General features: G+C 72.4%; 32 protein-coding genes and 1 riboswitch. Of the genes, 15 read left to right on the top strand and 17 right to left on the bottom strand.

Annotated elements, in window-relative coordinates; translation table 11 throughout:
* The first annotated feature begins 66 nt into the window (after positions 1-66).
* The gene (locus ACH4T9_RS28190; RefSeq protein WP_396674111.1) at positions 67-978 is read left to right on the top strand and encodes a DUF72 domain-containing protein; all 912 of its coding nucleotides are present in this window, start codon (positions 67-69) and stop codon (positions 976-978) included.
* On the opposite strand, the gene ACH4T9_RS28195 is transcribed toward ACH4T9_RS28190, so the two are convergent.
* The 6 genes from ACH4T9_RS28195 to ACH4T9_RS28220 all read right to left on the bottom strand — a co-directional run bounded on the left by ACH4T9_RS28195 (position 962) and on the right by ACH4T9_RS28220 (position 6,919).
* Complete coding sequence (locus ACH4T9_RS28195) at positions 962-1,357, bottom strand: hypothetical protein (protein ID WP_396674110.1); 396 nt, start codon at positions 1,355-1,357, stop codon at positions 962-964. The genes ACH4T9_RS28190 and ACH4T9_RS28195 overlap by 17 nt on opposite strands.
* Before the next feature lie 98 nt (positions 1,358-1,455).
* Positions 1,456-2,085: a hypothetical protein gene (locus ACH4T9_RS28200; RefSeq protein ID WP_396674109.1), complete on the bottom strand. Its 630-nt coding sequence runs from the start codon at positions 2,083-2,085 to the stop codon at positions 1,456-1,458.
* A 68-nt stretch (positions 2,086-2,153) separates the two neighbouring features.
* Positions 2,154-3,365 carry a cellulose binding domain-containing protein gene (locus ACH4T9_RS28205; RefSeq protein ID WP_396674108.1) on the bottom strand — a complete coding sequence of 404 codons (1,212 nt, stop codon included), beginning with the start codon at positions 3,363-3,365 and terminating at the stop codon, positions 2,154-2,156.
* A 75-nt stretch (positions 3,366-3,440) separates the two neighbouring features.
* Complete coding sequence (locus tag ACH4T9_RS28210; protein WP_396674107.1) at positions 3,441-4,316, bottom strand: alpha/beta fold hydrolase; 876 nt, start codon at positions 4,314-4,316, stop codon at positions 3,441-3,443.
* Between the two features lie 60 nt (positions 4,317-4,376).
* On the bottom strand, positions 4,377-5,582 hold the full coding sequence (locus ACH4T9_RS28215) for a glycosyltransferase (protein WP_396674106.1): 1,206 nt from the start codon (positions 5,580-5,582) through the stop codon (positions 4,377-4,379).
* Between the two features lie 113 nt (positions 5,583-5,695).
* Positions 5,696-6,919, bottom strand: a complete 1,224-nt coding sequence (locus tag ACH4T9_RS28220) for a globin domain-containing protein (protein ID WP_396674105.1) — start codon at positions 6,917-6,919, stop codon at positions 5,696-5,698.
* A gap of 175 nt (positions 6,920-7,094) precedes the next feature.
* On the opposite strand from ACH4T9_RS28220, the gene ACH4T9_RS28225 reads away from it, so the two are divergent.
* Positions 7,095-7,520 (top strand): RrF2 family transcriptional regulator, encoded by a 426-nt coding sequence (locus tag ACH4T9_RS28225; protein WP_396674104.1) that lies wholly within the window; start codon positions 7,095-7,097, stop codon positions 7,518-7,520.
* A 48-nt stretch (positions 7,521-7,568) separates the two neighbouring features.
* Here the strand turns inward: ACH4T9_RS28225 and ACH4T9_RS28230 are convergent, their stop codons facing one another.
* Entirely contained in the window at positions 7,569-8,825 is a 1,257-nt protein-coding gene (locus tag ACH4T9_RS28230; protein ID WP_396674103.1) for a hypothetical protein, read from the bottom strand.
* A gap of 409 nt (positions 8,826-9,234) precedes the next feature.
* On the opposite strand from ACH4T9_RS28230, the gene ACH4T9_RS28235 reads away from it, so the two are divergent.
* The gene (locus ACH4T9_RS28235; protein WP_396674165.1) at positions 9,235-11,274 is read left to right on the top strand and encodes a type IIA DNA topoisomerase subunit B; all 2,040 of its coding nucleotides are present in this window, start codon (positions 9,235-9,237) and stop codon (positions 11,272-11,274) included.
* 77 nt (positions 11,275-11,351) lie between these two features.
* Positions 11,352-13,841: a DNA topoisomerase (ATP-hydrolyzing) subunit A gene (locus ACH4T9_RS28240; RefSeq protein ID WP_396674102.1), complete on the top strand. Its 2,490-nt coding sequence runs from the start codon at positions 11,352-11,354 to the stop codon at positions 13,839-13,841.
* Between the two features lie 53 nt (positions 13,842-13,894).
* On the opposite strand, the gene ACH4T9_RS28245 is transcribed toward ACH4T9_RS28240, so the two are convergent.
* The 3 genes from ACH4T9_RS28245 to ACH4T9_RS28255 all read right to left on the bottom strand — a co-directional run bounded on the left by ACH4T9_RS28245 (position 13,895) and on the right by ACH4T9_RS28255 (position 17,386).
* Entirely contained in the window at positions 13,895-15,241 is a 1,347-nt protein-coding gene (locus ACH4T9_RS28245) for a uracil-xanthine permease family protein (protein ID WP_396674101.1), read from the bottom strand.
* A gap of 133 nt (positions 15,242-15,374) precedes the next feature.
* Positions 15,375-16,010 (bottom strand): alpha-ketoglutarate-dependent dioxygenase AlkB, encoded by a 636-nt coding sequence (locus ACH4T9_RS28250; protein ID WP_396674100.1) that lies wholly within the window; start codon positions 16,008-16,010, stop codon positions 15,375-15,377.
* A gap of 50 nt (positions 16,011-16,060) precedes the next feature.
* Positions 16,061-17,386 (bottom strand): polysaccharide pyruvyl transferase family protein, encoded by a 1,326-nt coding sequence (locus ACH4T9_RS28255; protein ID WP_396674099.1) that lies wholly within the window; start codon positions 17,384-17,386, stop codon positions 16,061-16,063.
* Positions 17,387-17,694: 308 nt separating this feature from the next.
* Between ACH4T9_RS28255 and ACH4T9_RS28260 the strand changes: the two genes are divergently transcribed.
* Positions 17,695-18,918 carry an acyltransferase family protein gene (locus ACH4T9_RS28260; protein WP_396674098.1) on the top strand — a complete coding sequence of 408 codons (1,224 nt, stop codon included), beginning with the start codon at positions 17,695-17,697 and terminating at the stop codon, positions 18,916-18,918.
* Positions 18,919-19,275: 357 nt separating this feature from the next.
* A riboswitch (cyclic di-AMP (ydaO/yuaA leader) is annotated at positions 19,276-19,418 on the top strand.
* A gap of 223 nt (positions 19,419-19,641) precedes the next feature.
* On the top strand, positions 19,642-20,505 hold the full coding sequence (locus ACH4T9_RS28265) for a C39 family peptidase (protein WP_396674097.1): 864 nt from the start codon (positions 19,642-19,644) through the stop codon (positions 20,503-20,505).
* 158 nt (positions 20,506-20,663) lie between these two features.
* Here ACH4T9_RS28265 and ACH4T9_RS28270 read toward each other — a convergent pair whose 3' ends face one another.
* From ACH4T9_RS28270 to ACH4T9_RS28285, 4 genes are all read right to left on the bottom strand, one after another.
* Entirely contained in the window at positions 20,664-22,364 is a 1,701-nt protein-coding gene (locus tag ACH4T9_RS28270; protein ID WP_396674096.1) for a CDP-glycerol glycerophosphotransferase family protein, read from the bottom strand.
* 43 nt (positions 22,365-22,407) lie between these two features.
* On the bottom strand, positions 22,408-23,910 hold the full coding sequence (locus ACH4T9_RS28275) for a D-ribitol-5-phosphate cytidylyltransferase (RefSeq protein ID WP_396674095.1): 1,503 nt from the start codon (positions 23,908-23,910) through the stop codon (positions 22,408-22,410).
* Between the two features lie 142 nt (positions 23,911-24,052).
* On the bottom strand, positions 24,053-24,853 hold the full coding sequence (locus tag ACH4T9_RS28280) for an ABC transporter ATP-binding protein (RefSeq protein WP_396674094.1): 801 nt from the start codon (positions 24,851-24,853) through the stop codon (positions 24,053-24,055).
* The gene (locus ACH4T9_RS28285; RefSeq protein ID WP_396674093.1) at positions 24,846-25,748 is read right to left on the bottom strand and encodes an ABC transporter permease; all 903 of its coding nucleotides are present in this window, start codon (positions 25,746-25,748) and stop codon (positions 24,846-24,848) included. The genes ACH4T9_RS28280 and ACH4T9_RS28285 overlap by 8 nt, the downstream gene beginning before the upstream one ends.
* Positions 25,749-25,912: 164 nt before the next feature.
* Here ACH4T9_RS28285 and ACH4T9_RS28290 point away from each other — a divergent pair, with 164 nt between their 5' ends.
* From ACH4T9_RS28290 to ACH4T9_RS28305, 4 genes are all read left to right on the top strand, one after another.
* Entirely contained in the window at positions 25,913-26,614 is a 702-nt protein-coding gene (locus ACH4T9_RS28290; protein ID WP_396674092.1) for a TetR/AcrR family transcriptional regulator, read from the top strand.
* A 90-nt stretch (positions 26,615-26,704) separates the two neighbouring features.
* Positions 26,705-27,814: a DegT/DnrJ/EryC1/StrS family aminotransferase gene (locus ACH4T9_RS28295; RefSeq protein WP_396674091.1), complete on the top strand. Its 1,110-nt coding sequence runs from the start codon at positions 26,705-26,707 to the stop codon at positions 27,812-27,814.
* Positions 27,811-28,839, top strand: coding sequence for a Gfo/Idh/MocA family protein (locus ACH4T9_RS28300; protein WP_396674090.1), 1,029 nt, complete (start codon positions 27,811-27,813; stop codon positions 28,837-28,839). The genes ACH4T9_RS28295 and ACH4T9_RS28300 overlap by 4 nt, the downstream gene beginning before the upstream one ends.
* Before the next feature lie 29 nt (positions 28,840-28,868).
* Positions 28,869-30,467, top strand: coding sequence for a glycosyltransferase family 4 protein (locus ACH4T9_RS28305; protein WP_396674089.1), 1,599 nt, complete (start codon positions 28,869-28,871; stop codon positions 30,465-30,467).
* Positions 30,468-30,634: 167 nt separating this feature from the next.
* Here ACH4T9_RS28305 and ACH4T9_RS28310 read toward each other — a convergent pair whose 3' ends face one another.
* Together ACH4T9_RS28310 and ACH4T9_RS28315 are read right to left on the bottom strand one after the other, a co-directional pair.
* Complete coding sequence (locus ACH4T9_RS28310; protein ID WP_396674088.1) at positions 30,635-32,782, bottom strand: glycosyltransferase family 1 protein; 2,148 nt, start codon at positions 32,780-32,782, stop codon at positions 30,635-30,637.
* Positions 32,779-34,146 carry a glycosyltransferase gene (locus tag ACH4T9_RS28315; protein ID WP_396674087.1) on the bottom strand — a complete coding sequence of 456 codons (1,368 nt, stop codon included), beginning with the start codon at positions 34,144-34,146 and terminating at the stop codon, positions 32,779-32,781. Before ACH4T9_RS28315 ends, ACH4T9_RS28310 begins: the two co-directional genes overlap by 4 nt.
* 440 nt (positions 34,147-34,586) lie before the next feature.
* Between ACH4T9_RS28315 and ACH4T9_RS28320 the strand changes: the two genes are divergently transcribed.
* Positions 34,587-36,533, top strand: a complete 1,947-nt coding sequence (locus ACH4T9_RS28320) for a hypothetical protein (protein ID WP_396674086.1) — start codon at positions 34,587-34,589, stop codon at positions 36,531-36,533.
* Positions 36,534-36,539: 6 nt separating this feature from the next.
* Here ACH4T9_RS28320 and ACH4T9_RS28325 read toward each other — a convergent pair whose 3' ends face one another.
* The gene (locus ACH4T9_RS28325) at positions 36,540-37,700 is read right to left on the bottom strand and encodes a hypothetical protein (RefSeq protein ID WP_396674085.1); all 1,161 of its coding nucleotides are present in this window, start codon (positions 37,698-37,700) and stop codon (positions 36,540-36,542) included.
* A 342-nt stretch (positions 37,701-38,042) separates the two neighbouring features.
* On the opposite strand from ACH4T9_RS28325, the gene ACH4T9_RS28330 reads away from it, so the two are divergent.
* The 4 genes from ACH4T9_RS28330 (at position 38,043) to ACH4T9_RS28345 (ending at position 44,428) form a co-directional block, all read left to right on the top strand.
* Positions 38,043-39,617 (top strand): glycosyltransferase family 4 protein, encoded by a 1,575-nt coding sequence (locus tag ACH4T9_RS28330; protein WP_396674164.1) that lies wholly within the window; start codon positions 38,043-38,045, stop codon positions 39,615-39,617.
* Positions 39,614-41,182, top strand: a complete 1,569-nt coding sequence (locus ACH4T9_RS28335; RefSeq protein ID WP_396674084.1) for a glycosyltransferase family 2 protein — start codon at positions 39,614-39,616, stop codon at positions 41,180-41,182. Before ACH4T9_RS28330 ends, ACH4T9_RS28335 begins: the two co-directional genes overlap by 4 nt.
* Before the next feature lie 4 nt (positions 41,183-41,186).
* Positions 41,187-42,470 carry a nucleotide sugar dehydrogenase gene (locus tag ACH4T9_RS28340; protein ID WP_396674083.1) on the top strand — a complete coding sequence of 428 codons (1,284 nt, stop codon included), beginning with the start codon at positions 41,187-41,189 and terminating at the stop codon, positions 42,468-42,470.
* Between the two features lie 209 nt (positions 42,471-42,679).
* Positions 42,680-44,428 carry a CDP-glycerol glycerophosphotransferase family protein gene (locus ACH4T9_RS28345; protein ID WP_396674082.1) on the top strand — a complete coding sequence of 583 codons (1,749 nt, stop codon included), beginning with the start codon at positions 42,680-42,682 and terminating at the stop codon, positions 44,426-44,428.
* Positions 44,429-44,570: the final 142 nt, after the last annotated feature.

Here is a 44,570-nt window from a genome sequence, read left to right on the forward strand (position 1 = left end):
GGTCAGCCGGCGCGACGGGCGCCGCTCCGGTTGCCGATCCGCCCGGGGCGGGGTCCACTGATCCACATGGGCGAGATCAGAGTGGGCACGTCGTCATGGGCCGACCGGATGCTGCTGGGCTCCGGCTGGTACCCCCGCTCGGTCAACACCCCCGCCGGCCGCCTCCGCCACTACGCCGAGCGGTTCGGGCTGGTCGAGGTGGACACGTCCTACTACGCGGTGCCGGTGCCGGAGACCACCGCAGGCTGGGTGGCCGCCACCCCGCCCGGGTTCACCTTTGACGTCAAGGCGTTCAGCCTCTTCACCGGCCACCCCACCCCGGTCGCGGCGCTGCCCCGGGACCTGCGACCGGCCGGCGGCCCGTCCCGGATCCGTTGGCGGGACCTGCCCGCCGGGGCGTACGACGAGCTGTGGAGCCGGTTCCGTGCGGCGCTGGAGCCGATCGCGGCGGCCGACCGGCTCGGCGCGGTGCTGCTCCAGTTCCCGCCATGGCTGGCCCGCAGTGCCGCGGCCGAGCGGCGGATCGTCGCCACGGCCGAGCGGCTGCGGCCGTGGCGGGTGAGCGTGGAGCTGCGGCACGGCTCGTGGTTCACCGAGGACGCCGTCCTGCGCACGCTCGCCCTGCTGCGCGAGCACGACCTCTCCTACGTCTGCGTGGACATGCCGCAGGGGTTCGTCTCGTCGGTGCCGCCGTTCCTGGTCGCCACCGCCGCACCGGCCGTGGTCCGCTTCCACGGCCACAGCGCCGCCTGGGCCGGCGGCGACAAACAGGACAAGTACCGGTACGCCTACGGCGAGCGCGAGCTGCGGAACTGGTCGCGGCTGCTGGTCGAGCTGGCCGATACCAGCGACGAGCTGCACGTCCTGTTCAACAACTGCTGTGGCGACCAGGCCCAGCGCGACGCGGCCCGCCTGGTGGAGGTCCTGGCGGAGGCGGGCGTGCCGGCCGGTGGGACGCCGGTCAGCCGCGCCGGTTGATCCCCTCCGGGTGCATCCCGGTCGCCTCCTCGAGCGCGTTGTCCGGCAGGTCCCCGCCGGCGCTGTCGTTCGGGAACGCGCGCCGCGACGGCGCCGGGTCGGGCGGCGCCCCCGGACCCGCCTCGGCGACCGGTCTGTCCTCGACGTTGCCGAACCCGTGCCGCCCTGCGGGCGGGGTGGGCTCGGCGGGCGCGCCGGCCCGTCGGTCGCCGAGGCTTCCCTGCGGCACGGCGGTCTCCTCGCTGCCCTCGTCCATCGGGGAGTCCTCGCCGGCACCCCACGGCGGACCGGCGTCGAACCCGTCGCTGGTGCCGAAGGGGGCGGCGGACCCCGGTCCGCGTTCGTCCCCGTCGGTCGTCGATCCGTCCCTGCTCGTCATGGCCCACCTCGCTGGTCGGGTCGGTGCTACGGGCGCTGATTGCCCGCCTGCGCGCCGCCCATGCCCCACCGGTCCGACGGGCACGGGCGGCGCGGCGGTCAGCGGCCGGACATGACCAGGTGCCGCTTGGCCGCGCCCATGGCGGCCACCTTCCCCATCGCCCTGGGCGCGTTGGCGAGCCCACCCGCGCGCCCGAGCAGGCCCCGGAAGACCTGCCCCGGCTTCTGCTGCTCACCCATGTACGCGCTGACCACCACCAGCGCGCCGGTGAGCGCCGGGACGGCCCACTGGAGCAGCTTCAACTGCCGCTGGCTGGAGGCCACGTTGGTCGGCGTCTGCGGGTTCGGCTCGGTCGTCCCCTCGACGGACGGGCCGCCCGCCTTTTCCAGCCGCATGCCGAGCAGCCGGCTGTACCCGGTGACCGCGAGCGCGGCGACCGTGAGGGCCGTCTTCACCGTGCTCACCCGGGCCACCCCTGACTGGGCGAGCACCCGGGGACTCTCGGTCGTCAGCTCGCCGACCGCGCCGGCCAGGTGCGCGCCGATCGCCGCCGCGTTGACCGGGGTCCACCGGGCCCACCCGGCCGAGGCCACCGGCAGTCGCTGGGTCGAGTCGTTGATCTGTGCCGCCGCGCCGTTGACGCCGAGCGCTCCCATCAGGGAGCCGCCGAACCAGGCAGCCAGGCCCAGGTCGTGCATCGAGCGCAGTGCGGTGTGCCGTTCGGACATCTGATCCCCTTCCACGGTACTGGCGGTGCGGCATACCCACCGATCGGGGAAGTACGCACCGTGACCGGTCAGAGGCCGTAGCGGCTCTTCAGGTGGCGCCACCAGTCGCGGAACATCCATTTGTCGAACTCGGTGATGGTCGTCGCACTGCCGGCCTTCATCAGGAAGCCACTGACGCCGGTGGGCGTCCAGTCGTAGAAGTCGTCGAGCCCGAAGGTGTGGCCGATCTCGTGCAGCAGGATGTGCATCGAGTCGGTGTTGAGGTTGGCCATGAAGTACTCGCGGCCCACCCGCTGGCCCCAGTCGCCGCCCGCCCCGCCGCCGAACCCGTCGGTCAGCCACAGGGACTGGTCGTAGTGGTGGCTGGCCCCGCCGGGGCAGTTCGGGTACTGGCCGCTCTGGTTGAAGAACCGGCCGCAGGGCTCGGCGCACTGCGGGGCGTTCTCGCGGATGTCGTTGACGTAGATGTCGACGGAGTTGTCCGACCACTGCAACTGGTTGCGGTCGCGGACGGCCCAGCCGACGACCCTGACCGGCACGTCGCCGTACGGCCAGCCGTTGTGGCCGACCATGACGTCCGTCCACTTCTTGTACTGCCGGGAGAGCGCAGCGTGGATCTGGTCGCGCTGGGCGGCGGTGACCGTGGCGCTGGAGTCCCAGCGCACACAGAAGTTGAGGTAGCCGCGGTTGGCGGAGACCTGGTCCCAGCCGTAGTTACGGAAGCCGTACAGGTTGGTGTAGGTGCTCTCCTGGTGGGCCCAGACCTCGCTCAGCGGGGTCACCAGGTTGGCCGGCGGGCTCCACCCGGAGCTGGGCGGCGGGGTGGTCGGCGCCGGGGTGGTGGGGCCGGGCGTCGGGGCGCCGGCGCACGTCACGCCGTTGACGGCGAAGGACGCGGGGGCCGGGTTGCTCGCCGCGTTCCAGGTGCCGTTGAAGCCGAACGTGGTGCCGCCCCCGGTGGGCAGGTTGCCGTTGTAGCCGACGTTCGTCGCCGTGACCCGGGCGCCGCTCTGGGCGACGGTCGCGTTCCACGCCTGGGTGACGGTCTGCCCGGCGGTGAAGGACCAGGTCAGCGTCCAGCCGGTGAGGGGATCGCCGAGGTTGGTCACGGTGACGTTCGCGCCGAAGCCGCCGGACCACTGGTTGGTGACCTGGTAGTCGACGCGGCAGCCGCTGGCCGCGGCCCGGGCTCCGGTGACCGCGAGGCCCGCGCCGGCCGCGGTGGCGAGGGTGGCGACGGCGGCCGTCACCAGCCGGGCGCCTGTTCGGGACAGTGTCATGGATCGACCTCCGACTGGGCCCGGCGACCACCCGGCCTTGGCCACCAGGGAGGGTTCGATTGTTGTGAATCCAAATTAACCCGAGCGACGCGAGCCTGACAAGCCGGCGGCGAAGGCGGCCACCCACGCGGCCACCGGCGCGGCGGCGCGTACCCAGACGAAGTGGTCGAGCGGGGCGCCGGCCTGCGCGGTCGTGTAGCGCTCGCGCGCGACGGTGGCCGCGGCGAGCTTGCCGCAGAGCTGGTCCAGGGTGGCGTGCGGGGTGTACTGGTCGTCGTCCACGCTCACCGCGAGGACGGGGACGTCGAGCGTGCGCAGCGCCGCCTCGACGTCCACCCCGTCGAGGGTGGGGAAGCGGCCGGTGCGGGCCGTGTACGCCCAGTCCCGGATCACCCCGCGCGCCTGCCGGCCGCCGAAGCCCCAGCCCGGCCAGACGCCGAGCAGCCGGGCGGTCGCGGCGATCCCCTGGGTGTACGGCAGCACCCCGTACCTCCGCGGGGCCGGGTAGCCGCGCCAGTACGGCACGCCGACGGCGACCAGGGCCAGTCCGTCCACCGCGCCCGTGCCGTGCAGGGCCAGGTGCAGCAGCGCGGCCTGGCCGCCGAGGGAGTGCCCGAGCAGGATCGTCGGCCGGCCGTCCAGCAGCGGCTTCAGCGCCGCCAGCACCGCGCCCACGTCCGCGGCGAGCTCCACGTAGCCGTACCGGCAGGCCCGGCTCGGCGCGGGGGTGCTCGCGCCGGTGCCGCGCAGGTCGGCGACGACCACGGCGAGGCCGGCGGCCCGCAGCGCGGCGGCGAACGGCCGGTAGTAGCGGGCCCGTACCCCCATCGCGGGCCAGATCACCACCACCGGGGCGTCGGCGGCCCCGTCGGGCTCGGGATACACCTGCACCCCGAGCCGGGCGCCCTCGACGTCGACGAACTCCTGCGTGTACTCCCCGGTCGCGCTCATCTGCACAGCGTACGGCCGTAAGCTACCGGCGGGTAGCAAGGGTGCGTGGGTGGCCGGCCGTCAGGCCGCGGCCGGCACCGGGCGGGCGACGGTGGCCACCGCCTCGTACACGACGTTGAGCTGCTCGGCGCAGCGCCTCCACGAGTACCGGCTACGGATCCGGTCCAGCGCCGCCGTGGCGTACGCGAAGCGCCGCACGTTGTCGCCGAGCAGCCGGCGGATCGCGGTGCCCAGTGCCCGGGGGTCGCGCGGCGGCACCAGGTCGCCGGTGAGCCCGTCGATGACGGTGTCGGCGATGCCGCCCACGTCGGTGCCGATCACCGGGACGCCGCAGGCCATGCCCTCCAGGGCGGTCAGGCCGAACGGCGCGTGCCACGGGGCGGCGACCAGCAGGTCGGCCGAGCGGTACCAGCTGGCCAGCTCCTCGCGCGGCACCCCGCCGATCAGCCTGACCCGGTCGGCCACCCCGCAGGACCGGGCGAGCGCGGTCAGCCGCCGGGCGGAGCCGTCGGTGGGCAGTTTCTCGGCCGGTGGACCGCCGACGATCACGCACTCGGCCTCCGGTGCCCCGGGCATGGCCCGGACGACCTCCTCGAAGCCCATGCTCTCCGTCAGCCGGCCCACGGTCAGCACCCGGGGGCGGGCCGGGTCACGCGGGGCGGCCGGGCCGTCCGGGCGGAAGATCCGCTCGTTGACCCCGGCGGGCACCAGGGACATCCGGGACCGGGGCACCCCGAGGCGGACCAGCTCACCGATCTCGTCCTGGGACTGCACGACCACCCGGTCGGCAGCCCGGCCGAGCGCGCGCTCGTAGCCGGTCCGGCCCGGTGGGCCGGTGTCCCGTGCGCCCCGCTGCGCCGTGCCGAGGGCGTGGTAGGTCAGCACCACCGGCACCCCGGCGCGCCGCCCGGCGTGTACGGCGGCGAGCCCGCTCCGCCAGAAGTGGGCATGCGCGACGGCGGGCAGCCAGGCGTCGCGCCAGTGCCCGGCCAGCCACCGGCCGAACTCGCCGGTGTGCGGCAGCAGCTCGTCGCCGGGCAGCAGGCGCGGCGGTCCGGCCGGCACGTGCAGCACCTCGTAGCCGTCCGGGGTGGCCACCGCCTCGGGCAGGGTGGGGGAGTCGCGGCGGGTGTAGACGCGTACCTCGTGGCCCTGGTCGACCAGGGCCGCCGCCAGCTCCGCCACGTGCGTGTCCTGGCCGCCGGTGCTGCTCCCGCGCAGGACGGCGAGCGGGCTGGCGTGCTCCGAGATCATCGCGATCCGCATTCTTCCTCCTCCATCCGCCCGTCCCGGCCGGCGGGGACCCGTCGCGCTGGCGGGGTCCCTGGAACGCGCACGACAGGTCCCTACCCTCGCCCTCGGCTCCTAACCTCCTCTGGTCAGGCCCCGTCGCGGAGCATGCCGGGGCCGAAGACCTCGTAGGCGATCCGGTCGCTGGGGACGCCGCGGCGCAGCAGGCTGCTGCGGACCTGGTTCATGAACGGCAGCGGGCCGCACAGGTGGACGTGGGCGTCGGGGGTGAGCGGGATCAGCTCCGGATCGACGCGCCCCGGGCTGACCCGCACCGGCAGTTCGGCGAGCGGTCCGTCGGTGGCGTCGACACTCTCGTACCAGAGCGCGGTGGACAGGTTGGGCAGGGCGTTGTGCAGCCGGGGCAGCTCGTCGCGGAGCACGTGCGCGGTGCCGGCCCGGTCGGCGTGCACCAGCGTCACCGGCCGCTGCGGCGCGGTGGCCGCGAGGTGCTCCAGCGCGGCCATCGCGGGGGTGAGCCCGATGCCGGCGCTGACCAGCACCAGCGGCCCCTCCCCGGCCACGGCGCTCACCTCGCCGAACGGCGGGCTGAGTCGCAGCGTGTCGCCGACGGCCACCTGCTCGTGCAGGAATGTGGAGACCATGCCGTCGGGCGCGCCGGCGGTGCCGCGCACCCGCTTCACGGTGATCCGCCACCGAGCCGCGCCGGGCCGGCCGGAGAGGCTGTACTGCCTGATCTGCTGCCCCCGGCCGCCGTCGAGGTCGACCGCGACGGAGACGTACTGGCCGGGGACGAACTCCGGCACCGGGCCGCCGTCGGCCGGCTCCAGGCTGAACGACACGACGTCAGCGGTCTCCCGGACCCGCTCGGCCACCCGCCAGGCCCGCCAGACCGGCTGCCCCTCGGCCACCCCGGCGCCCTGGTAGAGCCGGGCCTCCCGGGCGATCAGTTCACAGGCCAGCAGCCAGTACGTCTCGTCCCAGGCCGCGGCGACCGGTGGGGTGACCGCGTCGCCGAGCACCTCGCCGACGGCGGCGAGCAGGTGTCGGCCCACGACGGTGTACTGCGCCGGAGTGATGCCGAGCGAAACGTGCTTGTGCGCGATCCGGTCCAGGATCGGCCCCCACGGCGCGTCGCTGGCACCGACCAGGTGCTCCGCGTACGCCACGACGGCGGCGGCCAGCGCGGCCTTCTGCTGCCCGGTGGCCTGGTTGCCCCGGTTGAACAGGTCCAGCAGCTCCGGATGGGCGTCGAACATCCGCCGGTAGAACCGGCCGGTGATCGCCTCGCCGTGCGCCTGGACGGCGGGCAGGGTCGCCCGTACCACCGCCGCTGATGACTCCGTGAGCATGACATGTCCTCCTGCGTCCGTTGTCGTCCGCTTGCGTCGACGACGTGCCCAATAAACAGGATTCTCAGATTCCTCTTCAGGGTCGAAGGTCCCGGTTGCGGAGTCGTCTGGATCACACCGGGGCTGGGTCGCCCGGCCCGGGTCACCGCACGTCCGCGGTGGCTAGGGTCGGTGCGTGAAGCTCAATCGGTCCACGGACATGGCCCTGCGGATCGCCATGCTGACCGCCGCCTCCCAGGCCCGTACGACGGTGGACGAACTGGCCGAGCAGCTCGCGCTGCCGCGCAGCCACGTCGCCAAGGTGGTGCAGCGGCTGCAGAGGATCGGGGTGCTGGTGACCATCCGGGGCCGCTCCGGCGGGGTGGCCATCGCCGGGGCGGCCGGCGAGCTCACCGTCGGGGCGGTCGTGCGGGCCTTCGAGGGCGACGACGAGATGGTCTCCTGCGAACAGCCGGCCTGCCCCCTGGTCGCCGGCTGCCGGCTGCGTGGTCAGCTGCGCCGCGCGCAGGAGGCGTTCCTCGCCGTCCTCGACGAGACGCGGCTCGGCGACCTGGTCGACGGCCCGACCGGCCCCCTCCTGCTCACCCTCGGCCGAGGATGACGAAGGGGCCCCCGGCAACAGGGGCCCCTTCTCACCGACGGTGGGCGGTCAGCCGACGCTGATCGTCCCGTCCCCGGAGCGGACGCAGGCCACCGCGCGAGCGGTGGTGGAGGAGGCTCCGGCCAGGCAGCGGCCCAGCACCTGGTGCCCGGCCACGTTGGGGTGCCACGACTCCTGGCACGTCTGGAAGTAGCTCACGCAGGTGTTGGCGATCCGCTGGATGGCGATCTTGTCCTTGCCGGCGAGGCTGGTGACGAAGGTGCCGGTCGCGCCGTCCTGGAGCCGGATCGGCGTGGCGAGCGCCCCGGACGGGCTGGTCGGCTGCTCGCAGAGCCGGGCGCCGTCGAACGCCCGCTGCACGTTGAGGTAGACCAGGTCGGCGGCGGGGAACTGGCTGGCCAGGCTGTCGCGCGTCGAGCGGACCAGGGTGCCCAGCCCGGAGGAGAAGTTGTGCCCCGGCCGCAGGCTGGCCCGGTGGATCGGGCAGCCGGCCGCGTACCGCTCGGCGCCGAGGTCCCGGAACTTGTCCCGGTCGTCCTGCCGCCCGTCCTCCTCCCAGTAGTTCGAGGCCAGGTCGAACGGCAGCGGGTTGGTGTAGTCCTGGAACACGATCCGGTGCTGGCCGTCGGCGTCGATCTGGTCGAGGGTGGTGAGGATCTGCCGTACGGCCGCCGTGGTCTCCGCGGTCGCGGCGCTCAGCTGCGCCGCGGTGGCCAGGTCGGCGTCGCTGCACGGCTCCTGCGGCACCGGCCCGCCGAGGTACGCCCAGAACTCCCACCAGCCGGTCCACGCGTCGGCGATGAACCGGTTGGCGCACTTCTCCGCCACGCTGCCGAAGGTGAACGAGCTGTTGTTCGAGCCTAGGCCCACCAGCACCAGGTCGATGTCGTGGGTCTGGCCCACCGCGCGGAGCTGGTCGAGCTGGGAGGCGACCGCGCGGCCCTTGGTCCGGTTGACCGACGCGTTGCCGATGTCGTACGGCTGCCCGCCCGAGCAGGCCAGGTTGAACCGGTCCTGGATGCCCGGCAGGTTGGCCTGGAACAGCGAGGCGTTGGGGGACCGGTGGCAGAAGTAGGCGTTGCTGTTCGGCGCGGTCCAGCCGGGGAAGCCCTGGCTGATGCCGTTGCTGTCGACGACGGGGGAGTAGGCCCCGGCCCCTTCGCCGCTGATGAAGCTGTCGCCGAGTGCCACGGCGGCGGTGGGGAGGCCGGCAACCGCCGGGGCGGGCGGTGCGACGGCGGTCGACAGCGCCGCCGCCGCGACGGTCAGCACCGCCGCGAGCGCGGTACGACGGAACACGGACATACGCGTCCTCCATCAGTCCATGGAAATATGAAAGTTTCTATGAGGCGGTGATCACATCACGGGCGAGTGACGGGCGTCAACGTCCGGTCATCCCCGCGCGGGTTCGGGCAGGGGCGTCCCGGGACCGCCGGGGCAGGGCCGGTCCGTGGCGCGGGTATGTCGTCCGGGAGCGGCCGGGCGGGATGAATTTCGGGGCCGGTGGCGTTGCCGGGGAGGTGGACGTCCTCCGGGCCGCCCATCGGCAGGGCCGCCGCCGGCGGCGGGGCGACCCGCACACTGCGGGGTGCCTACGTCCTGTCCCACCTCCCGGTTAGGCTCGCTGCGGCGCGCCGCGCGATGTGATCGAGCCGGTGAGCGGCACCACACCGCCGAGACCTGGGAGTACGACCAGTTGACCGCACAGCCTGAGATGCTCTACGGGGCCGACGACCTTACGCACCTGGAGGGCCTGGACGCCGTTCGCAAACGCCCAGGCATGTACATCGGCTCCACCGACAGCCGTGGCGTGGGTCACCTCGTCAACGAGATCCTCGACAACTCCACCGACGAGGGTGTCGGGGGCCACGCCACCCGAGTCGAGGTGATCCTGCACGCCGACGGCTCGGTGCAGGTCGACGACGACGGCCGGGGCATCCCCACCGACGTGCACGCCAAGTCCGGCATCTCGGGCGTCGAGCTGGTGCTCACCCGGCTGCACGCCGGCGGCAAGTTCGGCGGCTCCGGCTACAAGACCTCCGGTGGCCTGCACGGCGTCGGCGCCTCCGCCGTCAACGCCCTGTCCCGTCGCTTCGACGTCACGGTCCGCCGCAACGGCAAGGTGCACACCATGTCGTTCCGGCACGGCGTGCCGGGGGTCTTCGACGGCCCCGGCCCCGACGCCCCGTTCACCGCCGGCCCCGGTCTCCAGGTCGCCGGCGCGATGAAGCGTGGCGCGGGCACCGGCACCTCGATCCGCTACTGGCACGACGCCCGCTACTTCGAGACCGGCGCCGCACTGGACGTCGATGCCGTCCGGCTCAAGTTGCGCAACACCGCGTTCCTCGTTCCCGGCGTGAGCTACCTGCTGCGCGATCTCACCGGCGAGGAGCCGGTCGAGGAGACCTTCCACTTCCCCGCCGGCCTGACCGACATGGTGGAGTTCCTCGCCCAGAGCGGCGACCGGCCGGTCTCCGGCACCCTGCTGGTCGTCGGCGAGGGCACCTACCGGGAGAACGCGGCCGACGCCAACGGCGTCATGCAGTCCAACGTGCAGCGACGTGCCGAGGTCGAGGTGGCGTTCCGCTGGGGGACCGGCTACGAACGCACCGTCGAGTGCTTCACCAACACCATCCGCAACGCCCACGGCGGCACTCACCGCAAGGGCTTCGAGCGCGCCATGGCCCGCACCCTCGCCGACGCGGCCCGCAACGCCCGAGGGCTGCTCAGGCCCAAGGAGGACGCGCCCACTCTGGACGACGTCCTGGAGGGGATGACGGCCGTGGTGCACGTGCGGATCCCCGAGCCGCAGTTCACCTCGCAGACCAAGGACGAACTGTCCACCGCCGGCATCACCAAGGTGCTCCAGGGGCTGATCGAGGCGCACCTGAAGGCGTGGCTGGAGGACCGCCGCACCAAGGTCGAGGCCCGCACGGTGCTCCAGAAGATCGTGGACGCGGCCCGGGTCCGGCTGACCCAGAAGCAGCAGAAGGACGCCGCCCGCCGCAAGACCGCCCTGGAGGGCGCGTCCATGCCTCCGAAGCTGGTCGACTGCCGCGCCACCGGCATCGACAGGAGTGAATTGTTCATCGTGGAGGGGGACAGCGCCCTCGGAACAGGCCGGCTCGCCCGATCCGCCGAGTACCAGGCGCTCCTCCCGATTCGCGGCAAGATCCTCAACGTGCAGAAGGCCAACCTCCAGCAGGTGCTGGACAATGCCGAGTGCGCCGCCATCGTCCAGGTGCTCGGCGCCGGCTCCGGCCGCACCTTCGACCTGTCGGCGCTGCGGTACGGCCGAGTGCTGATCATGGCCGACGCCGATGTGGACGGCGCGCACATCCGCACCCTGCTGATCACGCTCTTCGCCCGGTACATGCGCCCGCTGATCGAGGCCGGCCGGCTCTACGCCGCGATGCCGCCCCTGCACAAGATCACCACGAAGGGGCGTAACCCGCAGACCACCTACACCTACACCCAGGCGGAGATGGAGGCGTTGGTCCGCAAGCTGGAGAAGTCCGGCAAGCAGATCGTCACCCCGATCCCCCGGTTCAAGGGCCTCGGCGAGATGAACGCCGACGAACTGTGGGACACCACGATGAACCCGGCCACCCGGGCGGTCCGCCGGATCACCCTCGACGACGTCGATGCCGCCGAGCGGATCCTGGAGCTGCTGATGGGGGAGAAGGTCGAACCGCGCCGCAACTGGCTGATCGAGTCCGCCGACCGGGTCGACCGCGACGCGATCGACGCATGAGGACCGCCCGCCGCCAGACCGTGGCCCCCCGGGGACAGCGCCGGCCGACCGTGGCCCGCCGAGGAGAGAGCTGAACCATGGCACGCCGTAAGAACACCGGTCCCCGGGCAGACCTTGCCGCCTTCGATCAGGCCGGCGCGCGGGTCTTCGACAACCCGCTGGTCACCGAGGTCTCCGACTCCTACCTGGAGTACGCCTTCTCGGTGATCCACTCCCGCGCCCTGCCGGACGCCCGGGACGGCCTCAAGCCCGTGCACCGGCGCATCCTCTACTCGATGCACGAGGCGGGCCACCGCCCCGACCGGGCGCACGTGAAGTCGGCCCGGGTGGTCGGCGACGTGATGGGCCGGTACCACCCGCACGGCGACACCGCGATCTACGACGCGATGGTCCGGCTGGCCCAGGACTTCTCGCTCAACGTCCCGCTCATCGACGGGCATGGAAACTTCGGCAGCCCCGACGACGGCCCGGCCGCCGCGCGCTACACCGAGGCCCGGATGTCCCGGGAGGCGATGCTGCTCGTCGGCGAGCTGGGCGAGGACACGGTCGACGTCGAGCCGAACTACGACGGCTCGCTCACCCAGCCGACCGTGCTGCCGGCCGCGTTCCCGAACCTGCTGGTCAACGGGGCGTCCGGGATCGCGGTCGGGATGGCCACCAACATGATCCCGCACAACCTGGGCGAGGTCGTCTCCGCCGCCCGGTGGCTGATCAACCACCCGGACGCCGACCTCGACAAGCTCATGGAGTTCGTCCCCGGGCCGGACCTGCCGACCGGCGGCGTGCTGCTCGGCCTGGACGAGGTGCGCCGGGCGTACGAGACCGGGCGCGGCGTGGTCCGGATGCGTGGCCGGGTGGAGATCGGCCACCTGGAGGGCAGCCGGGGCCGGCAGGCGATCACCGTCGTCGAGCTGCCCTACGGGGTGGGCGCGGAGAAGGTCATCGCCGCGATCACCAACGAGGTCAACAAGACCAAGCGGCTGACCGGCATCGCCGACGTCAAGGACCTGACCGACCGGGAGAACGGCACCCGGCTCGTGATCGAGTGCAAGGTCGGGGTGAACCCGCAGGCGCTGCTGGCCGACCTCTACCGGCTCACCCCGCTGGAGCAGTCCTTCGGCGTCAACAACCTGGTGCTCGTGGACGGCCAGCCGCGGACCCTCGGGCTGAAGGCGCTGCTGGAGGTCTTCCTTCGGCACCGCTACGAGGTGGTCACGCGGCGCAGCGCGTACCGCAGGCGCAAGCGCGAGGAGCGGCTGCACCTCGTCGACGGCCTGCTCATCGCGCTGCTGGACATCGACAAGGTGGTCCGGCTGATCCGAAGCAGCGACGACGCCCAGGCCGCCAAGGACGGCCTGATGCGCCAGTTCAAGCTCTCCGAGATCCAGGCCGGCTACATCCTGGACACCCCGCTGCGCCGGCTGACGAAGTTCGACCGGATCGAGCTGGAGGCCGAGCAGGAGCAGCTCCGCAAGGAGATCGCCCAGCTCTCCACCATCCTCGACGACGAGAAGGTGCTGCGGAAGGTCGTCTCCGACGAGCTGGCCGCCGTGGTCAAGCAGTTCGGCACCGAGCGGCGTACCACCCTCGTCGACGGCGACCTCAAGGAGGTGCTGGCCGCGTCCGCGCCGGCCGGTCCTCTCGAGGTGGCCGACGACCCGTGCCAGGTGATCCTCTCCGCCGCCGGGCTGGTCGCCCGGACCGCGGCCGAGTCGGAGGAGGCGTCCGAGGGGCGCCGGCGCAGCGGCCGGGTCAAGCACGACGCGGTACGGGCGGTCGTGCACTCCACGGCCCGGGGCCGGGTGCTGCTGGTGACCAGCGCGGGCCGGGCGTTCAAGGTCGACGTCCTGCCGCTGCCGGTGCTCCCCGAGCAGGCGGGCACGGTGTCGCTGCGCGGCGGCATGTCCGCCGCCGAGCTGGTGCCGCTGGAGCCCGGCGAGACGGTGGTCGGGCTGGCCCCGCTCGGGGCGACGGCCGAGGGGTCGCCGGGGCTGGCGCTGGGCACCCGGCAGGGCGTGGTGAAGGTGTGCGCGCCGGACTGGCCGGTCCGCTCGGACGAGTTCGAGGTGATCGGCCTGCGAGAGGGCGACGAGGTGGTCGGGGCGAGCTGGCTCGCCGACGGCACCGAGACCCTCGCCTTCGTCTCCTCCGAGGCGTCGCTGCTGCGCTTCGCCGCGTCGCTGGTACGCCCACAGGGCCCCAAGGGCGGCGGAATGGCCGGTATCAACCTGCCGGCGGAAGCCAGGGTGGTCTTCTTCGGGGCGATCCGCACCGACGACCCGGGGCACGGCGAGCCGATGGTCGTCACCTCCACGGGCGCGACGGTGAAGGTGACGCCGTTCGGCGCGTACCCGGCCAAGGGGCGGGCGACCGGCGGGGTGCGCGCGCAGCGGTTCCTCAGGGGCGAGACGGACCTGGTGGTGGCCTGGATCGGCCCGCGCCCGGTCGGCGCGACGGCGACCGGCGACCCGGTGGAGCTGCCCCCGGCCGACCCCCGCCGCGACGGCAGCGGCTTCGCCGTGATGCTCGGCCCGTCGACAATCGGCCACCAGATCGAACGCAACTGACCCCACCCCACCCCCACCCAACTCTGCGGGGGCGGGGGTGGGGCGGGGGTGGGTCAGAGTTCGGGGTCGGGGGTTTGGCGGGGTGCCGGGGTGGTGCCGCGGAGGCGGGCGACCAGACGCATGCCGTGGTAGATGACCAGGGCGGCGGCGGTGCCGAGGGCGATGCCGTTGAACGAGAGGTCGCCTGCGGTGAGGGTGTAGTTCGCCGCGCCGACGATGAGGGCCACGGCGGCGGTCATCAGGTTGACCGGCTCGTGGAAGTCGACCCGGCTCTCGATCCAGATCCTGGCGCCGAGCACGGCGATCAGGCCGTACAGGGCGGTGGTCGCGCCGCCGAGCACCCCCGCCGGCACGGTGAGGATCAGCGCGCCGAACTTGGGGCTGAGCCCGAGCAGCACCGCCGCCACCCCGGCCACCCAGTACGCGGCGGTCGAGTACACCCGGGTCGCCGCCATCACGCCGATGTTCTCCGCGTACGTGGTGGTGCCGGAGCCGCCGCCGGAGCCGGCGAGCACGGTGGCCAGGCCGTCGCCGAGGAACGCCCGGCCCATGTCCCGGTCCAGGTTGCGGCCGGTCATCGCGGCGACCGCCTTGACGTGCCCGGCGTTCTCCGCGATCAGCACCAGGATCACCGGGATCACCAGCACGACCGCGCGCAGGCTGAACTGCGGCGTGTGGAACTCGGGCAGGCCGACCCAGGCCGCCTCGCGCAGCCCGTCGACGGCCTTCGGGTCCAGGTCGCCGAGTGCGGCGGCGAGCAGCCAGCCGACCGCCACGCCGACCAGGATGGACAGCCGGGCCAGGAAGCCCCGGAACGCCACCGTGGTGAGCAGGATCACCGCCAGGGTGATCACCGCGATCATCGGCTGCGCCCGGAAGCCGGTGCCACTGCCGCCGCCGTCCCAGGCGACCGGGGCGAGGTTCAGCCCGATCAGGGCGACGATCGCGCCGGTGACCACCGGCGGCATCAGCGCGTCGATCCAGCGCGCCCCGGCGAGCTGCACGACAAGACCGACCACGGCCAGCGCGACGCCGGCCACCACGATCCCGCCGAGCGCGGGTCCGATGTCCCCGCCGGCCTTCGCGGCCAGCACCGGGGCGATGAACGCGAACGACGACCCCAGGTACGACGGCAGCCGGTTGCCGGTGATCAGCAGGAAGAGCAGGGTGCCGATGCCGGAGAAGAAGATCGTGGTGGCCGGCGGGAAGCCGGTGATCAGCGGCACGGTGAAGGTGGCGCCGAACATCGCCACCACGTGCTGCACGCCCACCCCGAGGGTGCGCGGCCAGGAGAGCCGCTCGTCGGGGTGGACCACGTCGCCGGGGCGGACGGACCGGCCGTTGCCGTGCAGGGACCACGGGGACCAGCGGGCGCGCGGCTCGGTGGGGGTCTGGGTCATGGGACGCCCTTCGCGTCGAGGTGCTGACGGGGGCGTGGACGACCCTGGGAGTTGTTTCTAGCAGAGGCCGGCCGACCCGCATATCCGCAGGGTCCGGGTCACCTGGAAGCGCAGCGCCGGCACGGGTGGCCGCTCAGGCGACGCCGGCGGGACGGAACTGGACGCTGACCCGGGGCCCGACCGGCCGGACGGTCTTCGGGATCGCGTGCTCCCAGGTGCGCTGGCAGGTGCCGCCCATCACCACCAGGTCGCCGTGCCCGAGCGGGAAGCGCAGGCTCGCGGTGCCCCCGCGCGGGCGCAGCAGCAGCGGGCGGGGCGAGCCGAACGAGACGATGGCGACGATGGTGTCGGTGCGCGCGGAGCGGCCCTGGGTATCGCCGTGCCACGCGACGCTGTCCCGCCCGTCCCGGTAGAGGCACATCCCGGCGGTCACGAGCGGTTCGCCCAACTCGGGCGTGTAGTGCGCGGTCAGGGCCGCCCGCGCCGCGGTGAGCACCGGGTGGGGCAGCGGCCGGCGGGCGGCGTACCAGCAGAGCAGCCGGGGTACGTCGACCTCGGCGTCGTACATCGTGCGGCGCTCGGCCCGCCACGGCACCTCGGCGAGCAGGGTGTCGAGCACCTGGTCCGAACCCAGGACCCAGCCGGGCAGGTGGTCCACCCAGGCGCCCCGGTCGAGCGGGTGCCGGCGCAGCCGGCCGGCGAGCGGGCCCAGCGAGGGCTCGTCGGGGGTGAGGTCGAGCATCGACGGCTGGTAGGCGGCACCGGACATGCGCCCACCCTAACGGCTCGTTCGTACACCCGTACGACTGCCGTCCCCCCTCAGTGGTGGAGCATCCTGCGTACCCGCCCCTTGACCGCGGCCCGTACCCGGGTCCGCAGCCGCTGCGCGTCCAACTCCTCGATGCTCTTCTTGAGCTCCTGGTTCCCGTCGCGCAGCCACTGGATCCGGGCGATCAGCTCGCCCGGGTCGGTGGCCGTCTGGGCGCGGACCGCCGGGGGATAGCTCGTCTCGGCGACCTGCCGGTCGAAGCGTGCCGCGGCGTCGCCGTCGGCGAAGGAGTGCCCGAGGTCGTGCCGGGCCAGGAACGACATCATCGTCTCGAACCTGGCCCTGTGCCCGTTGTTCAGCGCCGTGTAGTCCGCCTCGTCGTAGAGCGCGACGGCGTCCACGTCGGCCGACACGTCCTTCATGATCCGGTGCGGGATGTCGAAGTACCGGGCCAGCTCCAACGTGCGCGAGTCGTGCGCGAACAGGTAGCCCGGGGTGCCGGTGATCAGTGCCGTGATGGTGCCGTGGATGCGGGTGCCGAAGTTGAAGTCGAACCCGGACAGGTAGTCCATCCAGGTCCACGGGTCGACGAACATCCGCACCTTGTCCTCGACGAAGAGCGGGTGCGAGGTGTGGATCGGGATGGCGGCCTGCTTGCCCCGCTCCTCCGGCAGGTCGCCGTAGAGCAGGGTGCCGAGGGTCTTCAGGTCCTGCGGGAGGTAGCGCAGGTTCGGGTAGCGCTGGTGGTGCGAGGTGATCACCTTCGCCATCGACCTGACGTACGGGGAGACGGTCAGCGCCACCCGGTCATCGACGGTGAGCGTCGCCTTCCGCTTCTCCACCCGCAGGCTGTCGCCGTGCAGGAACATCGACGGGCAGCCGATCACGTCGACCGCGGAGAAGCCGAGGCTGCGCAGGTACCCCTCGGTGATCTCGCCGCGCACGCCGATGCTGTGCGACCGGTCGAGCACCGCCTTCACGAACGGCTTGACCACGTCGTCGATCGGTCGCAGGTACTCCCGGTCGCCGTTGACGTCGGTCTGCGCGCCGACGCCCAGCACCACCACCGGGATCTTCAGCCGCTCGATGAGCCGGGTCATGTTGACCAGCCGGTGGGTGTAGCTGCGCCGGAACGCGTTCGCCAGCGGCACCACGAAGACGTCGTACCGCTCGTTGATCTCGTCCGCGTCGCGCGGGTTGGCCTGGAACTTCGACGAGGTGATCTGGGCCGTCGAGGTCCGCAGGATCTTGTGCGCCGAGTGGCTGAACACGAGGTTGCCGGTGTTGTCACCGATCCAGTTGCGCTCGAACGTCTCCTCCGGCGAGTAGACGTCGAACGGGCCCTTCTTGGCCCGGAGCAGGATCCGCTGGTGCATCGGTGCCGTCCTTCTCGTCGTGTCCACCCCGTCGAGGGTGCGCCGGCGGGCGCCGACCAGGCGTGGCCCCACGAGATCGGGGCACGCCCGTTGGTTCCGAGACCGCGATATTAGGCCATCGGACACCTGCTTCTGGCATTCACGTCTCCCGGCGAGCGCCGACGCGAGGGCCGGGCGGGAACTGCGGGTAGGGTGCCCGGCGGGCGGCACCCACCGGCCCGCCACGACGCGGCGGCGCCGGCTGCCCGGCGCGACACGAGGCGAGGAGGCGCGGTGTTGGTGACCCTGCGGACGGACGGACCGCCGGCATGACCAGCACACCGACCGTCGTACGACCCGAGTCGCCGGCCCGCCCGGCGAGCCGGCTGCCCTCGCTGACCGGGCTGCGCTGGATCGCCGCCCTGCTGGTCTTCGGGTACCACGTCGGCACCATGCGGATCGTCGCCGAGCCCGACTACCAGGCCGTCATCGACTGGCTGTTCACCCTGGGCCTGTCCGGGGTGGAGTTCTTCTTCATCCTCAGCGGGTTCGTGCTGGTCTGGTCGGCCCGCGACGGGGACCGCCGCCGCGACTTCTGGCGCCGCCGGCTAGCCAAGATCTACCCCAACCACCTGCTGATGTGGGCGGCGGTGCTGCTTACCGGCGTGTGGGTGTTCGCCGACCCGGTCAACCCCCGCGCCGCGGTGGAGAACCTCCTGCTGCTCCAGGCCTGGGACCCGACCCCCGGCTACTTCTACAGCGTCAACTCGGTGAGCTGGTCGCTCTCCTGCGAGCTGTTCTTCTACTTCTGCCTGCCGTTCGCGCTGCCGCTGGTCCGCCGAGCGCGGCCCGGGGTGCTGTGGGCGGTGGTGGTCGCGGTGCCGCTGCTGATCGTGGCGCTCTGGCCCGGTCAGCGCCTGGTGCCGCAGGAGAGCACCTGGTGGTTCACCCAGGTCTTCCCCGTCGTGCGGTCCCTGGAGTTCTGGATGGGCGTCGCCGCGGCCGAGCTGCTGCGTCGGGGGCGCTGGCGGGGCCCCGGCCTCACCGCGGCCAGCGTGATCTTCGTGGCCACCTGGGTCGTCGCCTCGCAGTGGATCCGCGCCGAGCTGTGGGCGGCCCTGCTCGCGGCGGCGTACCTGTTGGTCATCGCAGCCGCCGCCGCCGCGGACGTGCGCGGGGCACGGACGCCGTGGCGGTCCCGGCCGATGGTCTGGCTCGGCGAGGTCTCCTTCGCCTTCTACCTGGTGCACGTCTTCGTCATGGTCACCGTGCTGCGGCTGGCCGACCGGCTCGGCGTGGGGCTGCCCGGCTGGTGGGGACCGCTGGCCGTGGTCGGCTTCCTGCTGGTGAACCTGGGGCTGGCCGCGTTGCTGCACCGGTGGGTCGAGATGCCGCTGACCCGCCGGCTCGGGCCGCCCCGCCGGCCCCGCCCGCCGGCTCCCGGCGGCGGGACGGTCCCCGGCGACCCGGCGGGGCCGCCCGGGCCGGCGACGACGGCCGCCCCCGCACCGGCGCACCCCCGCGAGCAGGTCGCGGTCCCCGAGCGGCGCTGACGGCCTCGCCCGCTGGCACCCGGCCGGGTCGGCTGACCCGACCCGACCCGGCCCCGGTTGGTCGCGGTGCTGCCCCGAATTTCTTTATGACGCCGGTCACATCGCTCGGGTAAACGGGCAGTCGACCCATCGGGGCGGGTCCACCGACATAACTCGCCGACGATCAAGACTGATCGTCCGGTTGTCGCCCGAGGGCACCCCGAAGGCCCCTAATCCCATTGAGTCACGTCAGTTCCCAATGTGCCGCAAGAAAGCTGATCGGAGAGGGTTTACGCAGGTAGGAAGGGCTTGGCAGGGCCTCGACCGGCCAGTAATGTCGGCCCGTCCGGTGCGGTACCCGATCGCAATAGGCGACGCCGCGCCGACCCGCTCAATCGTGACCATCACGAACCGGGGACCCAGTGCACATGTGGGGTGAATCCGCGGGCCACGGCCCGCGGTAGGGCGATCTTCCCGCCCGAATCCGTCAGCTAACCCGGTAGGCGGTGTCGGAAGGAGTGCCATCCTCGTGCAGCGCGACCCCATCCCTCGGTTGTTCCTCCACCGCGGCGCCGTGGTGCCCGCGTCCGTCGCCCCCGGGCTGACGAACTGACCGGCGCACCCGCCCGTACGCCCGGCTGACCGGGCATCTTCCCAGAGCTGACCTGACCGGCTGTGGACGTCTCGTCCACGCCACCGTGCGACGACGCATGCCCAGGTGCCCCCGCTCTCCGCCCCATCCCCGTGGAGGAACACGTGAACGACCACCTCAAGCGGCAGTTGCGACGTCTCGCCACCGAGCGCCCGTACCAGGTCGTCGCCGGCTCGGCCGCGGCGCTCCTGCTGGCCTCCGGCACCGGTGTGTTGCTGGCCGGCACCGACGACACCCCCGCGCCGCGGCAGACCACCAACGCCGCCGTGGCCGAGATCGCACCCCGCCTCGACAGCGCGGCCAGCCGCGCCCAGGCCCGGGTCGGCGCGACCGAGTCCTCCAGCGCCTCGCCGTCGCCGAGCGCCACCACGGCCGCGCCGAACCCCGACCTGACCACCAGGGCAGCCCCGAAGCAGACCACGGCGAAGCCGGCCACCCCGAAGTCGCCGTCGTCGAAGGTTCTCGACTACGCCTACCAGGCGCAGACCACCTACTACTACTGCGGCCCCGCGGCGGTGCGCAACGCGCTCTCCGCCACCGGCGTCGGGAGTACCCAGGACGGGCTGGCCAGCCGTCTCGGCACCACCGAGATGGGCACCAACTCGGCCGAGGACACCACCCGGGTGCTCAACGCAATGGTCAAGGGCGACCCGTACCAAACCCGGATGATCCCGGGCGGCGCCGCCACCGGGGCCCAGATCGACCGGCTCAAGGCGGACGTGGTGAAGGCGGTCAGCGCCGGGCGCGGCGTCGTGGTGAACATCGCCGGCGACGCCACCGACGTCGACGGCGGCTGGCACTCCTTCCCCGGCGGCCACTACATCGCCGTCGTGGGCTACCGCAACGAAGGCCGTACCGTGCGGATCGCCGACTCGGCCAACCCGGCCGCCTCGGCGTACTGGATCAGCACCACGGCCCTGGCGCACTGGGCGGCGACCAGGGGCTACTCGGCCTGATCACCCTCCCCCCACCGGGCCCCGGCTCTCCCCGTGAGCCGGGGCCCGGTGCTGTCCCGCGCCGTCCGGCATCCGCGGCCGTCCAGGTGCCGTCCGGCACCGCGGCCGTGACCGAACCCGTCAGCTCCGGCCTCAACCCTGTGACGCGAACTTCTTGATCATTGCGGGAAGCGGGCGGGGGAGGGCGGGGTCGGGCGGGGGGTGGGTGGGGTCCAGGTCGGGGTCAGCTCGCGGCGGGCCGCTGCCAGGAACGCCTCGGCGTACTGGTGGGTGGGGAAGTCGCCCAGGTAGCGGGAGCGGGTGGCCCAGCGGGCCGTTGCCTGCGGGTCGGTGTCGAGCAGCTGACCGAGCACCTCGTCGAGGTTGGCCGCGTCGCGTCGCAGTACGTAGCCCGAGCCGGCCAGGGGGAACCGCTCGACGAACCGGTCGCCGTCGCCGCCCATGTCCGTGACCGCGTACGGCTTGCCGGAGTAGAGGTAGTCGGAGATCACCCCGGAGACGTCCGAGAGCAGCGCGTCGGAGCGGTTCACGCAGTCGACCAGGGACATCTCCCGGCTGGCCGCAGCGCCCCAGACGTGCTGCCGGCCGGTGCGGGCCCGGTCCGCGGCGAGCAGCTCCGTGAGCCGGGCGAGCTGCCGCGCCGACCCCGGATTCTGCCCGGTGTACGGGTGGGCGCGCAGGATCACCGTCGCGCCCCGGGCCAGCAGCCCCCGGACGAGGGTTTCGCCCACCGGCAGGGAGCAGTAGTTCGCGTCGGCGTGGTGCCCGGTCCAGGTCGGGGTGTAGAGCACCGTCGGGTTCGGCAGACCGGTTGCCGGCTCCCGGCGTACCTCGATCGACTCGACCTGCGGGCGGCCGACCACGACGAACTTCTCCGCCGGGATGTCCACCCCCGCGCGGGCGTACCGCTCGATCGCGGCCGGGCCGGCCACGAAGATCCGGTCGAAGATCGCCGAGACCGGGTTGGCGCTGGGCGCCTTGTCGCTGTCGCCGTGGTGGATCTGCACGTGGGTGAGCTGGGTGAACCGGATGCAGTGGCTGTTCTTCGCCCCGTGGTTGACGTAGAAGGCCACCTTGAGACTCGGCACCAGCGCCTCGTCCATCGCCTTCAGGGTGGGGCAGTACACCACCGGCGCGGTGGTGGCCGCGGCGATCGGGGCGAGGAACTCCGGCTCCCGCACCATCACGAGGAACGGCCGGCCGATCCGCTCCAGGTAGGGCAGCCACATGGTGACCTGGTACTCCGACCCCGGCGGGGCGGAGAAGTGCAGCAGGAACTCCGGCTGGTACGCCCGCAGCGCCCGGGTCACCGCGCCGCCCCCGGTCCCCGGCCGGAACCGCCTGCGGGCCAGGTCCAGGGCCACCGCCCCGGCGCCCGCGCCGACGCCCAGCGCCAGCAGCAGGGCGACGAACGCCGGCAGCGCCAGCGCGGCGGCCAGCGCCACCGCGGCGAGCAGCACCAGCAGGGCGTCGGCCAGCCGACCGGCGACCAGCGGGGCCCACGACCGGACCGGGAGGTTGGCGGCCCGGATCTCCAGGTCACCGGCCTGCCGCAGCGGCCCCACCAGCAGCACCAGCCCCAGCAGCGCCAGGGCCGTGGCGGCCAGCGCCGGGTCGAAGCCGGCGTCGAGCCGGCGGGCGTACCCGACCAGGATGCCGGCCGCGAGCAGCACCGACTCGGCGGTGCTGTCGGCGGCCGGCCGGACCCGGCGCTCCCAGCCGGCGGCGGCCAGGGCCGCCACCGCGAACGCCAGCCCCCAGCCGGTCGCCCCGGTCAGCGCGAGGGCGAGGAACGCCAGCACCGCCAGGCCGGTGGTCGCCACCCGGGCGGTCAGTTTCCTGACCAGGTCACCACGCATGTCGTTTTCGCTTCTCCCGCCGTGCTGCGGTGGCCGTCGTCGCTCAGCCGGCCGTGGCCGGGGTCGCCGTCGGGCCACCCTGGGCGGGAACGTTCGCGGCGGGCCCCTCGCCCGGCGCGCGCCGGACGTCGATGACCTGCCCGGTCAGGTCGGAGATCAGCACGTCCAGCGAGGACTGGGCGACGGTCTCCGCGGCGAGCAGGGTGTGCTCCGGCTCCTCGCCGAACGCCTTGGTGCGCATCGGGGTGGCGGTGCGCTCCGGGTTGATGCAGTTGACCCGTACGCCGAACTCGGCCCACTCGTCGGACAGCGCCTGGGTCAGGTTGACCAGCGCGGCCTTGGTGGCCGAGTAGAGCGCGTAGCGGGCCCGGCCCCGGGTGTACGAGCTGGACGTGTAGAGCAGGAGCTGGCCCTTGGTCTGCTGCAGGTACGGCAGGGACTGCCGGGCGATCGTGACCGGGCCGACGAAGTTGACGTGCAGGACCCGGTCCATGGTCTCCTGGTCCATCTCCGCCAGCTCGCCCTTCTCCAGGATGCCGGCGGTGACCACCACGTGGTCGATCCGGCCGGTGGCCTCGAAGGCGGTCGTCAGCGCGGCCTCGACGTCCTCGGCACGCTCGACGTGGGTGCCGGTGGTGGAGCGGCTGAACGGGAAGACCTGCGCGCCGTAGCGGCGGGCCAGTTCGGCCAGCTCGTGACCGATGCCGTAGCTGCCGCCGAACACGACGATCGTCCGGCCGGTCAGCTCCTCGGCGTAGCTGCGGTGGTCGGTCAGCCGGGGGGCCTGCGCGGCGGCTAGCTGGAAGAGCTTGTCCGCGAGGTGCACGTCGACCGGGTGGGTGACCTTGATGTTCTCGTCCGAGCCGTCGATCACCTTGATCGGGGTGCCGGGCAGGTACCGCAGCACGACGCCGCAGTCGTCGGTGGCGGCGAAGTTCGCGTCGCCACCGGCGATCCGGTACGCCTCCCGGATGGTGCCCGAGCGGAATGCCTGCGGGGTCTGGCCCCGGCGCAGGGTGGAGCGGACCGGGATATCGGTGATGCACTCGTTCTCGTCGACCTGGATGATCGTGTCGGCCGAGGGGATCGCCACGTCGACCGCCGTGTAGGTCCAGAGCGCGTTCACGCACTCCCGGACGATCCGGCCGCTGAGCAGCGGGCGCACCGCGTCGTGGAAGAGGATGTTGACGTCGCCCTCGCCGATGGCGTCCAGGGCGATCCGGGTGGTCGCGTTGCGGGTGTCGCCGCCGGAGATGACCTTGCTGACCTTGCGGAAGCCGGCCTTGTCGACGATCTGCTGGGCGTCGGGGACGTGCCCGGCGGCCATCAGCACGATGATCTCGTCGATCTCGGGGGCCGCCTCGAAGACCGCCAGGGTGTGCTCGATGATCGGCTTGCCGGCGATCTTCAGTAGCTGCTTCGGGATGCCCAGGCCCAGCCGGGTCCCCGTGCCCCCCGCGAGGACCACCGCCACCGTCCGCGAGGGGCGCCAGGGAGCCGGGCTGGCCGGCGTGGCGTCCGGTGCGGCGGTGCGGTCCTGCGTCATTGCCGTTCCTCACTTCTGCGCGGGGTGGGGGATTAACGCCTTGATGACCGGTTGGTGAATTCTGACCGGCGTCGAGGGAAACCTTAACGCGGGTGACGGAGCGCGCCGTCCGGGGCAGCCCCGACCGGTGCGCTCCGCCGTCCTACTTGTGGCTCTCGTACGCCTTGCAGACCTCCTCGGTGGGGCCGTCCATCTTCAGGACGCCACCCTCCAGCCAGATGGTCCGCTCGCAGGTGTCCCGGATCGAGCTGATCGAGTGGCTGACCAGGAACACGGTGCCCGCGCTGGCGCGCAGTTCCCGGACCCGCTGCTCGCTGCGGGCCCGGAACTTGCGGTCACCGGTGGCCAGCGCCTCGTCGATCAGCAGCACGTCGTGCTTCTTCGCGGCGGCGATGGCGAAGCGGAGCCGGGCGCCCATGCCGGAGGAGTAGGTCCGCATCGGCAGCGAGGCGAAGTCGCCCCGCTCGTTGATGCCGGAGAACTCGATGATGTCGGGGGCGAGCCGCTTGACCTCGTCGGGGTGCATGCCCATGGCCAGGCAGCCGAGCACCACGTTGCGCTCGCCGGAGAGGTCGTTGAGCAGGGCCGCGTTCACGCCGAGAAGCGACGGCTGGCCCATGGTGTAGACCGCGCCCCGGGCCGGCGGGAGCAGCCCGGCGATCGCCCGTAGCAGGGTGGACTTGCCCGAGCCGTTGCTGCCGATCAGTCCGATCGCCTCACCCTGGTACGCGGTGAAGCTCGCCCCTTTGACCGCGTGCACCTCGCGGATGTTCGGCGCGTTGGTCCGGGACACAATGCGCTTCAGGGCGGAAACCGGGCTGCTGCCGCCGGTGGCGCCCTTGTGGATCCGGTAGATCACGTGCACGTCGTCCACGACGACGGTGGGGATCCGCCCGGCGTCCACCACGACGGCGCTGCCCGCCGGCTGGGTCTGGTCAGCCACGGCCGTACTCCTTCTCTCCGCGCCAGAAGTAGACGAATCCGCCGATCCCCATGACGACGGCCCAGGCCAGCGCGAGCGTCCAGAGCCGTAGCGGGGACGTCACCAGCTGCGCCTGGTTGGACTCCAGCAGCGCGTACCGGGCCAGCTCGATGTAGATCAGCGGCGGGTTGCACTCCAGCAGGGACGCCGCCCAGCTCGGCAGGTGCTCTCGGAACAGGACGACCGGGTAGAGCACGCCGGACGCGTACAGCCAGGTCCGCATCACGAACGGCATGACCTGCTTGAGGTCGGTGAGCTTCGCGCCGAGTCGGGCCATCACCATGGTCAACCCGATGTTGAAGACCGTCTGGAGCGCCAGCGTGGGCACGAGCAGCAACCAGCGGAAGGTCAGCGGCTCACCGGTCACCAGCACGATGCCCGCCAGCACCACCATCGACATGAGCAGTTGCTGGAACTGCACCAGGGTGACGGTGATCGGCAGCGCGGCCCGGGGGAACTGCAGAGCCCGGATCAGACCCAGGTTGCCGGTGATCGCGTTGGTCCCGTTCTGCACCGCCGTCTGAGTGAACATGAAGACGAAGACGCCGGTGCAGAGGTACGCGATGAAGTTCGGGACGTTCCGGTGCTGGGACATGATCACGCCGAAGATCAGGTAGTAGACCGCCGCGTTGGTCAGCGGGGTCAGCACCTGCCACAGTTGGCCGAGCTGTGTGTTGCTGAACGTCGACGCGACCTTCGCCCGCGAGTACGCGGTCATGAAGTGTCGATACGCCCACAGCTTGCGGGCGTACTCGGCCAGGGAGGGGCGTTCCCCGGCGACCCGCAGACCGTACCGCTTCGCGAGTTGGGCCCGGGTCAGCCCGGATTCGGGGTCGGCCACCGCGGTGTTGGCCATGGTCAGGCGCTCCGATCTTTCGTGCCGATGGGGAGCAGATGATGTGTCGCGGCGAGAAATTCGGCGTCGCCGGTGCGGAGAGGGTGCCTCGCCGCTGCTGCGTGGAAGGTAGTCCAAACCACGTCGGGACGCAACCGTATCGTCGTTGCGCTACATTGTCCCACGTGACGACGGAGAAGAGGCGTGCCCCGGCCGGTGCGGCGGTGCTGCGTGGTGAGATCACCACGGCCATCCGCGCTGCCGTCATGCAGGAGTTGGCCGAAGTCGGCTACGGACGCCTCTCGATCGAGGCGGTCGCCCGGCGGGCCGGTGTCAGCAAGACCGCCATCTATCGCCGCTGGCGCTCCAAGCTCGATCTGGTGCTCGACATGGTCACCGCGGTCGCGGGGCGCAGGCTGCCCCTGCTGGACACCGGCAGCCTGCGCGGTGACGTGGAGGTGCTGCTGCTCGCCGCCTCGACGGCGCTCGGACACCCGCTGGCCTCGCAGATCATCCCGGACCTGCTGGCGGAGGCGGCGCGTAACCCGCAGATCGCCGAGACCCTCCACCGGGCGATGCGCGACTACCAGGTCCGGCTCGGTGAGATCGTGATCGGCCGGGCGGTCGCCCGCGGCGAACTGCCGACCGGCGCCGACCCGTGGGCCGTGGCCGATCTGATCGTCGGCCCGGTCTACTGGCGGTTGACGATCTCCCGGGCCTCCCTCGACGCCGCGCAGTTGAGCACCATGGCGACGGCCGTCGTCGCGGCATTGCGAGTAGCATGTGGTGGTTCGCCGGATCGGGAAAAAGAAGTGTGGGACGACCGCGCGCTGCCCGAAGACGACCGCGCACTGACCGAATCTGAACCGCGCCGGGTCGGCGCGTGAACGTCGCGGTCGCACGGCTCCGCCACGCCGGTACCGGCTAGTATCGCCATCCGAACCCCACCGCCACCATCCGACACAGGAGGATCCCCCATGGCTGGGCAGCACCCAGACTTCATCCCACCGGCGCGGCCGATCATTGGCGAAGCCGAGATCGAGGCAGCTGTGCGGGTGCTGCGCAGTGGCAAGGTGGTGCAGGGGCCCGAGGTGGCGGCGTTCGAGGAGGAGTTCGGCGAGTTCGTCGCCGGGCGGCACTGCGTCGCCGTCAACTCCGGCACGTCCGCGCTCCAGCTGACCCTGATGGCGCTCGGCTTCGGCCCGGGCGACGAGATCATCGTGCCGTCGTTCTCCTTCGCGGCCAGCGCCAACGCCGTCCGGTTGGTCGGTGCCGAGCCGGTCTTCGTGGACATCGAGCCCCACAGCTTCTGCGTCGACCCGGAGGCGGTCGCCGCCGCGATCACCCCGCGGACCGTCGGCATCATGCCGGTGCACCTCTACGGGCACCCCGCCGCGATGGACCGGATCATGGCCATCGCCGAGCGGCACGGCCTGGCGGTCGTCGAGGACGCCGCCCAGGCCCACTGCGCCTCCCTGCAAGGCACCCCGGTCGGCGCCTTCGGTGCCGCCGGCTGCTTCAGCTTCTACCCCACCAAGAACATGCACGCCCTGGAGGGCGGCATGATCAGCACCGCCGACGCCGGCCTCGCCCGCACCCTGCGGCTGCTCCGCAACCAGGGCATGGAGCAGCGGTACGCCAACGAGATCGTCGGCGCCAACATGCGGATGACCGACGTGGCCGCCGCCATCGGCCGGGTGCAGCTCGGTCAGCTCGGCGACTGGACCGAGCAGCGCCGGGCGAACGCCAAGTTCCTCGACTCCGCCATCACCGGCATGGTGACCCCGCCGGTGGCCGACGCCGCCAAGCACGTGTACCACCAGTACACCGTGCGGGTCCGCGGCAACCGGGACGCCGCCCAGGCCCGGCTGACCGAGCTGGGGATCGGCAACGCCGTCTACTACCCGACCCCGATCCACCGGCTCAAGCCGTACCTCACCCAGGACGGCACGCCGGGTCCGTGGGAGCTGCCGGAGACCGAGCGGGCCGCAGCCGAGGTGATCTCCCTGCCGGTGCACCCGTCACTGAGCCAGGCCGACCTCGAGCGGATCGCCGAGGGCGCGAACCTCGCCGGTGGTGCCCGGTGACCGCGGGTCGCAAGCTGCGCGCCGGCCTGATCGGCCTCGGCGCGATGGGGCGCAACCACGCCAGGGTCCTCTCCGGCCTCGACGGCGTCGAGCTGGTCGGCATCGTCGACCCGGCCGGCGACGTCACCGGCACGCTCCGCGCACCGGTCGTGCCGGAGCTGGCCGACCTGCTGGCCATGGGCATCGACTACGCGGTGGTCGCCTGCCCGACCGCGCTGCACGAGCGGATCGGCCTGGAACTGGCCGGCAACGGGGTCTGCGCGCTGATCGAGAAGCCGCTGGCACAGTCGGTCGAGGCCGCCACCAAGCTGGTGGAGGCGTTCGAGTCCGCCGGCCTGGTCGCCGGCGTCGGTCACATCGAGCGCTACAACCCGGCCCTGCAGAGCCTGCGTACCCGGCTCGAGGCGGGCGAACTGGGCGAGGTCTTCCAGGTCGTCACCCGGCGGCAGGGGCCGTTCCCGCACCGGATCGCCGACGTCGGCGTGGTGATGGACCTGGCCACCCACGACATCGACCTGACCGCCTGGGTGACCGGCCAGGAGTACAGCTCGGTGGCGGCCCGCACGGTGTCGCGCAGCGGCCGGCTGCACGAGGACATGGTCGCCGTGATCGGCCAGCTCTCCGACGGAACGATGGTCAACCACCTGGTCAACTGGCTGAGCCCGCTCAAGGAGCGGTCCACGGTGATCACCGGCGACCGGGGCTGCTTCGTGGCCGACACGCTCACCGCCGACCTCACCTTCTACGCCAACGGCGCGATCGACACCGAGTGGGAGGCGCTGCGCGCGTTCCGTGGGGTGGCCGAGGGCGACATGGTGCGCTTCGCGATCCCGAAGCGGGAGCCGCTGCTCGTCGAGCACGAGCGGTTCCGTGACGCGGTCGAGGGCAAGCAGAGCGACATCGTCACCCTGCGCCAGGGCCTGCGCACGGTCCAGGTCGCCGCAGGGCTCCTCGAGTCCGCCTCGGACGGCAAGGTCGTCTCCGTTGCGCCCAGCCAGCACGAGGAACCGGCCGCCGCCCGCTAGTCGGACCGTTCAGGGGGGAGAACGACACGATGGATTCCAACGGCGCAACCAGCTACCGGGGCCGGGTCGTCATGCTGGTCGACAACGGCGTGCACGGCGATTCCCGGGTCCAGAAGGCAGCCCGCTCGGCGGCGGACGCGGGCTGGGAGGTCTTCCTCCTCGGCATCCGCAACGCCCGGTCCGACTCGGACACCTGGCGGATCGGTGACGCCGAGGTCCGGCTGCTCCGGGTGCCCAAGCCGCTGCACCGGTCGCTCCGGGACAGCAGCCGCTCGCTCCGGCGGCCGTTGGCGTACGCGTCCACGACCAAGGCCGCGTACCGGGTCCAGGAGATCAAGGCCCGGCAGGCCGACCTCTACGAGAGGCGGGTCCGCGGGCAGGTTCTCGGCGGGGGGGTGCCGGCCGTCGTCGGCCGGACGGCCCAGCTGCCGTCCCGCGCCGCCGCGACGCTGCTGGCGAGGTGGGTGCGGTTCCGGTCCGGTGAGACCCGCCGGCTGCGTCAGGCCCAGACCGACCCGGCGGCGTTCCTCAACCGGCTGCCCATCCGGGCCTGGCAGGGGCTGCTGGGCAGCCGCAGCTGGCGGCAGTTGGACCCGGGCCTGTGGGACTTCGAGCTGGCCTTCCGGAGCGCGATCGACGGGTTGAATCCAGACATCATCCACGCCAACGACTTCCGGATGCTCGGGGTCGGGGCGCGGGCGATGATGCGGGCGCGGGCCGCAGGCCGGAAGACCAAGCTGGTCTGGGATGCCCACGAGTTCGTCGGCGGCATCACCGGCCGGGCGGACAACCCGCGCTGGCTGCCGGCCCAGATCGCCTACACCGATGAGTACGCCGCCTACCCGGACGCGGTGGTGACGGTCTCCGAGACTCTCGCCGAGCTGCTTCAGGAGACGCATGGCCTGCGGGAACGGCCGGGGGTGGTGCTGAACGCGCCGATGGCGCCACCGGCGGACGCCGCGGACGACATGCCCGACCTCCGCGTGCTCTGCGGGGTGGACGAGCGGACGCCGGTGCTGGTCTACGCCGGCGCGGTGAACCCGAGCCGGGGCTGCCAGATCATGGTGGAGGCGCTGCCGGAGCTGCCGGAGGTGCACCTCGCGTTCGTGACGATGAACCCGAACGGCGACAACCAGCTCTCGGAGGCGCTGCTGGAGCGGGCCGTCGAGCTGGGTGTCGGGAACCGGGTGCACCTGCTGCCGTACGTCAAGCACTGGCAGGTGGTGCCGTTCCTGTCCGCAGCGGACGCGGGTGTCATCCCCATCCACCACAAGCCCAACCACGAGTTGGCGCTGATCACGAAGTTCCTGGAGTACTCGCACGCCCGGCTGCCCATCGTGGTCAGCGATGTGAAGACGATGGCGCAGACCGCCCGGGCGACGGGCCAGGGCGAGGTGTTCCGGGCCGAGGACGTGACCGACTACGTCCGGGCCGTCCGAGCCGTGCTCGCCGACCCGGCCCGCTACCGGGCGGCCTACGAGAAGCCCGGTCTGCTCGAGGGATGGACGTGGGAGGCCCAGGCGCGGGCGCTCGACGAGGTGTACAGGTCGTTGCTGGGCGTGCTCCCGGCAGACGGAACGCGCCCGCAGGTACCCGGGGACGAGTTGGAGTTGTCGCGTAGCGCCTAGCTGACCGGGGTGTGCCGGCTCCGCCCTCGGCGGAGCCGGCAGATCCGGTTTCCTCGGCCGTCCGACCCGACCCGCGTGAATGCCGGCTCCGGGCCGATCGGTCCGGACCTGACACTGGGGCCGTCCCTCGATGAGGGACGGCCCCAGTGTCAGTCTCTGTCCTGAGGTCAGTCGCCGGTGGCCGGCGGTTCCAACAGCAGCCGGTCGAAGTCCTTCTGGGTGACCGACCAGTCCCAGGTGTTCAGCACGTGCGACGCCGCAGCCTGACCCGTCTCGCGCCAAATCTCCTCGGAGGCGGTGAGGGTGAGGATCCGCTCCGCGGCCTCCTCCGGGGTGCCCACCACCCAGCCGCTGGGGAAGAGGTTACGGGCGCTGTGCGGCCGGCCCGCGAAGAAGGGCCAGTCCCGCACCACGGGCACCGCGCCGCTGGCAGCCCCCTCGACCAACCCGCAGTGGAAGCTCTCCCGGACCGAGGTGCTGAGGATGACTCCCACGTCGGTCAGTGCGCCGGGCACGTCCTCCGTTCGGCCGGTCCGCACGACCGCGCCGGCAGACTCGAGTTCGGCCAGTTCGGCGTCGAGCTTCTTCACGTACGACCGGACCGCCGGGCTGAGTGACGGCCTGAGTTCGTCACCGATCAGCTTCAGGCGGTACCGCTCGTCGCGCTGACGCAGCTTCCGCAGCACCGCCAGGGCCCAGCGTGGATCCTTGGCCAGCGAGCTCAGCCCGATCAGCCCGAGGGTGAAGCGGGCGTCGGCCGATGGCTTGGGCACCGCGTACCGCTGGAGTTCCATCGCGTTGGTGACCACGTGCGTCCGGGGCCCCTGCGGGCCGCGCAGCCGCGGTACCGCAGCCAGCGTCAGGTCGCGCAGGTGCTCGGAGACGAAGACCAGGTCGTCCACCCGGGACCAGTCGGTCAGGTGCGGCCACCAGCTGAACGCCTCGAAGCTGTGCAGCCGGACGATCACCCGGGCGTTGCCTGGGTCGATCATGGTCAGCATGGCGGCGGGCAGGTTGCACCAGTCGACGAAGACGGTGTCCGCCGCAGCGACGTGGTGGCCCCACGCCTCCTGGACCTCCTCGGCCCGCTTGGAGGTGCCGGCGAGCATGTGGTGCACGAGGTTGGTCCGGCCGTTGCTGAGCACCGGGCGGATCGACTCCTCCACGAGGTTCAACCGGCGGGCTTCCACCCCGGGCATGGCCTCGTAGCGCTCGATGATGGGGTGCAGGAAATTGTCGTTGAGCCCGGTGAGGAAGAGCATCCGGTGCGCCCGGTCGGCCGGCGGGAACTGTGCCGGCGACCGCCGACCGCGCGGGGTCGCCATCGCCCTGCCGACCTCGCTGCGGTGCAGTGGCGCGAGGTAGCCCTCCGGGTCCTCGGCCAGCGGCGACGTGAGCCCGTCGAAATGCGCGATCCGGTGGAACATCAGGTCGAAGGCGCGGAGGACGTGCGGCGCGGCCTTGCCCGGGTTCTGCTTCTTGAGGAAGCCGTCCGCCAGTTTCAGCTGCCCCTTGGCCACGGTCATCAGGTGGGCGGGCAGCTTGCCCTCGTTCAGCTCCGCCTCGACGATCGGGCCGAGAAGGTGCCCCTTGGTCGTGACGCTCGTCAGCCGATCCTGGGCCGCCAGCGCCAACCGGTTCGCGCTGGCCTTGTGCCCGGCCTGGCGCATGCTGGTGTTCACCCGCCGGACGAACTTGCCGCGGTACCGCTCCGGCACCCCGGGCGCGGAGGCGGCCTGGTGCCAGAACCAGCGCACCGCGCCGAGCCGCATCGCCCGCTGTCCCGTGCTGGCGTTCAGCACCAGCTTCGCCAGATCGACCGTCCGGCTGCGGGTGGAGCTGACCAGCAGTTGCGGGGACGGGCCGATCGTGGTCAGCCGTGGGCGGCGGTGCTGCGCCGGGTCTGCCGACCGCTTCTCCACGGCCCTCAGCGCCGGCGCGATACCGTAAACGGCTTCCGCCCGGCGATGGCGCTGAGCCAGCTGCCAGACGGTGTGCAGAGCCTGCGCGTCCAGGGCGACCAGGACGTCGGCCTGCCTGGCATGGCGGCGTACCCACGGGTCGCGTTGGGCCCGCAGCCAGGGCCGGCGGGCGGGGCTGGCGATCTTGATCATGCGGCCGGCGCGCGGGCCCAGCTCCTTCACCGTGGACAGCAGGTGAAGCTCGGCGAGGTCGGCCGCGGCCGGAATCTTCTCCGGATCGAAGGTGCAGGCGACCCGCACCGTGACCCCCATTGACCGAAACTGCTCGAGCGCGTCGGTCAGGACTGCCTGCCGGCCGGGGACGGCTCCCAGGATCATCAGAACCTCGATCATGACCTACTCTCCTCGGCCGAGGCACGAGCGCCGGTGGAGGCGACGTGCGGGGCGCCGGTCGATCCTCCGCGCCGCACCAGCTCGGTGACCTCTTGGACGGCCGGGATGAGCTGCTCCTCCCGGGCGTACTGCCTCGCCCCGGCCCGGGCCTTCTCCCGGTCCGCCTCGCTGGCGGTGCGGGCCAGCGCCGCGGCCCGGCGGAAGGCGCCGGCCAGCTCGACCGGGTCCAGCCCGACCGCCCCGGTCCAGAGCGGATACGTGGACAGGACGGTGGAGGCGTCGTGGTCCGCCTCGTGGGCGGAGACGACCGGCAGGCCGGTCGCCATGTACTCGTACACCTTGCCGGAGGTCATGTACCGGCCGCCGGTCACCATCAGCACGACCACGTCCCAGCGGGCGTACAGGTCGACCACCTCGGCCTTGGGCACCGAACCGCCGACCACCACGCCGTCGGCGGCGGCCGCCCGGAGAAGTTCGGCGTGCGCGTTGTCGCCGCGCGCCCAGGCCGCGCCGATGTGGCCGCGCACCTCGAAGCGCGCGCCCGCCAGCGCCGGGTCCTCCTGACGCGCCATCCGCCACCCCTGGAGCACGGCGTCGAGCAGCGGCACGGGAAGGTTCAGCGCGCCGAGGTAACCGAAGACCAGCGGACGGTCCGGGGGCGCGGGGCGGACCTGCGCGGGAATGCTGGCCGCGTCGTAGCCGTTGCGCACGACCCGCATCTTGTGCGCGAGTTCCGGATAGCGCTCGCGGTACCAGCGAGAGATCGGCTCGTTGACGTTCCAGATGGCGACCGCGTTGGTCAGCAGCTTGATCTCCCACTGCCCGGAGACCGATTCCTTCGAGAACGCCTCGCCGTTGTTGATTACGTCGACGGACCAGCCGTCCCGGAAGTCCACCACGTACGGAACCCGGTGGCTCTCCCACAACTGCCACGTGGCGGCCAGATTGACGTAGGGGGCGCAGGTGGTGACCAGCAGGTCGGCCGGCCGCTCCCGGTGGATCTCCACCAGGGCCTTCTCCAACGCCGGACGCCAGCCGCCGAAGACCGGCTCGGGGAATATCTTGAGGTTCTGCTTGCGCAGTTCGGCGAGGTAGTCCTTGTGGGCCAGAGCCCGCCGCTCGGTGAAGGACCGGATGTCCGTCTCCAGGTCGTCTCGCACCAACGGCAGCTTGACCATCCGGACCCGGGGGTCCACCCCCTCGGAGAGGGTGTGGTCGAGGCCGTACTCGCGTTCCCACGCCTCATCGATGATGGTGACCACGGTGACGTCCCAGCCGTGGGCGGCGAACTGGTTGGCTGTCTCCCGCATCCGGTAGGCGCAGCTCTTGGCCGCGGGGGGGAAGCCGATCGCGAGATAGATCATGTGCGGTCGGGACCCGGGCCGTCGTGGTCGGGGCGGCCTCAACGAGTTCCAAAAAGTTCGCCCGTTATTCATCGATTCCGATCCTGGGGAGCTGGGAGATGTGGCGTCGTGGCCCCGGACCAGTCGTGGTCCCGGACCACAGGACCACGCGGTCCGCCCCGGTGGGGACGACCGTCGGACGTCCACGGAGCGGGACCATGCCGGAAAGACCTTTCCATCAGCGGTACGCCGTACGTCTCGGGTCGGCCGGACGCGGTGCCGGTTCCGTCGACGGTCGCGCGGAGCGACCTTCGGACAGAGCGCGGAGACTACAATAACGCCGTTCCGGGCGCCCGGCCCGGCACCGCCGTCCGGGCAGCCGACACCGTCCCCTGGCCACCGCCCGTTGTCGCGGCGGCCGGTCTCCGGCCCCGGCGGCTGCTTCCGTAGACTCATGCGCCATGACCGACCCCGGTACCCGTGGCCGCGACGCCGCCCCCACGGAGGCTGCGCGCGACCGTGCTCCCGCGACGACCCTCACCCCCGCGACGGCAGGGTCCCGAGCCGGCGGGACGGCACTGGACCAGGCGCCCGCGCCGGCGACGGCCGGGTTGACGGAGGGCGGCGACCCAGGGCCGGGCGGGGCGGACGAAGGCCGGCCGGCCGGTACGACGCCGTGGTGGCGCCGGTCCCGGGCGGAGCTGGTGACCGCGTTGGTCTACCTCGCCGGCGCCTTCTGGGTAACCGGCCGGGGCTGGTGGGACGTCGACGGAAGGCTGCTGGGCAGCCGCCCCAATGACCAGGGGTTCAACGAGTGGATGCTGGCGCACGCGGCGCACGCGGTCAGCCACCTGGAGAACCCGTTCTTCACCACGCTCCAGAACGCCCCGGCCGGCGTGAACCTGATGACCAACGTCGGGCTCCAGCTCCCCGGGATCGTGCTGGCCCCGTTCACGCTGCTCTTCGGCGCGTCCTTCTCCTACCTGCTGTTCATCACGCTGAACCTGGCCGGCACCGGCTACGCCTGGTACCACGTGCTCTCCCGGCACGTGGTCGGGTCACGGGCGGCGGCCTTCGTCGGCGGCCTGTTCTGCGCCTTCGCCCCAGCCCTGGTCTCGCACAGCAACGGCCACCCGCACATCACCGCCCAGTGGCTGGTGCCGTTCATCGTCTGGCGGGTCGTGGCGCTGTCCCGCACCGGGCACGTCCTCCGCGACGGCCTGGTGCTGGGCGCGCTCGTCATCGCGCAGTTCTTCGTCAGCCTGGAGATCCTTTTCCTCACCGCGCTCGGCTGCCTGATGATGGTGGTGACGTACCTGGTCCTCCGGCCCCGGGACGCGCTGCGGCGGCTGCGCCGGCTGGTGACCGGCCTGGCGATCACCGGGGTGCTGGTGTCGGCGGCGACCGCCTATCCGCTCTGGATGCAGTTCGCCGGCCCGCAGCACCGGGTCGGCCACCCCGGCACTCCGGACATCTACGCGCTGAAGCTCGGCTCGTTCGTCCGGTTCGCCACCCAGTCGCTCGCTGGCGGGCCGACCAGCGCCGTGGGCTGGGCGCCGAACACCACCGAGCAGGCGAGCTTCTACGGCTGGTCGGTGCTGGTCGTGGCGGCCGCTGCGCTCTGGTGGCTGCGTCGGGAGCTCGTCGCCCGGGTGCTCGGGGCCGTCGGCCTCGTCTCGGCGCTCCTCTCGATCGGCACCACCTGGACCTCGGGCACCCGGCGGACGGATATCCCGGCCCCGTTCGCGTTGGTGCAGAACCTGCCGGTGTTCGACTCGCTGGTGGTGTCCCGGTTCGCGTTGATCACCACCGCGGTCCTCGGCGTGCTGTTGGCCGTCGCCGGGGATCGGCTCACCGCCGCTGAGCTGCGGGAACAGCCCGCCGGACGGTTGGCCGCGCGGGTGGCGGCCGTGCTGGCGGTGGCCGCGCTGCTGCCGATCCTGCCCGTTCCGCTGCAGGCGCGCGGCCGCAACCCGGTGCCGGACTTCGTCACCAGCGGCGCGTGGCGCGACCACGTCACCCCCGGCCGCACCCTGGTGCCGGTGCCGGTCCAAGGCATGACCTCGCTCTACTGGAGCTCCGCCGCCGTGGCCGGCTTCGCCGTGCCCGAGGGCTACTTCCTCGGGCCGGTCTCCGCCACCGACGGCACCGGCCGTTGGGGAGTGGAGCCGCAGCCGACCGCGAAGCTGCTCACCGCGGTCTCGCTTGGCGAGCGGGACACCACGCTCAGCCCCGCCGAGGTCGACCAGGCGCACGCCGACGTCCGGTACTGGAAGGCCGACGCGGTGGCGTTGCCCGACCACGGTCGCCGGCGGGACGAGCTGAGGACCGTGCTCGATGCGATGTTCGGACCGGGGCAGCGGGTCGACGACGTGTGGCTCTGGGACGCCCGGCCCTGGAGCCGCTGACCGGGGTCAGGGCGATTTCGTCCAGACCAGCAGCAGGTGTCCGCCGAAGTAGGCGGAGAGGATGGTCAGCGTCACCAGGACCGTGATCGCCCGGGCCCAGCCGGCCCGGGCGAGGCCGACGGCGGCCGGGAGCAGGAGCGGGAACGCGGGCAGCAGGAACCGGGCCTTGGAGTGGTAGTAGCCGGCGGCGCCGAGCGTGGTGACCAGCAGCAGCCCGCTGTAGAGCAGAAGCTGCCACGGTTGGCGGTCGAGCAGACTCAGCACGAAGAACATGAGCGACAGCAGCAGCACCAGGGTGACCACGAACAGCGGCAGGGCCGCCACCTGCCCCAGGACCTCCTGGCCCCGCTGCGCCGTGTAGACGCCGAAATCGAACGAGGTGCCCCAGCCGGCGTCCTGGATGTGGAACCAGCCGTCCACCCGTCCGGTCCGTGCGCCGACCCAGGCCAGGTAGCCGAGCCAACCGGCCGGGGTGAGCAGCAGGGCGGCCCACGGGCGCCAGCCGTCCCGACGTCGCACGATCGCCACCAGAGCGGCGAGCCCCACTACCGCGATCAGCGACGAGGCGGTCGGACGGGTCAGGCCGGCGAGGACGCAGAGCGTCGCGGTGGTGAGCCAACGGCCGCGCAGCACCGCGTACAGCGCCCAGGCGGCCAGGGCAGTGAACAGGCTTTCGCTGTACGCCATGGATTCGACGACGCCGTGCGGCAGCGCACCCCAGAGCGAGGCGAACAGGATGCCGGTGCGGCGGTCGTGCAGGTGCTCGCCGATCGCGAACAGTGCCCAGGCGGCCGCGAGCCCGGCGACCCACGCCACGACGAGCGCGGCGGCCCGGGGGCCGAGCGGTGAGATCCACTCCAGGGCGGCGGTGAGGCCGGGGTAGAGCGGGAAGAAGGCCATGTTGCTCTGCGTCTTCTCGTACCCGTCGTACCCGTGCTGGACGATCGCGAGATACCAGCTCCCGTCCGACTTGGTGAGCAGTTCGACGGGCGAGCGGTCGGTGTTGCGGGCCCAGACGTAGACGGTGAGCAGTCCGACCAGGCGGACCACTACGTACGCGCCCAGCGCGGTCCGGGCGTGCCGGGCGGCCAGCCACAGCCGTCGTCCGGCCGCGACCGGACCGGTACCGTCCGGCCGGACGGCCGGTTCGGGCGTTGCTTCCGGCATGGGTCGACTCCGCGTGTTGGGCGTCACCGGGTCCATCTCTGATCCTGTCCATGCGAGCGGGCGAGCGACGGTTGTGCCCGGCAGACCGGGAAGGATGGGTGTCGCCGGGGAGGTGATGGCGTTCCCCGTGCGCACCGGGCGCCGAGCAGCATGCGCCGAGCAGCATGCAGAGTAGCAACCAGGGACACGGGGGCACGGAACACCGCCGCTGAGAAACGGTGCGCCGCTTGCGTTGTCGTAGACTCGCTCGGGTCCGCGGGTGCGGTGCCTTCGACACGGAGACGGGCAGAAATGGGATCTGACGGCGCGACCCCAGCGGCGACCACCCGAGGACGGGTCGTGATGCTGGTGGACAACGGGGTCATCGGCGACTCCCGGGTGCAGAAGGCGGCACGATCGGCGGCCGAGGCCGGCTGGGAGGTCGTCCTCCTTGGCCGCGCGCCCGTCGGACAGCCGGCGAGTTGGCGGCTCGGCGGCGCCGAGGTTCGCCTGGTGCCGATGCCCGAGCCGCTGGCCAAGCGCCGGCACGAGTTCCGGCGGGCCTGGCTCCGTCGCCCGCTCGCCTACCCGCCCAGCGGCATCGGGGCGCACCGCAGTCAGGCGATGCGAGCCTGGCAGGCCGACCTGCGGGTGCGACGGGCAGTGTTGACCGCCGCCTCCCGGGAGTCCGGCGTCGGCCGTCCCGGCGGCCTCTCCTGGCAGGTTCTGCGGGCCGAGGAGAAGTTCGCCGGCCTCACCCGCCGCTGGGTCTCGTTGCGCAACCGGCAGTTGACCCAGGCTCGGCGTGGCCGCAAGCTCGACGGCCCCTGGGACCGCGCGTACACGCTGTTCTGGCAGAAGGTGCGAGGCGGCGGCGCGTGGCGACGCCTCGAGCCGGGCCTGTGGGACTACGAGCTGGCCTACGGCCCGGTCGTGGACGAGCTGGAGCCGGACCTGATCCACGCCAACGACTTCCGGATGATCGGCGTCGGCGCCCGCGCCAAGCTCCGGGCGGCCGCCGAGGGCCGACGGATCGCCCTGGTCTGGGACGCCCACGAGTACCTGCCTGGCGTGCAGCCATGGCGGGACAACGCCCGCTGGTTGCCCGGGAACGTCGCCCACGAGCGGGAGTACGTGCCCCACGCGGACGCCACGATGACGGTCTCGGGCGGCCTGGCGGACCTGCTGCGGCGCGAGCACGGGCTCGCGGAGCGCCCGGCGGTGGTCCTCAACGCCCCGGCGGTCGACGAGTTGCCGGCCGACCCGGCCGCGCCGGTGCCGGACATCCGCACGCTTTGCGGGCTGCGGCCGGGAATCCCGCTGCTGGTCTACAGCGGGGTGGCGGCCGCGAAACGCGGTCTCGGGGTGATGGTCGAGGCGCTGCCGCGGTTGCCGGAGGCCCACATCGCGCTCGTGGTCAACAAGCCGGAGTCCGCGTACGTCAAGGGTCTGGTCGGGCGGGCTGAGGAGCTGGGCGCGGCCGACCGGCTGCACGTCCTGCCGTACGTGCCGCACCACCAGGTGGTGCGGTTCCTGTCCGGCGCGCAGGTCGGCGTCATCCCGATCCAGCATTGGCCGAACCACGAGATCGCCCTGATCACCAAGTTCTTCGAGTATTCACACGCCCGTCTGCCGCTGGTCGTCTCCGACGTCCGGACCATGGCGGAGACTGTCCGCGAGACCGGGCAGGGCGAGGTGTTCGCGGCCGAGGACGTGACGGACTTCGTCCGGGCGGTCCGGGCGGTCCTCGGCGACCCGGCACGTTACCGGGGCGCGTACGACCGGCCCGGGCTGCTGGCGGGGTGGACGTGGGAGGCGCAGGCGGAGGCGCTGGACGCGGTCTACACCCGGTTGCTGCCAGGCGCCTCGTCCCGCCCGGCCCTCGATGGCGACCCGGCCCCGGGCGCCGCCCCTGCGTCAGTGGGAGTGGGTTCGTGAGCATGCCCGACGTGACGGTGGTCGTCGCCGTCTACAACACCATGCCGTACCTGACCACCTGCCTGGACTCGCTGGTCGGGCAGACCATCGGGCTGGACCGGCTGGAGGTCGTCGCGGTCGACGACGGCTCCACCGACGGCAGCGCCGCCGAGCTGGATCGGTTCGCCGAGCGGTACCCCGGCACCGTCACCGTGCTGCGCCAGCCCAATTCGGGCGGTCCGGCGGCCCCCAGCAACCGCGCCCTGGACCACGCGCGCGGCCGGTACGTCTTCTTCATCGGCTCGGACGACCACCTGGGGCCGGAGGCGCTGGAGCGGTTGGTCGACGCCGCCGACCGGTGGGACTCCGACGTGGTGCTCGGCCGGATGGTCGGCACCAACAAGCGTTACGTGCACCAGGCCGTCTACGCCAGCACGCAGGAGGAGGTCGACCTCTTCGGCGGCGACCTGGCCTGGTCGCTGTCGAACACCAAGCTGTTCCGCCGGGACCTGATCGAGCGGCACGGCCTGCGGTTCCGCGAGGACATGCGGATGGGCAGCGACCAGCCCTTCACGTTGGAGGCGTGCTTCCGCGCCAGGCGGATCTCCGTCCTGGCCGACTACGAGTACTACTACGCGGTCAAGCGGGACAACGCGCAGAACATCACCTACGCCAGCCGGTTCGAGGAGCGGCTGCGCTGCGCGGAGGAGCTGGTCGGCTTCGTCGTCGACCTGATCGAGCCGGGGCCGCGCCGGGACGCGATCCTGTTGCGCAACTTCAGCTGGGAGGTGGCGAAGCTCCTCCAGCGCGAGTTCCTCGCCCTCGACCCGGACGCCCAGCAGAAGGTCCACGACCGTATCCGCAAGCTGGCCGAGGCGTACCTCACCGACGGCGTCGTGGCCCGGTTGGCGCCGGACCTGCGGCTGCGGTTGGTCCTCGCCCGGGACGCCGGCCTGGACCGGCTGCGTGACCTGGTCGGCCAGCAGTCCGACAAGACGCCGCCCGAGGTCGTCATCGAGGAAGGTCGCTGGTACGCCCACTACGTCGGCTTCCGCGACCCCTCGCTCGGCTACCCGGACGAGTGGTACGACGTGACCGACCAGGCCGCCAAGGTGATGGCGAAGCTGACCGCGACCGCCCTGGCCTGGGGCCGGGACGCCGGCGGGGCCCGGGTCCTGGTGGTCACCGCGCAGAGCCGCTGGGCGGCGCTGGCGGCGCTCGGCGCCGACGCGGTGCGGATCAGCGTCGGCGAGCTGGCGGGTGCCAGTTCGGTCACCGCGGGCGGCCCCGGTACCGTCGTGCGGACGGACTTCGCGCTGGACCAGCTACTCGCGGTCGTCGCGGCGAACGGGGAGCGTCGGGTGGTGCGGGCCGAGGTCACCGCGTCGGGCGGGACCGGCTCGTCGCCACTGCGTACGGACCGCCGGGTCTCCGCACCCCGCCTGCTGGCCCGGCACGGTGTCCGGTTCCACCTCGTCACGCCCACCACCAACCACAAGGGCCAGGTGATCGTCGCGATCACGCCGGTGACCCCCCGACGGTTCCTTGCCCGCCTGCGCCGTATCTGGCCCTCTGGAGGAAAGTAGTTACATGGACATCTGCGTCGTCGCGCTCGGAAAGATCGGCCTGCCACTTGCCGTGCAGTTCGCCTCGAAGGGGCACCGGGTGGTCGGTGCCGACGTCTCCGAGCGGGTCGTCCAGCTGGTCAACGATGGTGCCGTGCCGTTCCCCGGCGAGGCCGACCTCGACGTCAAGCTGAAGGAGGCGGTGGCCGCCGGTCTGCTGTCGGCCACCACCGACACCGCCGCCGCGGTCGCCGGGTCCGAGGCGGTCGTCGTGGTCGTACCGCTCTTCGTGGACGCGGACGGTGTGCCGGACTTCGGCTGGATGGACGATGCCACCCGGGCCATCGCTCGCGGCCTCAAGCCGGGCACCCTGGTCAGCTACGAGACCACCCTGCCGGTCGGCACCACCCGCGCCCGCTGGGCGCCGATGCTGGAGGAGGGCTCCGGTCTCACCGCCGGCAAGGACTTCCACCTGGTCTTCAGCCCGGAGCGGGTGCTCACCGGCCGGGTCTTCGCCGACCTGCGCCGTTACCCCAAGCTGGTCGGCGGCATCGACGAGGCGTCCGCCGCGAACGGCGTGCGCTTCTACGAGGCCGTGCTGGACTTCGACGAGCGGCCGGACCTCGACCGGCCCAACGGCGTCTGGGATCTGGGCTCCGCCGAGGCGTCCGAGCTGGCCAAGCTCGCCGAGACCACCTACCGGGACGTCAACATCGGCCTGGCGAACCAGTTCGCCCGGTTCGCCGACACGGTGGGGGTGGACGTCACCAAGGTCATCGATGCCTGCAACACCCAGCCGTACAGCCACATCCACTCGCCGGGCATCGCCGTCGGCGGCCACTGCATCCCGATCTACCCCCGGATGTACCTGTGGAACGACCCGGCGGCCACCGTGGTGCGCTCGGCCCGCGAGGCCAACGCCGCCATGCCCGAGTACGCCGTCGACCTGCTCGCCGCCGCGTACGGCGACCTGACCGACGTGGGGGTGCTGGTGCTCGGCGCGTCGTACCGGGGCGGGGTCAAGGAGACCGCCTTCTCGGGCGTCTTCCCCACCGTGGAGGCGCTGCGCGAGCGGGGTGCCAAGCCGTACGTCTCCGACCCGATGTACACCAACGAGGAGTTGGCGGCGCACGGCCTGCCCGGCTACGACGGCGAGCCGGTCGGCGCCGCCGTCATCCAGGCCGACCACGTCGAGTACCGCAGCCTCGCCCCGGCTGACCTGCCGGGCGTCTCGGTGCTGGTCGACGGCCGTCGGATCACCGACCCGGCCCGCTGGGCCGGCGTCCGTCGGGTGGTCATCGGCGGCTGACCCGGTCCGCCCGGTCCCCGTGGGTCTCGGCCGCTCGCCGGCCGGGGCCCACTGCTTTCGTGGCTCGACCGATACGTTCGGTGACCTGCGTCCTCGGCTGTTCGTCCGCCGGACACCCCAGCAATACTTGTGTTACTTGCCCCGTTTAGGGTCGCAGATGCCTGGTATCGGACCCATCGACGCCGGCGAGTAGACAAGGGAGCGTGTCGTTGTTCAGCAGAGTGCGAAACCAGCAGGGTCTCGCCGTCGTCGGTGTGACCCTGCTGGGCTACGGGGTCATGGTCCTGTCCGGTGTCTTCGACTGGCTGATCCCGTACGTGGTCGCCGCGTTGGTCGCCGTCGCCGGTGAGTTGGCCCTCGCCACCCGGTTCGCCGCAGCGGGCGAGCTGCTCCAGAAGGCCGGGCTCGGGCCGGTCTGGCGGTGGCTCGTCCGTGACCTGTCGGTCGTGCTGCTGATCGTCAGCGCGGTCGGTCCGGCAGCCGGCGGGACCGTCGCGGTCCTGTTGCTGCCGGCCGCGCTCTGGAGCGTCGCCGTCGGCAGCGCCGCCCTCAGCGCGGTCGGCGAGCACCACGCGGCGACCCCGGCCTTCACCCGGAACATCGACCTGGACCGCACCGCCGGGATGCCGGGTCCGCCAGCCTGGGCGCGGCGGATCGCGGGCCTGCGACTGCCGCTGATCAACGTGCTCCTCGTCCCGGCGGCCGTGCTGGCCGTACTGGTCGACCGGGTCGCCCCCGTGGTGGTGACCGGGCTGGTCACCCTGGCGGTGGGACTGGTCACGGTAGCCGTGCTCGTGCTGGCCGGACGGGGTGGGCGTGGCCGGGGGCAGGGGTCGCTGTCAGCCGTGCACGCCTGGCTGGCTCGGGAACAGCCCGAGGTGGCGCTCTACTTCGCCGGCCCCGCCAAGGACGTCTACCAGGCCAACATGTGGCTTGCCCCGGTCGAGGCGGCCGGGCGCCGCGCGGTGGTGCTGCTCCGTAACGACGAGGCGATCCGCGAGCTGGCCGACACCCGGTTGCCGGTGATCTGCGTACCGGCCGGGGTCGACTTCATGAACCTCGACCTCAGCTCGATCCGGGTCGCCCTGTACGCGGCGAACGTCGGCGCCAACATCCACATGCTGCGTGAGCCGGGAATGAGGCACGTCTTCGTCGGCCACGGTGACAGCGACAAGCAGGCCAGCGTCAACCCGTACAGCAAGGTGTACGACGAGGTCTGGGTGGCCGGGGCGGCCGGTCGGGAGCGGTACGCCCGGGCCGGGGTGGGCGTCCTCGACCGCGACATCGTGGAGGTCGGCCGCCCGCAGCTCGCCGGGGTGCACACCTTCGGCGCGGAGTTCACCGACCGCCCGTTCACCGTGCTCTACGCCCCCACCTGGGAGGGGTGGCTGGACGACGACCCGTATCACACCTCGCTGGTGCTGATGGGGGAGCGGATCGTCACCGGGCTGCTCGCCGCCGGTGGCGTCCGGGTGGTCTACAAGCCGCACCCGCTCACCGGCAGCCGGTCGAGGAAGGCCCAGGCGGTGCACGAGCGGATCGTCGCCCGGCTCCGGGCCGCCGGCGGGCAGGTCGACCCGACCTCGCTGGGCGGCACCGCGCACCTGGTGGTCACCGGCCGCACGCCGGCCCTGTTCGACTGCTTCAACGCCACCGATCTGCTGATCAGTGACGTGTCGAGCGTGGTCTCCGACTTCGTGCAGAGCGAGCGGCCGTACGTGGTGGCCAACCCGGCGGGTCTGTCCGAGGACGAGTTCCGCCGGACGTTCCCCACCGCGCGGGCGGCGTACCTGCTCTCGCTCGACTGCGGCGAGCTGGAGAAGGTCCTCGCCCTCGCCCGGGGCGGGAACGACCCGATGGCCGAGGCTCGGCGGGAACTGAAGGAGTATCTGCTCGGACCGGCCGGGTCCAACCCGATGGACCGGTTCCGGCAGGAGATCGGCCGCCTCTGCGGTTGACCCGCTCGGGTCGGGGACGGGAGCCGGGCGGGGGGGGGGGGGGGGCGGGGCCGGGCCCCCCCCCCCCGCCCCGGGAGACCCCCCCCGCCGCGGGGGGGGGGGGGGGCGGGCGGGGCCCAGCCCCCCGCCGCCGCCCCCCCCC

Source organism: Micromonospora sp. NPDC020750 (assembly GCF_044334565.1).
Classification (GTDB): domain Bacteria; phylum Actinomycetota; class Actinomycetes; order Mycobacteriales; family Micromonosporaceae; genus Micromonospora.

What these genes read in the sequence shown, in the direction of transcription:
- ACH4T9_RS28200 (WP_396674109.1), bottom strand. Translation starts at nt 2,085, where the DNA reads ATGTCCGAACGGCACACCGCACTGCGCTCGATGCACGACCTGGGCCTG.
- ACH4T9_RS28240 (WP_396674102.1), top strand. Translation starts at nt 11,352, where the DNA reads ATGGCACGCCGTAAGAACACCGGTCCCCGGGCAGACCTTGCCGCCTTC.
- ACH4T9_RS28230 (WP_396674103.1), bottom strand. Translation starts at nt 8,825, where the DNA reads ATGTCCGTGTTCCGTCGTACCGCGCTCGCGGCGGTGCTGACCGTCGCG.
- ACH4T9_RS28255 (WP_396674099.1), bottom strand. Translation starts at nt 17,386, where the DNA reads ATGCACCAGCGGATCCTGCTCCGGGCCAAGAAGGGCCCGTTCGACGTC.
- ACH4T9_RS28270 (WP_396674096.1), bottom strand. Translation starts at nt 22,364, where the DNA reads ATGCGTGGTGACCTGGTCAGGAAACTGACCGCCCGGGTGGCGACCACC.
- ACH4T9_RS28295 (WP_396674091.1), top strand. Translation starts at nt 26,705, where the DNA reads ATGGCTGGGCAGCACCCAGACTTCATCCCACCGGCGCGGCCGATCATT.
- ACH4T9_RS28330 (WP_396674164.1), top strand. Translation starts at nt 38,043, where the DNA reads ATGCTGGTGGACAACGGGGTCATCGGCGACTCCCGGGTGCAGAAGGCG.
- ACH4T9_RS28325 (WP_396674085.1), bottom strand. Translation starts at nt 37,700, where the DNA reads ATGCCGGAAGCAACGCCCGAACCGGCCGTCCGGCCGGACGGTACCGGT.
- ACH4T9_RS28320 (WP_396674086.1), top strand. Translation starts at nt 34,587, where the DNA reads ATGACCGACCCCGGTACCCGTGGCCGCGACGCCGCCCCCACGGAGGCT.
- ACH4T9_RS28250 (WP_396674100.1), bottom strand. Translation starts at nt 16,010, where the DNA reads ATGTCCGGTGCCGCCTACCAGCCGTCGATGCTCGACCTCACCCCCGAC.
- ACH4T9_RS28195 (WP_396674110.1), bottom strand. Translation starts at nt 1,357, where the DNA reads ATGACGAGCAGGGACGGATCGACGACCGACGGGGACGAACGCGGACCG.
- ACH4T9_RS28245 (WP_396674101.1), bottom strand. Translation starts at nt 15,241, where the DNA reads ATGACCCAGACCCCCACCGAGCCGCGCGCCCGCTGGTCCCCGTGGTCC.
- ACH4T9_RS28305 (WP_396674089.1), top strand. Translation starts at nt 28,869, where the DNA reads ATGGATTCCAACGGCGCAACCAGCTACCGGGGCCGGGTCGTCATGCTG.
- ACH4T9_RS28235 (WP_396674165.1), top strand. Translation starts at nt 9,235, where the DNA reads ATGCTCTACGGGGCCGACGACCTTACGCACCTGGAGGGCCTGGACGCC.
- ACH4T9_RS28210 (WP_396674107.1), bottom strand. Translation starts at nt 4,316, where the DNA reads ATGAGCGCGACCGGGGAGTACACGCAGGAGTTCGTCGACGTCGAGGGC.
- ACH4T9_RS28205 (WP_396674108.1), bottom strand. Translation starts at nt 3,365, where the DNA reads ATGACACTGTCCCGAACAGGCGCCCGGCTGGTGACGGCCGCCGTCGCC.
- ACH4T9_RS28260 (WP_396674098.1), top strand. Translation starts at nt 17,695, where the DNA reads ATGACCAGCACACCGACCGTCGTACGACCCGAGTCGCCGGCCCGCCCG.
- ACH4T9_RS28275 (WP_396674095.1), bottom strand. Translation starts at nt 23,910, where the DNA reads ATGACGCAGGACCGCACCGCCGCACCGGACGCCACGCCGGCCAGCCCG.
- ACH4T9_RS28215 (WP_396674106.1), bottom strand. Translation starts at nt 5,582, where the DNA reads ATGCGGATCGCGATGATCTCGGAGCACGCCAGCCCGCTCGCCGTCCTG.
- ACH4T9_RS28315 (WP_396674087.1), bottom strand. Translation starts at nt 34,146, where the DNA reads ATGATCTATCTCGCGATCGGCTTCCCCCCCGCGGCCAAGAGCTGCGCC.
- ACH4T9_RS28190 (WP_396674111.1), top strand. Translation starts at nt 67, where the DNA reads ATGGGCGAGATCAGAGTGGGCACGTCGTCATGGGCCGACCGGATGCTG.
- ACH4T9_RS28310 (WP_396674088.1), bottom strand. Translation starts at nt 32,782, where the DNA reads ATGATCGAGGTTCTGATGATCCTGGGAGCCGTCCCCGGCCGGCAGGCA.
- ACH4T9_RS28285 (WP_396674093.1), bottom strand. Translation starts at nt 25,748, where the DNA reads ATGGCCAACACCGCGGTGGCCGACCCCGAATCCGGGCTGACCCGGGCC.
- ACH4T9_RS28340 (WP_396674083.1), top strand. Translation starts at nt 41,187, where the DNA reads ATGGACATCTGCGTCGTCGCGCTCGGAAAGATCGGCCTGCCACTTGCC.
- ACH4T9_RS28220 (WP_396674105.1), bottom strand. Translation starts at nt 6,919, where the DNA reads ATGCTCACGGAGTCATCAGCGGCGGTGGTACGGGCGACCCTGCCCGCC.